This window comes from Halochromatium roseum (genome assembly GCF_016653315.1).
Classification (GTDB): Bacteria; Pseudomonadota; Gammaproteobacteria; order Chromatiales; family Chromatiaceae; genus Lamprobacter; species Lamprobacter roseus.
In genome coordinates, this window is record NZ_NHSH01000074.1 from 57672 (window position 1) to 110159 (window position 52488).

At 62.2% G+C, this 52488-nt stretch carries 55 protein-coding genes and 1 pseudogene (1 of these 56 cut by a window edge); 23 read left to right on the forward strand and 33 right to left on the reverse strand.

Annotated features, from left to right (window positions below; genetic code table 11):
* From ptsP to kdsC, 12 genes are all read right to left on the reverse strand, one after another.
* On the reverse strand, nucleotides 1-885 hold the 5' portion of the coding sequence (ptsP, locus tag CCR96_RS20780) for a phosphoenolpyruvate--protein phosphotransferase (protein ID WP_201223114.1). 864 nt of this gene lie to the left of the window's left edge; only the first 885 of its 1749 coding nucleotides appear in the window; its start codon is at nucleotides 883-885; the stop codon falls past the left edge of the window.
* Complete coding sequence (locus CCR96_RS20785) at nucleotides 882-1151, reverse strand: HPr family phosphocarrier protein (RefSeq protein ID WP_200239747.1); 270 nt, start codon at nucleotides 1149-1151, stop codon at nucleotides 882-884. Before CCR96_RS20785 ends, ptsP begins: the two co-directional genes overlap by 4 nt.
* A complete protein-coding gene (locus CCR96_RS20790) occupies nucleotides 1148-1549 on the reverse strand; it encodes a PTS sugar transporter subunit IIA (protein ID WP_201223116.1) in 402 nt (133 codons plus the stop codon). Before CCR96_RS20790 ends, CCR96_RS20785 begins: the two co-directional genes overlap by 4 nt.
* The gene (gene rapZ / locus CCR96_RS20795; RefSeq protein WP_201223118.1) at nucleotides 1546-2412 is read right to left on the reverse strand and encodes an RNase adapter RapZ; all 867 of its coding nucleotides are present in this window, start codon (nucleotides 2410-2412) and stop codon (nucleotides 1546-1548) included. Before rapZ ends, CCR96_RS20790 begins: the two co-directional genes overlap by 4 nt.
* Before the next feature lie 43 nt (nucleotides 2413-2455).
* Entirely contained in the window at nucleotides 2456-3430 is a 975-nt protein-coding gene (gene hprK / locus CCR96_RS20800) for an HPr(Ser) kinase/phosphatase (protein ID WP_201223120.1), read from the reverse strand.
* A gap of 15 nt (nucleotides 3431-3445) precedes the next feature.
* Nucleotides 3446-3898, reverse strand: coding sequence for a PTS sugar transporter subunit IIA (locus CCR96_RS20805; RefSeq protein ID WP_201223122.1), 453 nt, complete (start codon nucleotides 3896-3898; stop codon nucleotides 3446-3448).
* 181 nt (nucleotides 3899-4079) lie between these two features.
* On the reverse strand, nucleotides 4080-4457 hold the full coding sequence (hpf, locus tag CCR96_RS20810) for a ribosome hibernation-promoting factor, HPF/YfiA family (protein WP_201223128.1): 378 nt from the start codon (nucleotides 4455-4457) through the stop codon (nucleotides 4080-4082).
* 55 nt (nucleotides 4458-4512) lie between these two features.
* Entirely contained in the window at nucleotides 4513-6000 is a 1488-nt protein-coding gene (locus tag CCR96_RS20815) for an RNA polymerase factor sigma-54 (RefSeq protein ID WP_201223130.1), read from the reverse strand.
* 107 nt (nucleotides 6001-6107) lie between these two features.
* On the reverse strand, nucleotides 6108-6833 hold the full coding sequence (gene lptB, locus CCR96_RS20820) for an LPS export ABC transporter ATP-binding protein (RefSeq protein WP_201223132.1): 726 nt from the start codon (nucleotides 6831-6833) through the stop codon (nucleotides 6108-6110).
* Nucleotides 6833-7396, reverse strand: coding sequence for a lipopolysaccharide transport periplasmic protein LptA (gene lptA, locus CCR96_RS20825; RefSeq protein WP_201223140.1), 564 nt, complete (start codon nucleotides 7394-7396; stop codon nucleotides 6833-6835). Before lptA ends, lptB begins: the two co-directional genes overlap by 1 nt.
* A gap of 21 nt (nucleotides 7397-7417) precedes the next feature.
* The gene (gene lptC / locus CCR96_RS20830) at nucleotides 7418-8008 is read right to left on the reverse strand and encodes an LPS export ABC transporter periplasmic protein LptC (RefSeq protein ID WP_201223142.1); all 591 of its coding nucleotides are present in this window, start codon (nucleotides 8006-8008) and stop codon (nucleotides 7418-7420) included.
* Between the two features lie 106 nt (nucleotides 8009-8114).
* On the reverse strand, nucleotides 8115-8642 hold the full coding sequence (gene kdsC / locus CCR96_RS20835) for a 3-deoxy-manno-octulosonate-8-phosphatase KdsC (protein ID WP_201223144.1): 528 nt from the start codon (nucleotides 8640-8642) through the stop codon (nucleotides 8115-8117).
* A gap of 87 nt (nucleotides 8643-8729) precedes the next feature.
* Between kdsC and CCR96_RS20840 the strand changes: the two genes are divergently transcribed.
* The 10 genes from CCR96_RS20840 (at nucleotide 8730) to CCR96_RS20885 (ending at nucleotide 17555) form a co-directional block, all read left to right on the forward strand.
* Complete coding sequence (locus CCR96_RS20840) at nucleotides 8730-9356, forward strand: DUF72 domain-containing protein (protein ID WP_201223146.1); 627 nt, start codon at nucleotides 8730-8732, stop codon at nucleotides 9354-9356.
* 260 nt (nucleotides 9357-9616) lie between these two features.
* Nucleotides 9617-10429 carry an ABC transporter ATP-binding protein gene (locus CCR96_RS20845; RefSeq protein ID WP_242519262.1) on the forward strand — a complete coding sequence of 271 codons (813 nt, stop codon included), beginning with the start codon at nucleotides 9617-9619 and terminating at the stop codon, nucleotides 10427-10429.
* Nucleotides 10430-10440: 11 nt separating this feature from the next.
* Complete coding sequence (gene mlaE / locus CCR96_RS20850) at nucleotides 10441-11220, forward strand: lipid asymmetry maintenance ABC transporter permease subunit MlaE (protein ID WP_201223150.1); 780 nt, start codon at nucleotides 10441-10443, stop codon at nucleotides 11218-11220.
* Between the two features lie 4 nt (nucleotides 11221-11224).
* The gene (gene mlaD / locus CCR96_RS20855; protein WP_201223152.1) at nucleotides 11225-11695 is read left to right on the forward strand and encodes an outer membrane lipid asymmetry maintenance protein MlaD; all 471 of its coding nucleotides are present in this window, start codon (nucleotides 11225-11227) and stop codon (nucleotides 11693-11695) included.
* A gap of 26 nt (nucleotides 11696-11721) precedes the next feature.
* Nucleotides 11722-12324, forward strand: a complete 603-nt coding sequence (locus CCR96_RS20860) for an MlaC/ttg2D family ABC transporter substrate-binding protein (protein WP_242519259.1) — start codon at nucleotides 11722-11724, stop codon at nucleotides 12322-12324.
* 2 nt (nucleotides 12325-12326) lie between these two features.
* A complete protein-coding gene (locus tag CCR96_RS20865; protein WP_201223155.1) occupies nucleotides 12327-12698 on the forward strand; it encodes an STAS domain-containing protein in 372 nt (123 codons plus the stop codon).
* Entirely contained in the window at nucleotides 12691-13947 is a 1257-nt protein-coding gene (murA, locus tag CCR96_RS20870) for a UDP-N-acetylglucosamine 1-carboxyvinyltransferase (protein WP_201223163.1), read from the forward strand. Before CCR96_RS20865 ends, murA begins: the two co-directional genes overlap by 8 nt.
* A gap of 115 nt (nucleotides 13948-14062) precedes the next feature.
* Complete coding sequence (hisG, locus tag CCR96_RS20875) at nucleotides 14063-14731, forward strand: ATP phosphoribosyltransferase (RefSeq protein WP_201223171.1); 669 nt, start codon at nucleotides 14063-14065, stop codon at nucleotides 14729-14731.
* Nucleotides 14732-15003: 272 nt separating this feature from the next.
* Nucleotides 15004-16326 (forward strand): histidinol dehydrogenase, encoded by a 1323-nt coding sequence (gene hisD, locus CCR96_RS20880; protein WP_201223173.1) that lies wholly within the window; start codon nucleotides 15004-15006, stop codon nucleotides 16324-16326.
* Nucleotides 16327-16340: 14 nt separating this feature from the next.
* The gene (locus CCR96_RS20885) at nucleotides 16341-17555 is read left to right on the forward strand and encodes a pyridoxal phosphate-dependent aminotransferase (RefSeq protein ID WP_201223175.1); all 1215 of its coding nucleotides are present in this window, start codon (nucleotides 16341-16343) and stop codon (nucleotides 17553-17555) included.
* A 66-nt stretch (nucleotides 17556-17621) separates the two neighbouring features.
* On the opposite strand, the gene CCR96_RS20890 is transcribed toward CCR96_RS20885, so the two are convergent.
* Together CCR96_RS20890 and CCR96_RS20895 are read right to left on the reverse strand one after the other, a co-directional pair.
* A complete protein-coding gene (locus CCR96_RS20890) occupies nucleotides 17622-19016 on the reverse strand; it encodes an FtsW/RodA/SpoVE family cell cycle protein (RefSeq protein WP_201223177.1) in 1395 nt (464 codons plus the stop codon).
* A 2-nt stretch (nucleotides 19017-19018) separates the two neighbouring features.
* Nucleotides 19019-20614, reverse strand: a complete 1596-nt coding sequence (locus tag CCR96_RS20895) for a peptidoglycan D,D-transpeptidase FtsI family protein (protein WP_201223179.1) — start codon at nucleotides 20612-20614, stop codon at nucleotides 19019-19021.
* A 98-nt stretch (nucleotides 20615-20712) separates the two neighbouring features.
* On the opposite strand from CCR96_RS20895, the gene CCR96_RS20900 reads away from it, so the two are divergent.
* On the forward strand, nucleotides 20713-21129 hold the full coding sequence (locus tag CCR96_RS20900; RefSeq protein ID WP_201223181.1) for a YajD family HNH nuclease: 417 nt from the start codon (nucleotides 20713-20715) through the stop codon (nucleotides 21127-21129).
* Nucleotides 21130-21210: 81 nt separating this feature from the next.
* On the opposite strand, the gene bchO is transcribed toward CCR96_RS20900, so the two are convergent.
* The 3 genes from bchO to bchI all read right to left on the reverse strand — a co-directional run bounded on the left by bchO (nucleotide 21211) and on the right by bchI (nucleotide 25139).
* Nucleotides 21211-22119 carry an alpha/beta fold hydrolase BchO gene (gene bchO / locus CCR96_RS20905; RefSeq protein WP_242519260.1) on the reverse strand — a complete coding sequence of 303 codons (909 nt, stop codon included), beginning with the start codon at nucleotides 22117-22119 and terminating at the stop codon, nucleotides 21211-21213.
* A gap of 28 nt (nucleotides 22120-22147) precedes the next feature.
* Nucleotides 22148-23968 carry a magnesium chelatase subunit D gene (locus CCR96_RS20910; protein WP_201223184.1) on the reverse strand — a complete coding sequence of 607 codons (1821 nt, stop codon included), beginning with the start codon at nucleotides 23966-23968 and terminating at the stop codon, nucleotides 22148-22150.
* 142 nt (nucleotides 23969-24110) lie between these two features.
* Complete coding sequence (gene bchI / locus CCR96_RS20915; protein ID WP_201223185.1) at nucleotides 24111-25139, reverse strand: magnesium chelatase ATPase subunit I; 1029 nt, start codon at nucleotides 25137-25139, stop codon at nucleotides 24111-24113.
* A 413-nt stretch (nucleotides 25140-25552) separates the two neighbouring features.
* Here bchI and CCR96_RS20920 point away from each other — a divergent pair, with 413 nt between their 5' ends.
* Nucleotides 25553-27331: a class I adenylate-forming enzyme family protein gene (locus tag CCR96_RS20920; protein WP_201223187.1), complete on the forward strand. Its 1779-nt coding sequence runs from the start codon at nucleotides 25553-25555 to the stop codon at nucleotides 27329-27331.
* A gap of 9 nt (nucleotides 27332-27340) precedes the next feature.
* Here CCR96_RS20920 and CCR96_RS20925 read toward each other — a convergent pair whose 3' ends face one another.
* The 4 genes from CCR96_RS20925 to CCR96_RS20940 form a co-directional block, all read right to left on the reverse strand.
* Complete coding sequence (locus tag CCR96_RS20925) at nucleotides 27341-27742, reverse strand: acyl-CoA thioesterase (protein ID WP_201223189.1); 402 nt, start codon at nucleotides 27740-27742, stop codon at nucleotides 27341-27343.
* A gap of 8 nt (nucleotides 27743-27750) precedes the next feature.
* Nucleotides 27751-28167: a 6-pyruvoyl trahydropterin synthase family protein gene (locus CCR96_RS20930; RefSeq protein ID WP_201223191.1), complete on the reverse strand. Its 417-nt coding sequence runs from the start codon at nucleotides 28165-28167 to the stop codon at nucleotides 27751-27753.
* Nucleotides 28168-28178: 11 nt separating this feature from the next.
* Nucleotides 28179-29204: a zinc-dependent alcohol dehydrogenase gene (locus CCR96_RS20935; RefSeq protein WP_201223271.1), complete on the reverse strand. Its 1026-nt coding sequence runs from the start codon at nucleotides 29202-29204 to the stop codon at nucleotides 28179-28181.
* Between the two features lie 71 nt (nucleotides 29205-29275).
* The gene (locus CCR96_RS20940; protein WP_242519264.1) at nucleotides 29276-29863 is read right to left on the reverse strand and encodes an FkbM family methyltransferase; all 588 of its coding nucleotides are present in this window, start codon (nucleotides 29861-29863) and stop codon (nucleotides 29276-29278) included.
* Here CCR96_RS20940 and CCR96_RS24855 point away from each other — a divergent pair.
* The 5 genes from CCR96_RS24855 to speE all read left to right on the forward strand — a co-directional run bounded on the left by CCR96_RS24855 (nucleotide 29789) and on the right by speE (nucleotide 34790).
* Entirely contained in the window at nucleotides 29789-29986 is a 198-nt protein-coding gene (locus CCR96_RS24855; protein ID WP_242519265.1) for a hypothetical protein, read from the forward strand. The genes CCR96_RS20940 and CCR96_RS24855 overlap by 75 nt on opposite strands.
* Nucleotides 29987-30150: 164 nt before the next feature.
* Complete coding sequence (locus CCR96_RS20945; protein WP_201223195.1) at nucleotides 30151-32622, forward strand: ATP-binding response regulator; 2472 nt, start codon at nucleotides 30151-30153, stop codon at nucleotides 32620-32622.
* On the forward strand, nucleotides 32622-33524 hold the full coding sequence (locus tag CCR96_RS20950) for a response regulator (protein WP_201223197.1): 903 nt from the start codon (nucleotides 32622-32624) through the stop codon (nucleotides 33522-33524). Before CCR96_RS20945 ends, CCR96_RS20950 begins: the two co-directional genes overlap by 1 nt.
* Nucleotides 33514-33849, forward strand: a complete 336-nt coding sequence (locus CCR96_RS20955) for an ArsR/SmtB family transcription factor (protein ID WP_201223199.1) — start codon at nucleotides 33514-33516, stop codon at nucleotides 33847-33849. Before CCR96_RS20950 ends, CCR96_RS20955 begins: the two co-directional genes overlap by 11 nt.
* 71 nt (nucleotides 33850-33920) lie before the next feature.
* Nucleotides 33921-34790, forward strand: coding sequence for a polyamine aminopropyltransferase (gene speE / locus CCR96_RS20960; protein WP_201223201.1), 870 nt, complete (start codon nucleotides 33921-33923; stop codon nucleotides 34788-34790).
* Nucleotides 34791-34967: 177 nt separating this feature from the next.
* On the opposite strand, the gene CCR96_RS20965 is transcribed toward speE, so the two are convergent.
* The 3 genes from CCR96_RS20965 to CCR96_RS20975 all read right to left on the reverse strand — a co-directional run bounded on the left by CCR96_RS20965 (nucleotide 34968) and on the right by CCR96_RS20975 (nucleotide 37497).
* Nucleotides 34968-36236 (reverse strand): ammonium transporter, encoded by a 1269-nt coding sequence (locus CCR96_RS20965; protein ID WP_201223203.1) that lies wholly within the window; start codon nucleotides 36234-36236, stop codon nucleotides 34968-34970.
* A gap of 23 nt (nucleotides 36237-36259) precedes the next feature.
* Entirely contained in the window at nucleotides 36260-36598 is a 339-nt protein-coding gene (locus CCR96_RS20970; protein ID WP_201223205.1) for a P-II family nitrogen regulator, read from the reverse strand.
* 125 nt (nucleotides 36599-36723) lie between these two features.
* On the reverse strand, nucleotides 36724-37497 hold the full coding sequence (locus CCR96_RS20975) for a TorF family putative porin (protein ID WP_201223207.1): 774 nt from the start codon (nucleotides 37495-37497) through the stop codon (nucleotides 36724-36726).
* Nucleotides 37498-37803: 306 nt separating this feature from the next.
* Here CCR96_RS20975 and ubiK point away from each other — a divergent pair, with 306 nt between their 5' ends.
* From ubiK to CCR96_RS21005, 6 genes are all read left to right on the forward strand, one after another.
* Complete coding sequence (gene ubiK / locus CCR96_RS20980; RefSeq protein WP_201223209.1) at nucleotides 37804-38094, forward strand: ubiquinone biosynthesis accessory factor UbiK; 291 nt, start codon at nucleotides 37804-37806, stop codon at nucleotides 38092-38094.
* Nucleotides 38095-38133: 39 nt separating this feature from the next.
* Nucleotides 38134-39693 (forward strand): YifB family Mg chelatase-like AAA ATPase, encoded by a 1560-nt coding sequence (locus tag CCR96_RS20985; protein WP_201223218.1) that lies wholly within the window; start codon nucleotides 38134-38136, stop codon nucleotides 39691-39693.
* A gap of 2 nt (nucleotides 39694-39695) precedes the next feature.
* Nucleotides 39696-41651 (forward strand): ATP-binding cassette domain-containing protein, encoded by a 1956-nt coding sequence (locus CCR96_RS20990; RefSeq protein ID WP_201223225.1) that lies wholly within the window; start codon nucleotides 39696-39698, stop codon nucleotides 41649-41651.
* Nucleotides 41651-42217: a DUF2939 domain-containing protein gene (locus tag CCR96_RS20995; RefSeq protein ID WP_201223227.1), complete on the forward strand. Its 567-nt coding sequence runs from the start codon at nucleotides 41651-41653 to the stop codon at nucleotides 42215-42217. Before CCR96_RS20990 ends, CCR96_RS20995 begins: the two co-directional genes overlap by 1 nt.
* A gap of 181 nt (nucleotides 42218-42398) precedes the next feature.
* On the forward strand, nucleotides 42399-44915 hold the full coding sequence (locus CCR96_RS21000; protein ID WP_201223229.1) for a glycogen/starch/alpha-glucan phosphorylase: 2517 nt from the start codon (nucleotides 42399-42401) through the stop codon (nucleotides 44913-44915).
* A gap of 7 nt (nucleotides 44916-44922) precedes the next feature.
* Nucleotides 44923-46278 carry a Glu/Leu/Phe/Val family dehydrogenase gene (locus CCR96_RS21005; protein ID WP_201223231.1) on the forward strand — a complete coding sequence of 452 codons (1356 nt, stop codon included), beginning with the start codon at nucleotides 44923-44925 and terminating at the stop codon, nucleotides 46276-46278.
* 63 nt (nucleotides 46279-46341) lie between these two features.
* Here the strand turns inward: CCR96_RS21005 and CCR96_RS21010 are convergent.
* The 9 genes and pseudogenes from CCR96_RS21010 to CCR96_RS21050 all read right to left on the reverse strand — a co-directional run bounded on the left by CCR96_RS21010 (nucleotide 46342) and on the right by CCR96_RS21050 (nucleotide 52434).
* A pseudogene (locus CCR96_RS21010) lies at nucleotides 46342-46855 on the reverse strand (EamA family transporter).
* 429 nt (nucleotides 46856-47284) lie between these two features.
* Nucleotides 47285-47611 carry a DMT family transporter gene (locus CCR96_RS21015; RefSeq protein WP_201223233.1) on the reverse strand — a complete coding sequence of 109 codons (327 nt, stop codon included), beginning with the start codon at nucleotides 47609-47611 and terminating at the stop codon, nucleotides 47285-47287.
* A gap of 61 nt (nucleotides 47612-47672) precedes the next feature.
* A complete protein-coding gene (locus CCR96_RS21020; protein ID WP_201223236.1) occupies nucleotides 47673-48014 on the reverse strand; it encodes a hypothetical protein in 342 nt (113 codons plus the stop codon).
* A gap of 58 nt (nucleotides 48015-48072) precedes the next feature.
* On the reverse strand, nucleotides 48073-50439 hold the full coding sequence (gene hsdR / locus CCR96_RS21025) for an EcoAI/FtnUII family type I restriction enzme subunit R (RefSeq protein ID WP_201223237.1): 2367 nt from the start codon (nucleotides 50437-50439) through the stop codon (nucleotides 48073-48075).
* A 94-nt stretch (nucleotides 50440-50533) separates the two neighbouring features.
* Nucleotides 50534-51049 (reverse strand): DUF29 domain-containing protein, encoded by a 516-nt coding sequence (locus CCR96_RS21030; protein WP_201223239.1) that lies wholly within the window; start codon nucleotides 51047-51049, stop codon nucleotides 50534-50536.
* Nucleotides 51046-51309: a hypothetical protein gene (locus tag CCR96_RS21035; RefSeq protein ID WP_201223241.1), complete on the reverse strand. Its 264-nt coding sequence runs from the start codon at nucleotides 51307-51309 to the stop codon at nucleotides 51046-51048. The genes CCR96_RS21030 and CCR96_RS21035 overlap by 4 nt, the downstream gene beginning before the upstream one ends.
* A gap of 87 nt (nucleotides 51310-51396) precedes the next feature.
* Nucleotides 51397-51786 (reverse strand): HEPN domain-containing protein, encoded by a 390-nt coding sequence (locus CCR96_RS21040; protein WP_201223243.1) that lies wholly within the window; start codon nucleotides 51784-51786, stop codon nucleotides 51397-51399.
* Nucleotides 51779-52087: a nucleotidyltransferase domain-containing protein gene (locus tag CCR96_RS21045; protein WP_201223245.1), complete on the reverse strand. Its 309-nt coding sequence runs from the start codon at nucleotides 52085-52087 to the stop codon at nucleotides 51779-51781. Before CCR96_RS21045 ends, CCR96_RS21040 begins: the two co-directional genes overlap by 8 nt.
* Nucleotides 52084-52434, reverse strand: a complete 351-nt coding sequence (locus tag CCR96_RS21050; protein WP_201223247.1) for a restriction endonuclease subunit S domain-containing protein — start codon at nucleotides 52432-52434, stop codon at nucleotides 52084-52086. Before CCR96_RS21050 ends, CCR96_RS21045 begins: the two co-directional genes overlap by 4 nt.
* Nucleotides 52435-52488: the final 54 nt, after the last annotated feature.

Below are 52488 nucleotides of genomic sequence, written 5' to 3' on the forward strand. Positions count from 1 at the left end.
GGCGCCACTGGAGCGCACCGCGTCGACATCCTCGGGCAGCTCGAGATTGGCGAGCAGCACCACCGGCACGCCATCTCGGCTGGTCGACGGCTCCCGCACCAGCTCACGCAGCCGGTGTCGACGTTGATCAGCGCTGACCAGACGCTTGCGGTAATGGGCGAGGATGCTCTCATCGGCGCCAGCGAGCACGGTCCCGCTCTCGGCATTCACCACCAAGAGCTCATCCTGTCGCAGCAGGTGGGTCGCGTTGTGCACACCCAAAACAGCCGGGATATCAAGGCTACGGGCCAAGATCGCGGTGTGCGACATCGGCCCACCGTGCTCGATCACAAAGGCACAGATACCGCGATGTCGAAGCAGGATGGTATCGGCCGGGGTCAAGTCATCAGCGACGATGACCCGATCTTTGAGATCGCTCGCGGAAACCGACTGCGCCGACGGCTCCCCGCTCAGAAAGACCTGGATCTGGCGCACGACATGGTCGACATCATCACGCCGAGTGCGCAGATAGGCATCGCCCATGGCGTCGAACACCTCGACCAAGGTATCGCGCTGGATCTGCAATGCCCAGCCTGCATTGATGCTGCGCTCGCGGATCAGGTCGCGGGTGGCATCGACCAGCGCCGAATCCGTCAGCATCAGCAGATGCGCGTCGATGAATTCGGCAATATGCAAAGGCGTCGAATTCGGGATCTGACCTCGAACCGACTCGAGATGATGGCGTGCGCACTCGAGCGCGGCATCGAGCCGCGCCACCTCGGCATCGATCTGAGCGGGATCGATCTCCTCCGTGACAACGGTGGGCTCGCGCGCAAACAGCTGGGCGCGGCCAATGGCGACCGGCCGCGAGCCGCAGACGCCGACCCCGAGCAGCGCGGCGGTCACTCACCCTCTCCGAAGCGGTCGGCGACCAAGGCCTCGAGCGCGTCGGCCACCTGCTCGGCATCGGGCCCCTCGACCTCGATCGTGATCCGCGTGCCGCAGGCGGCGGCCAACATCATCACACCCATAATGCTCTTGCCGTTGACCCGACGGCCCTGACGTTCGACCTGGACATGGCTTTCAAAGCCACTGGCGCAGGTCACGAACTTGGCCGCAGCACGGGCATGGAGCCCGAGGCGGTTGATGATGTCGAGTTCTCTGCGGATCATGACAGCCTCTCCTCATGACAGCCGAACACGCCGTCACGACCACCGCTCAGCGCCTTCTCCGCGAGCGCCGCCAGCTCGAGCTGACAGTAGTTGAGCACGCGCACCACCATCGGCAGATTGACGCCGCTTAGCACACGCACATGCCCACGCCGGCAAAGCGCATCGGTAATGTTGGTGGGCGTTGCGCCATAGAGGTCGGTCAGTACCAACAGGCCGGCACCGTCATCCAGGCGCTCGGCGCACTCCAAGATCTGCCGTCGCAGCTGATCAGGGTCATCCTGCTCGTGTACATCGATCGCAACCGCTGCCAGCGGGCAGCAGCCGAGCATGCGGGTTGCGGTTTCCAACAACTCCGCGCCGATCCGGTTGTGCGTGATCAGTAAGATGCCTACGCTCATCCTAGCTCCCGATGGCGCACCAAGATCTGGTGACCCTGTGCCTCGAAGTGCCGACGCAAGGCCTCGACCATGTAGACCGAACGGTGACGTCCGCCCGTGCAGCCGATGCCGATGGTCAAGTAGCTACGGCCATCGGCCTCGAACCGCGGCACCCAGCGGTCGAGGAAGGCGATCAGATCGTCGCGCATTTGCATCGCCTCAGGCGAACTCTCGAGAAATGCGGCCACTTCCGAGTCCATCCCGGTCAGCGGACGCAGCCCTGGCTGCCAATGTGGATTCGGCAGGCAGCGCAGATCGAAGACGAAGTCCGCAGCGCTCGGGATGCCGTTCTTAAACCCAAAAGACTGCAGCAATACCGGCGCCTGGCCGCGGCCCTTACGGTTCAGATTCTCCCTGACCAGCTCCTTCAGCTCGTGCACATTGGTACTGGAGGTATCGATCTGAGTCTTGGCAATCCGCCGCAGGGGCTGGAGCAAGCGGCGCTCGAGCTCGATCGCCTCGGCGAGCGGACGATCGGCACTCGTCAGCGGGTGCTTGCGGCGGGTCTCACTGAAACGGGTCACCAGGGTCGGCGTGTCCGCTTCGAGGAAGATGACTCGAATCGCGATGCCCTGCGCCTCCAGTGCCTCGATCACCCCGGGCAACTGATCGAGCAGCTCCGGACCGCTGCGCGCATCGATACCAATGGCCGTGCCGCCGCGACCATCGCCGCCCTCAGGACGAGACTGCTTGAGCCCAAGCGCCAGGTCATGCAGCAGAAACAAGGGCAGATTATCGATACAGACGTAGCCGATATCTTCTAGCGTGCGCAGTGCAACACTCTTACCGGCACCAGACAGCCCGCTGATGATGATCAACTCCATGCCGATAACCTGTTTGTGGGTATGAAATGCATAAGCTGCTGAACTAAACGTAAGGCGCCGTGGTGACGCACCGAGCGTTCTCATCGATAGAGCGGGATTGTCGCTCGATCAGATCGACGCCGGCATCATAGCCGCGCAACCGCAAGATTTGGTTACGCACTGCGGTCTCCAGCAGTACAGCAAGGTTGCGGCCAGGGGCCACCGGCAAAGTGACCTCCGGAACCGATACGCCAAGGATCGTCCGCGTAGACAGGCTTCCCCGCAGGCGGTCCATTTGCGCCAGCGCGTCTCCATCGAACGACCGCATGTTGACGATCAAGTTCAGCTGCTCTCGCCGTTGCAGTGCGCCCTCACCAAACATCGCCCGAACATTGAGCACGCCGAGTCCGCGCACCTCCAGGAAGTCTCTGAGCAGCTCAGGACAGCTTCCTTCTAAGGTCTCCGGGCCAATGCGCGCAACCTCGGGTGCGTCATCAGCGATCAGTCGGTGACCGCGCACCACCATCTCGAGCGCAAGCTCGCTCTTACCGATGCCGGGGTCACCCATCAAGAGCACCCCCATGCCCAGCACGTCGAGAAAAACGCCGTGCAGGGTCGTGCGCTCGGCAAGCGCGTAGGTGAGGAAGTACTGCAGCCGGTCGACGATCTCTTCTTCGGCGCGCGGCGATGAGAGCAGGGGCGTGCCGGACTGCTCAGCGCGGGCAAAGAAGCCCGGCGGAGGGTCGATGTCCTGGGCGAAGATGACCGCCGCAGGTTCAGCGGCAAATAACCGCTCGACGATGTCACGGCCAGCTGCTCGGCTCAGATCCGCGAGATGGTGGATCTCGGCAAGCCCCAGCACCTGCAGGCGGTTAGGATGGATGCAGTTCAGGGAGCCAACCAGACTCTGAGCCGCAGCGGCCGATGAGTCGGCATTGAGCAGCGCTAGCGGCTGATCAGGTACTGGCGTTAGCCAACGCAGCCCGAGCCGTGGGCCAAGGTGCTCAACCAATCCCTGTAACGTATCGACGGGCGGCATCGGCGCGAGCCTGGCTTAATCGCGGCGCTGCAACACATCCAGCACGACGCTGGCATCATCCGCAGCCCTCAGGGCCGAGCGCAGTCGCGGATCACTGAAACGCTCGGCGAGCTGGGCGAGCAGGCTCAGATGGGCATCGGTTGCCTCCTGCGGCACCAGCAGCCCAAAGGCGAGATCAACCGGCTGGTCATCCGGTGCATCGAAGCTCACCCCCTCGCTCAGCTGAACAAAGGCGCCAACGGCGTTATCGATGCCCTCGATGCGGGCATGTGGCAGCGCGATACCCTCGCCCAAGCCGGTGCTTCCGAGCCGCTCGCGCTCGTTCAGCAGGTCAAACACCGCGGCCGGTGGGCAGTCCGGCCGCGCTGTCGCCAACAGCTCAGCCAAGGATTCCAGCAATCGCTTCTTACTCGTGACCTCGACACGACAGCGAATTCGTGGCTCAGCAATCAAACTGGGGGGAAACATCGACCGTCGCTCCAGAAAATAGGTCTTCGCGTGCAGGACGCAGCACGGCCTGGGCAGTTAAAGGCAACGACGCCGGAGACAATAGGCTGATGGCGTCGCAAAGGGGGCCGGAGCGAACCTGGTCTCGCTCCGGCGCAGTCGTCGACTTGCAGCTCATCGCTGCAAGCCGCGCGGGCAGCACTCAGTGCAGCGGCGCATCGATCTCATCGACCTCATCGTTCGGCTCGCCGCTGACGGTCTCGCCTTCGGCTGGCGTCTTGGTCGCACTGCCGCGGTGACTCTGGCGCTTTTCCTTATGCTTCAGCACCTGGCGGTCGAGCTTGTCGATCAGCCCATCAATGGCTGCATACATATCCTCATGCACAGCATCAGCAAAGACATCGGCGCCGTTCATGTGGATACGCGCCTCGGCCTTCTGCCGGAGCTTCTCGACACTCAGGATCACATGCACTTTGATCACGTGATCGAAGTGACGCTCTAGGCGCTCGAATTTACTCTCGACATAGCCCTTCAGGGGCTCGGTAATATCGACATGATGACCCGTCAGGTTGATTTGCATAGTGTCACTCCTGGGTTGGCAAGCGAGCCTGGGCGGCGGTTACTGAATACCGCAGCTAGAGGCGCTTGCGCTCGTTCGAGGGTGGGATACCCATGGCCTCGCGGTACTTGGCGACGGTACGTCGCGCGACATTGATGCCCTGTTCGGACAGGATGCCGGCGATCTTGCTGTCGCTCAGCGGTTTGTTTGCCGTCTCGGCGGCGACCAACTTGCGGATGAAGGCGCGGATGGCGGTCGACGAGCATTCGCCGCCCGAGGCCGTGCCCACATGGCTGGAAAAGAAATATTTGAATTCGAGCGTGCCCCGCGGCGTATGCATGTACTTTTGCGTGGTTACGCGCGAGACCGTCGACTCGTGCAGCTCGAGCGAATCTGCAACATCTCTGAGGATCAGCGGGCGCATCGCCTCCTCGCCGTAATCGAAGAAATCGCGCTGTAGCTCGACGATCTTCGCCGCCACCCTCAGCACCGTATCGTTGCGGCTGAGCAGACTCTTGATGAACCAACGGGCCTCCTGCAGATGCGTCTTCAGACAAACATTCTCGGCGCCATCATCGGCGCGCCGGATCAGCTTTGCATAGTCTTCGTTCACTCTCAGTTTAGGCTGAGTTTCAGGATTTAGCTCGACCTGCCACACACCCGCGCGTTTCCGCACCAGTACATCGGGGATCACATAGTCGGTCTGGTGATCGCTGATCAGCGAGCCAGGCCGCGGTTGCAGTGATCGAATCAGCGTCAACGCCCCCCCCAGATCCAGGTCGGAGAGCTTGGTGTGGCGACGCATCTCATCGAGGTCGTTCCGCGCCAGCGCATCGAACAGGGTATCGCAAATCTTCAGTGCCCCAGCCCGATGCGGCGTCTCAGGGGGCAGCTGCCGCAGTTGCAGCATCAGGCATTCGCGCGGATCACGAGCACCCACGCCTGCCGGGTCCAGGGCCTGAATCGCGTGCAAAACCGCCTCGATTTCGTCCAGCTCGAGGTCGTCGAGATCAAGGGTCTCGATCAGCTCGGCGGGATCGAGTCGCAGATAGCCGTCAGCATCGATGGCATCGATGAGCGCCTCAGCGATGACCCGGTCTCGCGCCCCCAGATGGCCCAGATTGAGCTGCCATTCAAGATGGTCGTGTAACGTCTGCGGGCGCGACTGCTGCGCAAACAGGTCGACATCGCCGGACGACCCGACCCCCGGAGTACCGGAAGGTCCGGCATACTGTGCGCTCAGATCACTGTCGTAGGTATCGCTCCACTCACTGTCGAGCGGCAGATCATCGGGCAGTGTGCTGGATTCAGCCGAGACCTCGGCATCCACGGCCGCGTCGGCCCGTTCTTGATGCAACTCAGCAGCCTCGCGCGAAGGCTCCATGACGCCGTCTCGCCCGCGCTCATCGTCCTCCGATGTCTCTAACATCAGGTTGGACTCGAGCGCATCCTGGATCTCGCGCTGGAGATCGAGCGTGGAGAGCTGTAACAGCTTGATCGCTTGCTGGAGCTGCGGCGTCATGGTCAGATGCTGACCGAGACGGAGCTGGATGCTTTGCTTCATTCCGAGCGGTTATGCGGGTACAAAAGGCCTGACTGCCGTGCAGTCTAGTCGAAAAGGCTGCTCAGTCGCAGCGTCAAGCGTGAATCGAGGGGTTTCTGACACCAGATTCAGAGCCGAAAGTGTTCACCAAGATAGACCGCCCGCACCTGTGGATCTTGCAACAACTCCGCAGGCGCCCCGCTGGCGATCACCCGGCCGGCGTTGATGATATAGGCCCGGTCGCAGATGTCGAGTGTCTCCCGAACATTATGATCGGTGATCAGCACACCGATCTGACGATCGCGTAGGTGACTGATGATCGACTTGATATCGCCCACCGCAATGGGGTCAACCCCCGCGAACGGTTCATCGAGCAGCATGATCTTTGGCTCGACTGCAAGCGCGCGGGCGATCTCGAGCCGCCGGCGCTCACCGCCCGAGAGGCTGAGCGCAAGCGAATCGGCGACATGGCTGATACCCAGCTCATCCAACAGCTCATCGCAGCGCTGGCGACGGTCCTCGCGGCTGCTGCCGTTACGCATCTCGAGCACCGCCGTCAGATTATCCCGTGCCGTGAGCTTACGGAACACCGAAGGCTCCTGCGCCAAGTAGCTCAGGCCGCGCCGTGCGCGCGCGTGCATTGGCCGATGGGTAATATCCTCGCCATCCAGAGTGATGCGGCCAGCGTTAGCGCCCACCAGCCCGACGATCATGTAAAAGCTGGTGGTCTTACCCGCCCCATTCGGCCCCAACAATCCAACCACCTCGCCGGCGTTGACAGCAAGATCGACGCCATCGACCACGCGTCGACGACGATAGGTCTTCGCCAGCGCACGCGCCTCAAGGGTCGCCATCACTGAGACGAAGCCGGCTTGGGGGCGGACTCCGCGGCCGACTCGGGCTCGATACGGATCTTGACCCGATCGCGGCCCTGGGCACTGCTACCGGCAGTCACGCGCTCAGTGATGCGATTGTAGACGATGCGGTCGCTGGCAAAACGATCCTCGCCTTGGACCAGCACCGCGTCATCGATCAACGTCAATTCTTCGCGATCCGCTTCGTACTCCATACGCAACGCGCGCCCGGTCACCTCGTCCGGGTCATCATCAAGCCGCTGCCGATAATGCACCGGCTGACCGATCGCGATGATCTTCTCGGCGCGGCGGTCTGGCTTATGGTGCACCAGCACCTCGTCGGCCTGGATGAACATGCTGCCCTGCGTCACCTCAACGTTACCGATGTAGAGGCTGGTCAACTGCTTTTCGTCCAGCTCAGCGGCATCAGCCTCGATGTACATCGGCTGATATTGATCCGACTCGAGCGCCCGCACGGCTGTCGTGGTCGCAAACAGCGTAGCCGCGGACAGCAGACCCAACAGCGCGGCTAGCCCCCAACCGCGGTCTTGATTCGGGCTCATAGCCATCTCCTCATGGTGCATTCAGCCTGCGTCATCGTCGGTGCTGGGTGCCAGCGCTGCGCGGGCACGCCCGAACAGCTGGATGCGCGTCGTCTCACCGAGCCAGGCGCGCATGCCGTCGGTCGCGGTGATCCAATCCTCAGCGCGCTCGATCTCGACAAAATGCCCGGTCTCGGCATAATCGACCTCTGGCAACACCAACAGCTCGCTGGTGCGAAGCTCGACCGGCGCCGACTGGGCTGTCGCATCCCGCTGCAGCCGCACCTCTCGCTCGAGCAAGATCTCGTCGCCGCGTGCATTGATCCAGGCAAGTTCCGAGCGCGCATGCAAGGGCGGGCCATCGTCGCTGTAGACAACGAGCACAGGGTTATCCAGCTCGCTGCTGCCATCATCCGGGTAGTGACGAAGGCGTTGTGCGCTGAGACGGCGCTCAGGGTGCCCAGCGCTATCGAGTGTCACCACACGCAGCCCTTCGACGACATAATCGGGCCGGCGCTCAGTGCTCGGCGTTAGACTCTGATCGGTGTCGCGCACAAACAACCACCACCACGCAGCCAGTCCCGTAGCGATCAACAGCGCTGCCAGGAAAAACTCGCGCCGCGTTAGAGGCATGGAGCGACCACGAAACCAACAGACCAAAAGCGCTCAGCGACAGCAGCCCATCGTCGGGCTTGCGCTGCCGCTACGAGCAAGCTGAGCATCAAGCGCTGAGAGCCCATCAGCGACGGATATAGTCGGCAAAGATGGTGTCGAGCTTGCCCTGTGCCGCAAGCAAACCTTCGCATACCTCACGCGCCGCACCTTGGCCGCCAGCCAAGCGCGTTTGCCAATGACAGTGCTCCCGCACCAGAGGATGCGCATCAGCGACTGCGATAGCCAAGCCCACCTGCAGCATCACCGGCAGGTCGACGACGTCATCGCCCACATAGGCAATTTGTGCGTGCTCAAGCCCACAGGCCTGGCGCAGTTGAGCATAGGCTGGGCGCTTGTCGCGCTGACCCTGATAGATGTGCGCGACGCCCAGACTTTCCATGCGGATGCGCACCACCTCGGATTGACGCCCGGTAATGACCGCCATGGTAATACCAGCCTGGCGCAACATTGCCATTCCATGGCCATCCCGCGAGTTGAAGGCCTTGTATTCTTGGCCATCGTCACCGAGAAAGAGACTCCCGTCCGTCAGCACTCCGTCAACATCAAAGATCACCATCTCGATCGCTTTGGCGCGCGCTTTGTAATCGGTCATGTGGCTCTCGCTCTTCACCCCAGTGCACCCATCTGGCTCTCGACACCTATGATACCTGTCTTATGATACCTGCCCTAGGATATCCGGATGAGCAACACAACGATGGTGACCTGCCGCGGCTGGTGGGATCTTGCCGACAGCGCGTTCTTCTATCCAGAAGACCTGCCGCACGACTGGCGTCTGAGCTATTTTGCCAACAGCTTTCGCGCCGCTCTGCTGCCGGCCGTGTTTTGGACCGACGCCGATCCGCAGACGGCGGCGCAATGGTATGACGACGTACCGCCAGGCTTCCGATTTGCCGCCGAGCAGTCGCCGACGGTATCTCAAGAAACGCAAGATCGTCACCACCAGCTCAAGCCGGCGCAGCTTGAACAACGCCTCGGAGCAAAACTCGACGCCTGGATAGAGCCGATTGACGAGCCGGCATCGACGGTAATCTCGACCATAACAGGCAGCGACGCCAACCGCTGCCTGCGCTATCAACGCCGCCAAACCGCGCAGCGGAGCAATCCCGACCCAGATCGCAGTTATCCATCCTGCTACGGCCTCATCGCCCCAGCCGAGCTGCATCGCGATCTGCGCGGGGCGCGAGATTGGCTGCGCAAGATGGCTGAGCAACAGGGCCAAGCACCCAGCTTGATCATCATGGCACGGCCGAGCAGTACCGACCTGTCGGCCTGGCAAGAGCTATTAGATCTCCTCGGGCTCAGTTGACCTGAATCTCGCGCGATTCACCTGCCAGGATGGCGCCGCGCCATGAGTACTAGGCATCCGAGTGGGATCTGCATCAGGCCTGAGCGGGCGCAGGCGGGGCACAGCGGATCGGTCGGCATCGCCTCATCCTTGACGCTACTAGGGGCAGGCCGCGAGAATGGCGCGCTTTGGATCGTCGCCAAAGTAAGGACTCCCGTCCCATGGCAACAGCGCAGTCAAAGCAAGCATCAGTGACGCTGCCGCGTGAAGAGCGCTCCGGCATGACGGACGAGCAGATGCTTGCCAAAGTGCGCGGCCTGCGTTTCTACCACGGTGATCGCTGCATCTTCGACGGCATCGATCTGGACATCCAGCGCGGTCGGATCACTGCCATCATGGGTCCGAGCGGGACCGGCAAGACCACCCTGCTGAAGCTTATCAGCGGCCAGTTGCATGCCGACGCCGGAACCGTTGAAGTGGACGGCCAGAGCATCCAGGAACTGAGCCGAGATGCGCTTTACCAACTGCGCATTCGTATGGGCATGCTGTTTCAGAGCGGCGCCTTGCTGACCGATCTGAACGTGTTCGAGAATGTCGCGTTTCCGATCCGCGAGCATGCCAAGCTACCAGAGTCCGTGCTGCGCAAGCTGGTGTTGATCAAGCTCGAGGCCGTTGGCCTGCGCGGCGCCGCGGCACTGATGCCGAGCCAGCTCTCCGGCGGCATGGCGCGGCGCGTGGCGCTGGCCCGAGCCATCGCACTCGACCCGATGATGATCATGTACGATGAGCCCTTCACCGGGCAGGACCCGATCTCGATGGGGGTATTGGTCTCGTTGATCCGGCAACTGAACGATGCCAGCGAGATGACCAGTATCATCGTCAGCCACGATGTGACCGAAACCACCAGCATCGCTGATTATCTCTACATCATCGCCAACGGCAAGATCATGGCCGAAGGCACACCGCAAGAGGTTGCCGCGAATGAGTCGGACTGGGTCCGACAATTCATGCAGGGCGAGCCGGATGGACCCGTGCATTATCACTACCCAGCACAGACGCTGGAGCAGGATCTGCTCCAGAGCGTCTGCCACTGAGCGCAGCCCCATTGCTTGACTCATTAGCGAGACTCGGTCGCGTCGGGCTCGCGATCTTAGCGAGCCTTGGCCGTGCCCACCTGTTGCTCGTTGGCATTCTCCGCGGCCTGCCCTCGATGCTGGTGCGTCCTCGCTTGTTGCTGGCGCAGATCTACGGCGTCGGCGTGCTCTCATTGTTGATCATCGTCGTCTCGGGCCTCTTTGTCGGCATGGTGTTAGGCCTTCAGGGCTACTATGTACTGTCCCAATTCGGCGCCGCTGAAAGCCTGGGCGTGATGGTGGCCGCCTCTCTGGTCCGCGAGCTTGGCCCGGTGGTGACAGCGCTGTTGTTCGCTGGACGCGCCGGCTCCGCACTGACCGCCGAGATCGGCCTGATGAAGGCGACCGAGCAACTGTCTGGACTGGAGATGATGGCCGTGGACCCGGTCAAACGGGTACTGACGCCACGTTTTTTCGCTGGTCTGATCTCAATGCCGCTGCTGGCCGCATTATTTAGCGCCATTGGCGTGATCGGCGGCTGGTTTGTCGGTGTCGGTCTGCTCGGCATCGATGACGGCGCCTTTTGGGGGCAGATGCAGAACAAGATCGACTTTGATGAAGACCTGGTCAATGGCGTGATCAAAAGCCTGGTCTTTGGTCTGGTCGTGACCTGGATCGCGCTCTACGAGGGTTATGATGCGACCCCGACATCGGCCGGAGTCAGCCGCGCTACCACCCGCACCGTGGTGCAGTCGGCGCTCGCGATCCTGGGGCTGGATTTCATTCTCACTGCTTTGATGTTCGGAGGCTGAAGCCATGGCGCGAATCCGCCTGAGCGAGATCCTGGTCGGCGTCTTCATGGCGCTCGGCTTCGTCGCGCTCTTCTTCCTGGCCATGCGGGTCAGCAACCTAAGCACCGCGGCCACCGGCGAGGGCTACAACCTGACCGCCAAGTTCGACAACATCGGTAGCCTTCGGGTGCGCGCGCCCGTAACCATGGCTGGGGTTCGGCTGGGCCGGGTCGAGGCGATCGATTTCGACCAGGAAACCTTCCAGGCGCTAGTCACCTTGCGCATCGAAGACCGCTACGACCAGATCCCGACCGACACCTTTGCCAACATCTTCACCGCTGGGCTGCTCGGCGAGCAGTATATCGGCCTTGATCCAGGCGGTAGCCCAGAGGTCTTAGGCGATGGCGATCGCATTGAATTCACACAATCAGCCTTGGTACTCGAACAGATGATTGGACAATTTCTCTTGAGCAAAGCAGAGGAGGGTGGCGAATGAGCGCACTCCGAATGAGAACACTCCAAATGAGAACACTCTTGGTCGCTGGTATCCTATTACTGGCATTGCCTCTCGCCAGCCTAGGCGCCGAACCCTCAGCGACGCAGTTGGTCGAGCGCACGGCCGATAAGATGCTCAGCACGCTCGAGAATCGGCGCGCCGAGGTCGAGCGCAAGCCGCAGCTGATCAACCAGCTGGTGGATAGCATCCTAGCGCCACATTTCGACTTCGAGCAGATGACTCGGCTTGCCGTCGGTCGCGACTGGCGCAGCGCCAGCCCGACGCAGCAACAGGATCTCACCGACAGTTTCCGCGATCTATTGGTGCGTACCTATGCCAAATCGATCATGAAGTACTCGGGCCAGGACATCGTCTATGAAACCGCACGCCCAGGCACACGCTCGGGAACCGTCGTCGTGCCGACCGAGGTGCGGGCTCCAGGGTCAGCCCCGATCCCCATCGACTATTACATGCTCGAGCGCGGCACTAGCTGGATGGTCTATGACGTCGTCATCGACGGCGTTAGCATGATCTCCAACTATCGCAGCCAATTCCGCACCACAATCGCCACTTCAGGCATCAATGGCCTGATCGAGCAATTGCGTGCGAAGACGGCACGCGGTGCCTAACGATGCGGCATCGACAGGCAGAGCAGGCGGCAACCGAACGCTTGGCGACACTGACGGAGATCAGCCCCGGGCAATTCGAGCTGAAGGGTGCTTTGATCCTTAGCACAGTCCCCTCCCTAGCACGGCAGGGCGCGCGGCTACTGAAGGCGGTGCGCACTAAGCGCGATAGCACGCCCTTGGCGCTTGAGATCGACCTCAGCGGCGTCAAGCGCAGCAGTAGTGCCGGCATCGCACTCTTGCTCGATTGGGTCGACCAGGCCGGCAGCGACGGCATCGACCTGCAATTTCGCAACTGGCCCGAGGCCCTGGCGCGCATCGCCAGCTTCTCCAACGTCGAGGGTCTGCTCCGCATCGAGGCCGCCCAGCATGGATAAACTCTTAATCAGCGGTGGCGCACGGCTCGATGGTGAGGTCCGTGCCTCTGGAGCCAAGAACGCGGCCTTGCCGATCATGGCTGCCACCCTCTTAGCGGATGGCATCTGCTCGCTCACCAATGTCCCGCATCTGCGCGACATCACCACCACCATGGAGCTGCTGGGGCGGCTCGGGGTGCAGCTGACGGTCGACGAGCGCATGGGCATTCAGGCCGATGCGCGCGAGGTCACGAGCGTCGAAGCACCCTACGAACTGGTGAAAACGATGCGTGCATCGATCCTGGTGCTCGGCCCCCTGCTGGCGCGGTTCGGCGCCGCCGATGTGTCGCTGCCCGGCGGCTGTGCGATCGGCGCCCGCCCGGTGAATATCCATCTCGATGGGCTGCGCGCCATGGGCGCCGAGGTTCGGGTCGAGAACGGCTTTGTACATGCCCGCGCCAAACGCTTGCAAGGAGCGCGTTTTGTGATGGACATGGTCACCGTCACCGGTACCGAGAATCTGATGATGGCGGCCGCGCTCGCCGACGGCGAAACCGTCCTCGAGAACGCCGCGCGCGAGCCCGAGGTGGTCGATCTAGCGCAGTTCCTGAACCGCATGGGTGCGCGTATCAGCGGCGCTGGAACAGACAGCATTCACATCCAAGGTGTTGAGAGGCTCGCCGGCACCGACTACGCGGTGATGCCCGATCGGATCGAGACCGGCACCTATCTGGTAGCCGCGGCGATGACCGGCGGCCGCGTTCGAGTACGCGACACCCGCGCCGATCTCCTCGATGCGGTGCTGATGAAGCTGCGCGAGGCTGGCGCCCAGGTCAGCACGGGCGAGGGCTGGATCGAGGTCGATATGCAAGGCAAACGGCCACGCGCAGTCGACATCCAAACCGCTCCACATCCCGCCTTCCCGACCGACATGCAGGCCCAGTTCTGCGCCCTCAACAGCATCGCCGAAGGCGCCGCTACGGTGAAGGAGACGGTGTTCGAGAACCGCTTCATGCACGCGCTGGAGATGCAGCGCATGGGCGCCGATATCCGCATCGAAGGCAATGTCGCCATCTGCCGCGGGGTCGAGCGACTGACCGCCGCGCCGGTGATGGCGACCGATCTACGCGCCTCAGCCAGCCTGGTCCTCGCCGGCCTGGTCGCTGAGGGCGATACACTGATCGATCGCATCTACCATATCGATCGCGGCTACGACAATATCGAGGAGAAGTTCGCCACGCTGGGTGCTGTGATCCGGCGCGTGCATTGATCCGCCCTAGCCACTGCTCATCTAGCCACGGCTCATCCGCCCCAGCCACAACTGATCTGCCCTCAACTAGGCTGAGATCCCCTGCCCCGTCCAGTTGCCGAGAGTGTCCGTATCTATGTCCGACGATCAAAGGCTCACCATCGCGCTCTCCAAGGGCCGCATCTTTGAGCAGACGCTGCCGTTGCTCGAGGCCGCTGGGCTCCGGGCCGTGGAAGACCCGGAAACCAGCCGCAAGCTGATCTTGGATACCAATGATCCGCGCGTGAAGTTGGTCATCATCCGTGCCAGCGATGTCCCCACCTATGTGCAATATGGCGCCGCCGACCTCGGCGTTGCCGGTAAGGACGTCCTGCTCGAGCATGGCGGCGAAGGACTCTACGAGCCGCTCGACCTGCGCATCGCCCGCTGCCGGCTGATGGTGGCTGGCCGCCCCGATACCGCGCTGGTGCCACCGCCGGCGCGCGGTCGGCTGCGGATCGCGACCAAATATGTCCGTGGCGCCGAGCGCCACTTCGCCGCCAAAGGCCAGCAGGTCGAGATCATCAAGCTCTATGGCTCGATGGAGCTCGCACCGCTGGTTGGGCTCGCAGACCTCATCGTCGACCTCGTCGAGAGTGGTAACACGCTAAAGGCAAACGGACTGGTGCCAATCGAGCACATCAGCGACATCAGCTCGCGCTTGATCGTCAACAAGGCCTCCTGGAAGATGAAACACACACGCGTGAGGGCACTGGTCGAATCGCTGCGGGAAGCGGTCGAGGCGCAGGCCGCAGCAGGCCGATAACGACACGCCATCCACCGTAGACAGGAGCCAGCAACAGCGAGACCAGAATGAACCACAGATGAACACGGATAAACACAGATCAAAGCCAGACAGAAGAGTTGTGTGTCTAGAAAACTGTTTTCATCTGTGTCTTTCTGTGTCTTTCTGTGTCTTTCTGTGTCTTTCTGTGTCTAACCCTAAGCAGCTCTGAAAAAGACCATAAACATGATGGACGAAAAGACCAGTGCGATGGCCTTTGAGTTGTCATAAATCACCAAACACAGAATTGCAGCATGACTAAGACCGCTCGCCCTAGGATCGCTCGTCTGAACACCACGGATGCGGATTTCGACGCCCGCCTTGCTGACCTCCTGGCCTGGGAGTCAGTCTCCGATGCGGGTGTCAAGCAGACCGTCGAGACCGTCATCGCTGACATTCGTCAGCGTGGTGATGCAGCGCTGATCGACTACACTGCGCGTTTCGACCATTGGCAACCAGAGAACGCTGCCGCCCTCGAGCTGGATCAGCGTCGGCTCAGTGAGGCATTGGAGCGCATCCCGTCTGCCCAGCGCCAAGCCCTGGAGACTGCGGCCGAGCGCATCCGCGCCTATGCCGAGCATCAGCGCCTGCAGGGCTGGGAGATCACCGATGCCGAGGGCAACCTGCTCGGCCAAAAGGTCACCCCGCTCGATCGGGTCGGGCTCTATGTGCCCGGCGGCAAGGCGGCTTATCCCTCATCGGTGCTGATGAATGCGTTGCCGGCCAAGGTCGCTGGCGTGCCGGAACTGGTGATGGTGGTGCCAACCCCCGGCGGCGAGCTGAATGAACTGGTGCTCGCCGCTGCCGCCATCGCTGGCGTTGACCGCGCCTTTGCGGTCGGCGGTGCGCAAGCCGTCGCCGCCCTCGCCTACGGCACCGAGACCGTCCCGGCCTGCGACAAGATCGTCGGTCCCGGCAACATCTATGTCGCCACCGCCAAGCGCGCCCTGTTTGGCCAGGTCGGCATCGACATGGTCGCCGGGCCGTCCGAGATCCTGATCCTCTGCGACGGCTTGACCAATCCGGATTGGATCGCAATGGACCTGTTCTCGCAGGCCGAGCATGATGAGGACGCGCAATCGATCCTGATCGCCTGGGACGCTGACTATCTGGATCAGGTCAGCGCCAGCATCGAGCGCCTGCTGCCGCAGATGGAGCGCAGCGAGATCATCGCCCAAGCGCTGAGTGCGCGCGGCGCACTGATCCTCGCGCGCGATCAGGACCAGGCCGCCGAGGTCGCCAACCGCATCGCGCCCGAGCATCTGGAGCTGTCGGTGGCCGAGCCTCAGGTGCTAGCCGAGAAGATTCGCCATGCCGGCGCCATCTTCATGGGCCGCTACACCGCTGAGGCGCTAGGCGACTATTGCGCCGGGCCGAATCACGTACTGCCGACCTCGCGCACCGCCCGCTTCTCATCACCACTCGGCGTCTACGACTTCCAAAAGCGCTCAAGCCTGATCATGGCCTCCGCAGCCGGTGCCGCGGCGCTAGCCGAGACCGCGTCAGCACTGGCCCGCGGCGAGGGGCTGACCGCCCATGCCCGCTCGGCCGAGTATCGTGACGGCGGTCGCGATTGATGCGTCCAAGTGCCATGAATAGCCTGATCGAACAGCTGATACGCCCAGAGATTCGGACGCTCAAGGCCTATCATGTGCCGGACGCCACCGGCATGATCAAGCTCGACGCGATGGAGAACCCGTATCCCTGGCCGGAATCCCTCTGCAACGACTGGCTTGAGGCGCTGCGTGATGCCGAGCTGAATCGCTATCCCGACCCGCGTGCGCGCGCGTTGCAGGCGGCGCTGCGCGAGGCGATGCAGATACCCGAAGGCATGGACCTGCTGCTCGGCAACGGCTCCGACGAGCTGATCCAGATGCTGGCGCTCGCCGTTGCTGCGCCGGCTGCCGCTCAGCCCAGTTATCCAAACGTCAGCCCCAGCCTCAGCCCCAATAGCGATCCAACCGCAAGACTCGACGACACCCGTCACGATCCCTCGCTCGGGCATTCGCACCGCTGGCGCCCGAGTCTACTCTCGCTCGATCCCGGCTTCGTCATGTACCGGATGATCGGCCTCTTTGCCGGACTCGACTATGTCGGGGTCAATCTAAACGCGGCCGATTTCTCGCTCGACCTCGACGCCACACTAGCCGCCATCGAGCGTCATCAGCCGCTGCTGACCTTCATCGCCTATCCGAATAACCCGACCGGCAACCTGTTCGATCCCGCCGCCATCGAGCAGATCATCGCCGCCAGCCCCGGCCTCGTCATCGTCGATGAGGCCTACGCGCCCTTTACCGATGCCAGCTTTATGCCGCGACTCGGCGAGTGGCCGAATCTGCTAGTGATGCGCACGGTCTCGAAGATGGGACTCGCCGGTCTGCGGCTCGGCTACCTCGCCGGTCCAGCGGAGTGGATCGAGCAGATCGACAAAGTACGCCTGCCCTACAACATCAACGTCCTCAGCCAGGCCAGCGCCGCCTTTGCGCTACGTCATCGCGATGTCCTCGACGCGCAAACCGAATCCATCCGCGACGAGCGTGGACGCCTCGCCGCAGCCCTCGCCGATCTCGATGGCGGCCGCGGCCACCTCAACCCGTTCCCGAGCGATGCCAATTTCATCCTCGTTCGCACCCAACCCGGACGTGCTGGAGCACTCTTCAACGGCCTGCGCGAGCGCAATATCCTGATCAAGAACCTCAATGGCGCCCATCCGATGCTGACTGACTGTCTGCGCATCACTGTGGGTACGCCAGACGAGAACAGCGCCCTACTCGCCGCACTCTCTGGACTCATTGATACCGTTTAGCGCGCGTCTTGAAATCTCTGTGTTTATCTCAGGGTTAAATGCGCTTTCTAGCCTTCGATTTAGGCTTCAAGCTGCTTTGCCTGTTTTTGCTTGGCGCGCTGATCGCTCCCGCTTTTCTATGGTTGCTTCGCCTTTATCCGGTTTGACCATGGATTTTCTCCGCGACTTGACCGGCTCGCCGTCGGAGATCGCAAGCACCAAGCCAAGGCTAGCAAACACCGTGAGTAGGCTGCTGCCACCGTGGCTGATGAGCGGCAGCGTGATCCCAGTTAGCGGCAGCGCCTTGGTGACACCGCCAATATTCAACAGCGTCTGCACGCTCAGCACAGCCGCAACTCCGGTTGCCGCCATCAGCCCGAAAGGCGTGCGCGCCCGCGCGGCCAAGGTGAGCAAGCGAATCAGCAACAGTGCAAACAGCATCACCAGCAGCACGCTGCCGGCAAAGCCAAGCTCTTCGGCCCAGACCGCGTAGATCAAGTCAGATTCGGCGATCGGCGTATAACGCGGACGCGCCTGGCTAAAGCCCTCTCCCCAGAGTCCGCCCGCATACATCCCAGACAGGCCTTGCAAGACCTGCCAGCCAGCCCCGGTTGGATCGGAAAAGGGATTCAGCCACACCTCGACCCGACGCTGGCCGTGCGTAAAGAGACTGATGAGGGCCGCGCCGGCCGCGCCTCCTAGCACCAAGCCATAGGCCAGATAACCGGGATGCCGAGTGCCGGCCGCCAACACCGCAAGCAGCATCACACCAAGGATCAACACCAACCCGAGGTCGCGCTGCACCAAGAGCATCGCCAGCACGAGCATCCAGACCAGCAACAACGGCCAGAGCGACCGCAGCGGCGGCAGCAGACTGCGCCATCGACTGAGCCGCTTCAGGTGCTGATCGACGAAGGCCGCGGTGAACAACACCAGCGTGAGCTTCAGCAATTCAGTCGGCGTGATGAATCCGAACCCATAGACCGCACCTCGGTAACGTTGCCCAGTTGCGAGCACCAACGCCAGCAAAAGCAACGAGACCCCAGCCCATAGCCAGGTCACGCGCGTAGCCAGGCGATAACGTCCACCCCGTCCGGCGATCGCAAAGATCAGCATCAAGGCAACACCGAGCGGCAGTGGAATCAACTTGGCAGGGTCTAACGCCGCTGCTGCAAAGAGCCCCGTGCGGGCCTGGGCGATCAGGCCAATCGCACTCAGCAGCGCGGTGAGCGGAAGCAGCAACTGATCGCCCCGGAACCGCGCCAGCACCAGCAGCAGATGGGCGCTAACGAAGGTACCCAGGTAAATCAGGAAGGGCACCAGCGCCACGAACTGTACATCCAGTCCATCTTTCGGCCCCGCGCCCAGCAGCATCAAATAGCCTAAGAGCGCGATGAGCAGCGCCCAGAGCAACAGTCGGCGCTCGGGTGCACGCAGCTGCCAGTAATCACCGATGCTGATCGGCGTTCCGCGACGCGCCATCGCTAGAAACCTTGCTCTGCGGCCTTGAGCAGCAAATCGCGCGCGATCGGCGCCGCGACCGTCGAGCCGTAACCGCCATGCTCGACCAAAACGGCGAACGCCAGCCGCGGCGCCGACGCCGGTGCGAAGCCAACAAACCAGCTATGCGAGGCGCCTTGCGGGTTTTCAGCAGTGCCGGTCTTACCCGCAATCTCGAGCCCAGCGGTCTCGATCCCTCGCCCGGTGCCATCGGTGACTGCACGCCTGAGCATCACCCGCAGCCGGCGCGCCGTATCCGCGCTCATGAATCGCCCGAGCACCTCCGGCTTTGTATCGCGGAGCAGACGCGGCCGCATCGCAACACCATCGTTAGCGATCGCGGCCGCAACCAGGGCCATATAGGCCGGCGTCGTGGTGACGCGACCCTGCCCAATCGCCGCCTGCGCCAGCCCATAACGGTCGCGCTCTGGGATTGGCTCCAGCTGGGCGGCCTGCAGATGGACGGTTCCGGACGGGCCGCCGACAAAGGCAATCGATCGGTTGAAGAGGAAGCGTTCACCGGTCTTGGTCAGCGCCCGGTGGCCGCCGAGCACACCGAGCTGCGCGAAAAAGACATTCGATGATTTGGCCAGTGCCGTCGTCAGATCCAGCACCCCATGTCCGGCCCAAGCCCGACCAGAGCGCTGCGCCTCGTAATATTCATGATCTCGAATCGGCCGATAGCGGCTCGAGGTGGTGTAACCGTTAGCGGGATTGTCCAGACGACCGCGGAAGCCGTTCTCTAACGCCTGAGCGGCCAGAATGACCTTGAAGACGGAGCCGGGTGGATACTGGCCCTGGGTGGCACGGTTCAACAGCGGTGTTGCTGGATCAGCGCCGCGAAAGAGGGTTGGTTGCAGCTGATTCGGATCGAAGCCTGGCACGCTCGCCATCACCAACACCGCACCGTCCGCGGGCCGCATCAGGACCACCGCGCCCCGACCGATACCCTTCGCTGATGCAATCTGCTCGACCGCCGCCTGCTGCAAGCCCGCATCCAGGGTCGTCACCAGATCCTGCCCGCGCGGACGTTTGCTCTGCGTGAGCAACTGACGCCCAAGCTCGCCCCAGTCCCCAAGGCTGTCCAGCGTCGACCCATTCAGCGCCGGGTTGGCCATCGCCTCGACACCACTCAGCCCAAAGCGCGGATCAGCATAGCCGATGGCATGCGCAAACACAGAGCCATACGGGTAAACCCGCTCCGCCGCACCATCCCGATTCCGACTCTCGGCCAAGACCTGCCCACGCTGATCGAGAATCCGGCCGCGTTGAATCCAATGCGCCGGGTTGAACTGACGGCGATCATGCGACTGCATGAAGGCAATGAATTGCGGCCGCGCCGTCCCACCCAGCTGCCAGGTTGCCTGATAGCCAAGAATGGCGACTAGGGATAAGCCGAGCAGACCGACAACTGGCAGCAGCCAGGCGCGTGGTCGCGCCAGATGCTTCAGCGGCACCACAAACCGAAGCTGTAAGGCTTGCCAGAGCCAAAACAGCAACGCCAGCCCGAAGGCCAGGTGCAGACCAAGGCGCACGGCCTCCCAGGGCGGGGAGCGAAACAGAGCGTTGAGCAGTTCCATAAGCAGGCGAGATCATACCCGAGAATCTGGCCACACTTGCGGCTACAATCGGACGAAACCTTCAACCATCGTCGCCGCAAGACCCCGCGGAGCCCAAGATGCCCAAAGAGACACCCCGCCACGGCCGCACCGGCCAAACCATCGACAGCAGCAAGCTCGACCGCGTCGTTGCCGATGCGCGCCGCGCCATGGACGAGCGCGCCGCCGGTTATCGCGAGCAAGCGCTCAAGCTCTATCCCTGGGTCTGCGGGCGCTGTGCGCGAGAGTTCGATCGCAGCAATCTGCGCGAGCTGACCGTGCACCACAAAGACATGGATCACGACAACAACCCACCCGACGGCAGCAACTGGGAGCTGCTCTGTCTCTACTGCCACGACAACGAGCATCAGAAGTACGAGGAGCACATCGCTGCCGTCGCCGCCGGACGTGATACCAGCGCCACGGGCGGGCGCAGCGCGGCGCCGAGTACGCATAACCCCTTCGCGGGTCTCGCGGATCTATTGAAGAAAGATTGACGACGAACTAGCGCGTGAGCCGATCGGCGATAGAAGCAGGAAAAACGCCCACAACAGCAGATAGCAACGCTCTGACTCCTATCAGCCCAGCGCAGGCTTGCTGCTTCCTAGCTCACGCATGATCAACTCTAGAATCGCCAAAGGATGTTCTTCATGCCCCAGATGCCCAAGACTCGGCAGGCAGTGCAACTGCGCAGAACTCACCAACCGCTTGACCTGTTCGGCTTCGATCGGCGGAATCGTTTTGTCATTCTCAAAGCTGACTAAGACCAACTGCGGCTCGAGCTGCGGCAACTCCCGCGCTAGTGGCTCAAGATCCCAATTCGCCATCATATTGAGTGCCGCCGCTAAATGCCCCGGATAGGAGATCAGCAGCCGATACAGCGCGATCCCTTCGGGGGTCAGGCGCGACCCGGTGCCGTCCGCCATGCGCTTGACGCTGCGCGGGTCCTTGCGGGCGCCGCGGGCAAAGAAGCGCGGCACCACCGAGTTCCGCGCAAACAGCTTTGCGGCCGGCGAGAACCACTTCCCCGCAAACCCCCTGAGCGGTAGGAGTGCGCCGCTGAGGCTGATCAGCAGCCTTGGCTGGATGTTGCCATCGAGACACATGCGCGCCAAGATCGCCGCCCCGGCTGAATGGCCAACGGCGACCTCGGGCACGAAACCTAATGACTGGGTGAGTGCGCTCACGGCGGCTGCCATGCCCGGCAATGACAGCTGCTTCGGCTCCGGCGCTGCGGTAAAGCCATGGCCCGGCAGGTCGAGGGCGAGCACCTGAAAATGCTCGGCCAGCAGAGGCAGCAGCCCGCCCCAGGAATGCGAGGCCGCACCGGTGCCATGAATCAGCAGCAGTGGCGGGCCGCTGCCAGCCTCTTGGATATGCCAACGGAGCCCGCCGGCCTCAACGAAGCGGCTGCACTCGCGATTCGGCCAGCTGCGACCATCGCGCTCCCAGCATGGCTTGTCGTTCATCACCGAGGCGGAGGTCATTGGCGTTGATCCCGTCGACGTGCGTTGATCAAGTAACCGCCTGCACAGCGCCGGAAAGCGCGCGCGCATCCGCATGCGGCAGCGGCAGATAGACCGCACCCATCTCGCGCGCTAGATTCTCGGCATCCGGGCGTGGCCGCGGCGACATATCCACCACCAGCGCCTTCAGCTCGGCGACGCGGAAGGCACGCGCCGAGGCCAAGGCATCCTCAGCTGCTTGGGCGCGGCCACCAATGCCGTCGCGATTGACGTTGGCGCGGCCATCGGTGAGCAAGATCACCACCGCCGTGCCACCGCGACGGGTGACGCCATCGGCGAGCGCCAACGCGGCATCGATGCCAGAGGCCAATGGAGTGCCGCCGCCGCCGGGCAGACTAGCCAAGCCGCGCTTGGCGCGCACCAACGAGCGCGTCGGTGGCAGTAGGATCTCAGCACGCGGACCGCGAAAGGCGATCATCGCGACACGATCGCGGCGCACATAGCAATCGGCCAGCAGCAGCTCAACCGCACCTTTGGCCTCGGCGAGGCGATGCAGTGCGGCCGAGCCTGAGGCATCGACGACAAAGATGGTCGTGGTCTCGGAGCGCTGACGATAGCGGGTGATGCGAAAATCATCGCGTCGCACCTCGACTAACACCTCGGACTCGCTGCCCTTCTCGGCGCGCTCTTGCCGACGCAGCCGCTGCCAAGGTGCCGCGACCCGCAGCGTATCGATGACATTCAGCCGTGCACCGGCGCCGGGCTCGCCGCGGCGCGTGCCAGCCGGACGGCCGCGCAAGGAGCCACTCTGGATGGCGCCCGACTTACCGCTCGACTTCGAGCGTTGGCGCATCGCGCCCATCTGTAGCATCGCCAGCAGATTCGGCGGTATCGCCGCCTGCGCGGCCTCCAGCACCTGCTCCTCAAGCGGCTTGTCCAGCTCCTGCTGCGGCGTCTGATCTTGGTCTTTCTGCTCGTCCTGGTTGTCTTCCGGGGGTGGTGGTGGCTCCTCGGCCTGTTGCTCCTCGTCCGGCTGCTCCGGCATCGGAATGCGGGTCGCGCGCGGCGCGAGCACCAAGCGGGCCGCCGCACTCACATCGGCGGACTCGACGCGATCGCGCCCGGCGAGCGCGGCAGAGGCCCGCGCAACGCGCAACGCCGCAATGGACGAACGCAGCGAATCGACACCCAGCGCCAACGCCGTGCCGCAGAGCATCTCGATGGCCTCTTCATCGATCTCGATCTCGCCCAGCCGGCGCCGCGCCGATTGAATCTGGCTCGGGTCAAAGTCTGATGCGAGCGCCTCGCGGTAGCGGATATCGCCAAGATCGAGCAGGAAGGCGAAGCGATCGAGCAGCGTGTGCGGCACCTGCTCTTCTTCGTTGGCACCCTCGTCGAGCGCCACCACACCCACCCGGGCCGAGGTGCGGGCGGTGATCCCATCGCGCTCGACCTGGATCTCGCCGTTATCGAGCGCTGCGCTGAGGTAGGCCGCGGTCGAGCGACCAATCCGCTCCGCCATCGCCAACTGCACCACGCCGCCATCGGCCTCGGCCAGCAGCCCGCGCTCGGCCACTGGCCGCCCGGCGTGCAAGGTGGCCGCCAGGTCGAGCCCGCCGAGCAGGCGACCATCAGCAATATGCAGCGGGATGCGCCGGACTGGCAGATCCGGCGGCAGCAGCTCGCGCAGCAGCTCCATCCAGAGATCACGCACCGGACCCGGCAACGCGCGCACCGAGATGCCGCCGCTGCCGACCGGATCAACCGCGAACAGCGCCGCCGCCAGGCAAGCATCGTCCCAGCGCGCGCTGTTATCGGGTAGGCCAGCCTGAGTGGGATCAGTCGTCGGATCAGTCGTCGAACCAGTCATCGGCTCCGTCATCGCGGCGCACCCAAGCGCGGGATCGAGCAGGATTCTAGGCTGCCGGCTAGACCCGCTGTCGGTGCGCCCTCAGGGCAGGGCCGCCAGCCGCTGCAACACCAGTTGATCATTCTCGGGCGACGCGAGCCGCTCATTCGCCGAACAACTCCTCGAGAGCGCGCTCGACGCGGGTCGTGGAGCCAGCATCGTCGAGCACATTGCGGCGCAGCCGGTGGCGCAGCGCCGGCGGCGCGACCCGCTTTAGATGCTCGTCGGTCACGCTCTCGTCACCCTCCAGCGCAGCATAGGCGCGCGCCGCGCGGATTAGCGTCAGCTCGCCGCGCAGACCGTCAGTGCCCAGCTTCATGCACAGCTCGGAGGCGCGCTCAAGCGCCGCATCCGGAACCTCGACATTGGGCAGACGCTCCTTCGCATTCAGGATCTGGCGGCGCACCTTGCCATCCTTACGCTTGTACTTGTCGATGAAGGCCTGCGGATCACGCTCGAAGTCATCGCGAAGACGCACCACCTGCACCCGCGATTTCAGGTCCTGTGGCGTGCTGATCTCGACCGAAAGGCCGAAGCGGTCGAGCAGCTGCGGGCGCAGCTCACCCTCTTCCGGGTTGCCACTGCCGACCAGCACGAACTTGGCCGGATGACGCACACTCAGGCCTTCACGCTCGACCACATTCTCGCCGCTCGCGGCGACATCGAGCAGCGAGTCGACCAGATGGTCCTCGAGCAGGTTGACCTCGTCGATATACAGAAAACCGCGGTGCGCGCGTGCCAGTAGGCCTGGCTCGAACGCCTTCTCGCCGCGCGTTAGAGCCTTCTCGAGGTCGAGCGCACCGATGACGCGGTCCTCGGTCGCCCCCAGCGGCAGATCAACCACCGGCACCTGCGCCTTGCGCGCCTTGAGCGGGCCGCTCGCCTTGCGCTCGCGGCATTGTTCGCAGAGCCCTGAGTCTGGCGCATCGGGATCGCAGTTATAGGTGCAGCGCTCGACGACGCGCATCGCCGGCAGCAGCGCTGCCAGGGCACGAATCGCCGTCGATTTGCCCGTGCCGCGATCGCCGAACGCGAGCACCCCGCCGATACTCTGATCCGTCGCCGCGATCAAGATCGCGAGCTTCATCTCTTCTTGGGCGACAATGGCAGAAAAGGGGAAGGCAAGCGGCATAGTCGTGTGAACCTTGTCGGCGGGCTTTATCAGGGGCCCTTACTGGAGGCTAGTATCGCGGCACGCGCGATCGCCGCAAGACCCTAGCGTCGGTGATTCTTTTCGGTCAAGGCGAACCGATCGTTTGCTTGCGCTGGCTCAGCGCAGCCGCCTCCAGAAAGCGTCGAAGACGACCCCGAGGCTGTCTGCAACGGTATGTTTCGCCTTCGTCGGTGCGGTTTCTTCCCTGAAGACCTCGCGCAGCAGGCAGGCTTCGCGTAGCCATGACCGATGTCGTTTTGGATGACAGCAGACACAGACTCATCAAAGAAACTGTCCATCAACTGCTTCCCGATTTTGAGCACCACTGGAGTGGCGGTCATCGGGATCCACTGTCTCGTTCCAGATGATCGCACCCCCGCGCCCTTAAATCGATGAAGAAGTTGATCGACACTGACCAAGGCGAGGACCTGAGCACGCTGCTTGAGCGCCGGCGAGCGCTTGGCGACGCCGGTGCGCTTCGGATTGGCGATCGGCGTTACTCATACGCTGAGCTCGCGGTGCTCGTCGAGCAACGCGCGGCTGCATTGACCGGCGCCGGTGTGGCGGCTGCTGAGCTAGTGCTCTGTCCAACCACACCGGTGCTGGACTCGTTCTTGATGCAATGGGCGCTGGCGAGTCTTGGCGTGGCCATGCTGCTAGTGCGCGCTGATCTGCCGGCCTCGCGGCACGAGTCGCTGATCCGCACGACCGCTGCTGAATGGTCCTGGCGGCCCGCTGACGAAGATGCGGTACTAGCAGATCTGGGGCTAGCTTCGCTGATCGGCGCAGGGGCAGGCACAGAACAACGCGTAACGCGGATCACTGATGCGGAAAGGCGAACGGCCGGCACGCTGATCCGCTGCGGATCAGCCCATTGGTCTGCGCCCGCACCCGCATCGGAGCCTGCGCCAGCGGCCAGGCCTGCGCTTGCGGCTGCAAATCCAAATTCATCCGCGAGCCTGATGACAGTCGTGCCCGGTGCTGCCACCGCGCCAGCGCTCTTCGTCGAGACCAGCGGCAGCAGCGCGGAGCCCAAGATCGTCATGTTGAGCGCGGCGGCGATTATCGCCTCTTGCCTAGCCGTGAATGCGCGACTCGAGCTCAAGCGCGGCGATCGCTGGCTCTGCGTCCTTCCGCGCCAGCATGTGGGCGGACTCGCGATCGGTTATCGCTGCGCATTTGCGGGTGCCGAGCTGATCGTGCAGTCGCGCTTCGAGGCCGAGAAGGTCCGAGTGGCGCTCTGGGACCAACGCATCACCCATCTCTCGCTGGTTCCTGCGATGTTGCAGCGCTTGCTCGACGTCGATCCGACACCACCGCCCGATCTCAGGGTCGTGCTCCTCGGCGGACAGGGGATCGATAGTAACCTGGCCCGACGGGCCGTTGAACAGGGCTGGCCGCTCTACCTCGGCTACGGCATGACCGAGACCTTCTCGCAGGTCGCCGGCGGCTGGATTGATGCCGAGGGCTTGCCACAGCAGGGCATGATACCGTTGGACGGCGTCGAGTTCAGCTGCCCCAGCTGCGGAGAAGCCAATACAAAGTCGCGGGGCGTAAGCCTCGCCGACATCCAGCCGCCCGAGCAACCTACTCGGCAGCCAGCGCAACAGACCCGATCGCGAGCCTCTGCAAAGGCCCAGGGCAGCGCACAGCAGGCCCAACCGCTGCGCATCCGCGGCCCGATGCTGATGCTCGGCTATGCCAATCCGACTCGCACGCCCGGCCATGGTCTCGACAACGGCTGGCTACAGACCTCAGACCTCGCCTGCCGACTGCCAGGCGGTGGCCTGCAGGTACTAGGGCGTGCCGATGATGTGGTGCTGATTGCCGGCATCAATGTACTGCCCGCCGAGATCGAGCGTGAGCTGGCACAACTGGATCAGATCGCCGAGATCGCCGTCATCGGCGTACCTGATCCGACCTGGGGACATCGACTGGTCGCACTCTACGTCGGCAAGCTTGAGCCTGCACAGCTTGAGGCCTGGTGCCGCAACAACCTGCCCTCACATCAGCGACCGCGGTTATTCGCGCGTCTTGAGCGTCTACCCACACTCAGCACTGGCAAGCGTGATCGGCAAGCGCTCTTCGCCCACGCCGAGGCCCTCGCACCGCGCGCAGGCCTTGAGGCTCGCGTTGATCATGCGCCCAGGCTAGAGACTGAACGACGATGACCGTCTCATTCAACCCGATCTCGCAGATAGCGCACTGATGAGGGATGTCGGCAGCGCTTGACTCTTGCCGGTGCGCGGATCGATGGCGACATGGACGCTGAGCGCCGTTGCCACCTCCTGATCACCGATGAAGAATCCGTAGGTCAAGCTAAAGCGCCGCTCGCCTAGCTCCTTCAGCGCGATGACGACATCGACCTGATCGCCATGGCGCAGCGGCCGCCGAAAATCGGCTTCGACATGCACCAGCGGCAGCCCGATCTGACGTCCTCGAATCAGACCATCGACCGGCCAGCCGATCCTGGCCATCATCGCCTCGTAGGCATCATGGGCATGGCGGAACAGATGGGCGAAGAACAGCACGCCGGCCGCATCGGTGTCGTGCAGTGCAACCCGAAAGTGATGCTCGATCATTGGCGCCGTCATGTTGTGGTCTGAGCTAGCAGCTCGGCCTCATAGGCGGCCCAGGCGACGTGCGATTCGCTGAGCTGGACCCGCATCGCGGTCAGCCCCTTGGCCGATTCACCGAGATCGCCCGCGCTGATCCGCGCCGCGAACCGGTCGAAGATCGCCCGGGCAAGAAACTCAGTGGTCGTATTCTGGCCCTTGAACGCGGGGTGCTCATCAAGGTTTTGGTAGTCGAACTCGCCGAGCACCTCGCGCAGTACCATCGAGGCCTTGCCGATATCGACCACCAAGCCATCGGCATCCAGCTGCGGGCGACGCAGTTCGCAGTCGACCACATAGGTGGCGCCATGCAGTTGTTGCGCGGGGCCGAAGATCTCACCGCGAAAGCTGTGCGCGATCATGATGTGGTCGCGAACGCAGAGGCTATACATGATCACTCATCCTATGCTGACTCATTACCAACGGACATCGCAGGATCACCATAACGGATACGGTGCATCAGTGTCGCACCGGGGGCCTTGGCCAGCCTAGCCATGACCCTCGGCAGGTCGGAAAAGGCCTCTTCGCCGGTGATCAATGCATCAAGCACCGGGTCGCTCAGCAGCGATAGGGCAAGCTGCAGGCGCCGCCGATGATCCCAGCGCGCCCGCTGCTGAAGCGGGAGGCTGCCCACCTGCGATGAGCGCAGCGTGAGCCGGCGCTGATGAAAGGCCTGACCCAATGGCAAGCTGACGGCTTGGCTGCCGAACCAGCTCAGCTCCAGGACAGTCGCCTCGACGCCGGCGAGCGCGAGCGCGCCGACGAGCCCGTTGGAGGTTCCGCTGGCATGAATCACCAAGTCCGCATCAGGACGAGCAGTGGCGGGATCTCGAAACGCAACCCCTAATGCAGCCGCGGTCTCGGCACGCTGCGGATTGATGTCGACGAGTTCAACCTCACAGCCCGGAATCCTGCTCGCGAGCCAAGCGCAGAGGCAGCCAACTGCCCCCGCGCCAACCACCGCGATCCGATCACCAAGGTGCGGTTGCGCATCCCAGAGTCCGTTGATCGCAGTCTCCATCTGCGCGGCGAGGATCGCCCGTTCCGGCGGTAGCCCAGCCGGCAATGGATGCACCGCCGAGGCCGGCACCCGATAGCGATCTTGGTGCGGGTACAAACAAAACACCGGTTGGCCGAGCAGTTCGGCATCCTCGGCCGCATCGACGGCCTCGACACGGCCAACGCTGATATAGCCATACTTGACCGGCGCCGGGAAGCTGCCGACCTGGAACGGTGCACGCATGCGCTGGTACTCACTCTCCGGTATCTCACCGCGAAACACCAGACCTTCGGTGCCTCGGCTGATCCCGCTGAAGAGGGTGCGCACCTCCACCTCACCATCGCTGAGGGCTGCAAGCGTCTCCGTGCGCAGCGCCCCCTGCCCCGGCCGGACCAGCCAAAAGGCCTGTGCTTCATCGGTCATGGCCATGCGCACATCCATGCGCACATCAAAGCCCGCAGGACTGCGGAGCATACCGCCATGGATTGATATCGACCGCCTTAGGCATCCACCCGCACCGCATAGATATCCCCCGAATTCGCTGCTTCCGGCAGCCCCTCGGTCCAGCAGCCCATCTCTTCAGCGCTCAGCCAGTTCGGGTGCACCAGCGACGCGTTTGCACCCAATGCAGCGTTGTAGCGATAAGCGCCGAGCCGCTCGCATTCCGCGAGCGCCTGCAGCGTGACATGGCGTTGAATGGTCGTGAACTCGAACGAAAGCGCGGCTAAGGGACGACTCAACCCTTGCAGGACAGTAGCCTCATAACCCTCAACGTCGATCTTGCAGAACCGCGGCTCCCCGTGACGCGCGATCAGCGCATCTAGCGTCGTCACGGGCACCATAATCGTTTCATCCCAGCGCTGGTCCCGCCATTCTCGCCCGTACTGAGCGGAGTTTATAAAGTCGCGCGAGAGCGAACTCGTGGTTGGGTTGGCAAGATTGAGATACATCTCTGCCTCAGTCGTGTCGGCACCTATGGCAACCTGTTCGATCACCACTTGCCGATCACGGCCATGCAGGATCCACAAGGCCCGCGCCAGTGCCGGCTGTGGCTCAACAGCTACCACACGCGCCTCCAGCCGACGCAGGCTCGCGGTACAATCACCAACGTGCGCGCCAATATCGAAGACGAGATCTGCTGGCCGCACGAACTGACCAAGCAATGGGTCGCGCCAGGCACCATCCGCGCTGCGGCGACGTTCGACGAGTGAGCGGGCAACGCCTAGCTCACGCCGGAGTCGCTCGCGTCCGAGTATGTTCTTTAACTGAATCATCACAGGCGACTCAACCTCTTAAGTGGCGATTAAGTGGCGATAGAACATCAGCGTTAGACCCCGCCGATAACCCTCTTGCTATTCTGCTGATCGCGCTCTGTATGAAGCTTCGCTACTACATCCTTCTGCTGCTGCTCGCATTCGGGCTGGTGCCTCTGATTGTCGCGGTGCTGATCAATCTGCCGCTGGTGCTCGATCGTACCGCGATGTTCTATCAGAAGGCGTATCTGCAGAATCTGCGGGCGGACTTCCGCGATCTCGACCAACATCTTGCCAGCCGCCACGAGATGATCCGACTGCTGGCGAAACTGCCTGAGCCCGGCATCATCCTCGGCGAGGCCAGCGATGAAGAAACCATCGACCTGGCACGCGCACGCTACACCGGCTGGATCAACCAGATGCTCAATGACCAGGCCGACCTGATCGAGATCCTTTTCGTAGATAGTGACGGCAACGAGCGCTTTTGGCTCGAGCGCGACGCATCAACCCGCGAATGGCGACCAACCGCACACCCTCCCGACCCACCAAGTCGCGGCTTTACCAGTGCCGGCCTAAAGCTCAAATCCGGCGAGGTCATCGTTAGCCGCATTCGAGTCAACCCGTTTGCCGCCCGCGAAGATCCTCGACAACTGATGACGCTTCAGCTCGCAAGCCCGGTTGGTCAGCATGCCGAAGACCAGAGCAAACCCCTGGGTCTGCTGATGATGACCATCGATGTTGGCGGTCTGGCAAACTTTTATCGGCAGACACTTTGGGTCACCAACGACGGCCGTTATCTTCGTCCGGGTGAACCGTTCAGCGAAGAAGCACTGGCGTTCACCGATTTTCCCGGCCTCGAGACGATCTTCAACGAAGAAAAGCTCGCCCTTTGGAAAGGGGATTTTGGTCCACCGCTGCTTTGGGTGCCGATGTTTCTCACCGAAAATGCGCAACCGCTCTGGGTCGGGCGGCCGGTCGATCCGTCGCCGATCGCAAACTTCCGCAATGCGCTCGTCGGGCGCGTGCTCAGCATTGTGTTGGTGCTGATCCTGGTCCTGCTGATCATCGCCCGCTGGCTGGCGGCGCGCGCCGAGCGTTTCGGCCAACAGCTGACCAGTGGCGTTCGTGGCATTCTACGCGAAGAGCAGACGCCCAGGTTTCGTTGGCAGGGCCCCACCGAAGTGCGAGAACTCGGCGAGCAGCTCAACGCACTGGCTCAGAGTCATGCCGAGCATCTCAGCGCCGAGCGCCAACACATGCGTCAGCTAGAGCAGTCGAATCGATATAAATCGGAGTTCCTCGCCAACGTCAGCCACGAGCTGCGCACCCCGCTCAACTCCATCTTATTGCTCTCTAAACTGCTCGCAGCTCAGGAATCCGGACTCGATGACGACCAACGTCGTCAGGCCAAGGTCATCAACGAAGCCGGACGCGACCTGCTGGCCATGATCGACAACGTTCTCGACATCTCGCGCATCGAGGCCGGGGCGGTGACCGTTCATCTGGAGTGGGTCCCAACCAAAGCGATGATCGACGAGCTTGTGGTGATGCTTGGACCGATCTTCGCCGAAAAAGGGCTGAAGCTGCGTGTCGAGTTCAGCGCCGCCGCACCCGACCATGTTTACAGCGATCAGGCTAAGATCCGTCAGATCTTGAAAAATTTCCTCTCTAACGCCGCAAAGTTCACCGAGAAGGGACAGGCCACCATCAGCATCCAGGCTGGAGACGACCAGTATCCGCTCGCGATCTCGGTTGCCGACACCGGCATTGGCATTCCGGTCGGCAAGGAGGAGATCATCTTTGAGGCCTTCCGACAGGCCGACGGCTCCACCCGCCGACGCTACGGGGGCACAGGACTCGGACTCTCGATCAGCAAGGAACTGGCACAGCTGCTTGGTGGCCAAATCAGCGTGACCAGCACACCCGGGCTTGGGTCTTGCTTCACACTCCATTTGCCCCTGTCATGCGATCCAAGCGGTCTTCCCGCGGTCGAGGTGATCGAGACGATGGAGGCCTTTCCTCCCAGCGCCGGCGTCGCCGAGGCCGACAGTCACCACAGCGAGGGGACAGAGAAAACGCACCTCTCCCAAGGCCTGCGATCGTCGACACGCAAAGCGGTTTTCACTGTCGATGGTGCAGGCACCTTAGATCTGGATATGGGCGCCGACAGCTCTGATGCGGCCAGCATCGATTACGCCAACCAATGGGTCTTACTGGTCGAGCGCGACGTGCAAAGCTTGCTCGCCGTGACTGAAGAACTAGAGGCACTTGGACTCCAGGTACAGACCGCGGCTGATGAAGAAGAGGCGTTTGAAACCCTCTCTGAAGAGCATGACTGCTCGATGCTACTGCTCGCAGGCTGCCTTGAAGCGAACGACGCCTGTGCTACGATCAAGCGCTTACGGCAGACGGATCGGCTGACCGATCTGCCGATCGTGGTATTCGGCGATTTGGACACAGCAGCGCAAGCGCGCTGTCTCGAGGCAGGGGCATGCTGTTTCCTGAAAAAGCCGATCGAACCGGCTGCCTTGGCCACTCTCATCCACGCCTCATTGCGCCGGAGTGCGGTTGAGGACATCGAGGAGACGGCATGATGGACGGATTCGATTACAAACTGTTGATCGTGGACGATCACGCGCACAACCTCTACACGTTGCGCAAGCTGATTGAAAAGCATCTCAAAGTCACCGTGCTCGAGGCCTCCTCGGGCCGCGAGGCGATTGACCTCACCCTCAGCCATCACGACATCGACCTGATCATCCTCGATGTCCAGATGCCGGAGATGGACGGTTTTCAGACCGCATCGCTGCTGAAGCGGCGGCGACGCTCACGCGACATCCCGATCATCTTCCTCACCGCCGCGTTCAAGGCCGAGGAGTTCCAACAGCGCGGGTTTGCGATCGGTGCTGTCGACTATCTGCTCAAGCCCATCGATGACAACCTGCTGATCAATAAGATCAGCACCTACTTCAGGCTGATCGAGAAGGAGCGCTCGCTCAACCGCGAACTCGAGATCAAGGTAGCCGAACGTACCGCCGAACTCGCCGAAGCGCGGCAGTACTTGGCCAACATCATCACCCACATGGGCGAGGCCTTGCTCGTGCTCACCCCCGAGGGCGAGATCAAGATCACCAACCCAGCCGCCTGTCGTATGCTCGGCTACAGCGAATCAGACCTGCTGGGACTCTCGATCGGCGATGTCTTCGAGGAAGAGGGCGACGAGGAGGCGGGCGCCTTCATGGGGACCTGGCTCGAGGCCTTGATTCGTACCGGGGCGCTGGCCAAGATCGAGGCGCGCTTCATCGCCAGCAACGGCCGGCGCGTGCCCATCTTGTTCTCGCGCACGGCAATCAAAGATACTGATGGCGCAATAACGGATATCATCTGCATCGCGAAGGACATGAGCGGCTATGTCCGCATCGATAACGACAACGTCATGGAAGCGCTGACGACCACCCATCTTGAGAGGACGACGGAGGCTGACCATGACCGATGACCTGCCAGCCGATTATTCTGCCCCCGAAGATACCACCCTGACCGCCATGGCCTTGAAGGCGATGGCGCATCCACTGCGTTGGAAGATCCTCTGCTCGCTCGGTCAGAACGAGCTCTCGGTGGGGGAGATCGTCGAGCGCACGGGAACCTCGCAGAGCAACATCTCCCAGCACCTTGAGCAGTTGCGGAACAAGAACATCGTCATCGCACGCAAGGAGGCCAACCGCATCTACTATCGCATCCGCAACGACCAGCTCTTGGAGCTGATCGGTATCATGCGCGATGTGCTGTGCCCGGCGAATCTCGACGATCGCTATCCGCGTTGATGAGGAGCGGGTTGGAGGCCGAATGGCGAAGTTTGAAGGGTGACGTTTGACTTGGGGAGAGACTGAGGCTGATGTTAGACGAGAACGACTGGTTTACCGAGGTCGCTGAGGCTGCTGGCAGTGCCTTTTCACTGCGGATCAAACAGCGGTTGCATCGCGAGGAAAGCCCGTTTCAGACCATCGAGGTCTACGAGACTGAGACTTTCGGTCAGCTGATGGTGATCGATGGTTTTACCATGCTCTCGACGCGTGAGAACTTCCTCTACCATGAGATGCTCTCGCACCCGGTGCTGTTTACACATCCAGCGCCGAGACGGGTCGCGATCATCGGTGGGGGAGACTGTGGCACCTTGCGCGAGGTGTTACGCCATCCGGAGATCGAGTCGGCCATCCAGATCGATATCGATGAACGCGTGACGCGGGTTGCCGAGCAGTTCTTTCCTGAGCTGACCGAGTCCAACGCCGATCCGCGCGCGACCCTGCTGTTCGATGATGGGATACGCTGGATGCGGGAGGCGCCTGATCAATCGCTTGATATCATCATCATCGATAGCACCGATCCGGTCGGGCCAGCCGAGGGCTTGTTTACCGCGACCTTCTATCGTGATTGCCACCGTGCCTTAGCGCCCGGCGGCCTATTGGTGCAACAGAGCGAATCGCCGCTCTATCACATGGACATCATCCGCGGCATCTATGCCGACACCGCGGCTGCCGGTTTCCAAGACCGTGCCACGCTGTTCTTTCCGCAAGCGATTTATCCGTCAGGCTGGTGGAGCGCTACCCTGGTGAGCCGTGACCAGGCGATTCCAGACTTCCGTGCCGCCGCTGCAACCAATCTGCCGTTCCCAACGCGTTACTACACCGCTGAGATCCATCGTGCCGCACTGGCTCAGCCGGCCTTCTTCAAGCAGGCGCTTGCAAGCACCAACCAGGGCGAATAGCCCGCTTGCTGCTCATCGCTGGTCATTTCACCTGATTGCCGGACGTCAGGAGCCGGTAAGCCAAACCGTTATTGGCCCCTGATCTCTGGCTCTCCGCATCCGTTGCTCCTTAATTCGGACGCAAAAACGGGGCCAGAAGGCCCCGCTGCAAGGTCGATACGCGGAAAGCGTAATCCGTCAGAGCCCAGCGCCGCCGCGGGAGCCGACGAATTCAGGATAGGCCTCGAGTCCGCATTCGCCGACATCGACACCTTCGTACTCTTCCTCTTCACTCACTCTGATGCCCATGACCAGTTTGATCAGCAGCCAAACGATGATGGAGGTGATGAAGACCCAAGCAAAGATCGAAACCAGACCGATCAACTGCGGCACGATACCCGCATCTGGATTCGTGATCGGCACCGCCAAGAGGCCCCACATGCCGACGACACCATGCACGGAGATGGCGCCGACGGGATCATCGATGCGCAGCTTGTCCAAGGAGATGATGGCGAAGACCACGATCACACCGCCGACACCACCGATCAGGGTGGCCGCGAGCGGGATCGGGGTCAGGGGCTCGGCGGTGATCGCCACCAGGCCGGCGAGCGCACCGTTGAGGGCCATGGTGAGATCGGCCTTGCCGAAGATGAGCCTCGCGGTTAGCAGCGCAAAGACCAGACCACCCGCGGCGGCCATGTTGGTGTTGACGAAGACGGCAGCAACGGCATTGGCATCGGAGATATTGGAGACCACCAACTGCGAGCCCCCGTTGAAACCGAACCAGCCCAGCCAGAGGATGAAGGTGCCGAGGGTCGCGAGTGGGAGGTTCGCGCCGGGGATGGCGTTGATCGAGCCATCTTTTCCGTACTTACCCTTGCGCGCCCCGAGCAGTAGCACGCCGGCCAAGGCTGCGGCAGCGCCGCAGAGGTGGACGATGCCCGAGCCGGCGAAGTCACTGAAGCCGATTCCGTCGAGCCAACCGCCGCCCCATTTCCAATAACCCTGCATGGGATAGATGAAGCCGGTCAGGATGATCGCGAAGAGCAAGAAGGCCCAGAGCTTCATGCGCTCAGCAACCGCACCAGAGACGATCGACATGGCCGTGGCGACGAACACCACTTGGAAGAAGAAGTCAGACATCACCGAGTAGTAGGTATCACCACCACTGGCAAGCACGTCCTCAACCGAGTTGTCACCGCCGAACATGAAGCTCCAGCTGATATCTGGAATGATGCCGTTGCCGCCATTCGGGTACATGATGCCGTAGCCGATCAGCATGTACATGATGCAGGCGATCGAGAACAGGGCGACGTTCTTGGTCAGAATCTCGGCGGTGTTCTTAGCGCGCACCAAGCCGGCCTCGAGCATCGAGAAGCCCGCCGCCATCCACATGACCAAGGCGCCCGAGATCAGGAAATAGAACGTATCCAGCGCATACGCCAGTTGTATAGTCGGTTCTTCCACTGTTGAATTCCTCCGTTGCCGAATTAGAGGGCGTCCGGACCGGTCTCGCCGGTGCGGATACGAATGACTTGGTCGACTTCACTGACAAAGATCTTGCCATCGCCGATCTTGCCGGTCCGGGCAGCGTTGCTAATCGCCTCGATCACCTGATCGACGAGGCTGTCGTCGACGGCGATCTCGACCTTGATCTTGGGGAGGAAGTCGACGACGTACTCGGCGCCGCGATAGAGTTCGGTATGGCCTTTCTGACGACCGAAGCCCTTGACCTCGATGACGGTGATGCCCGAGACGCCGATATCGGCCAATGCCTCACGCACGTCATCGAGCTTGAAGGGTTTGATGATGGCAGCAACCAGCTTCATGAATGTGCTCCGTTGGATGGGTGGCGGCTGGCCCGCTGTAGGCCAGCCGCGTTAGACGATGGCAGATCGGCCCTTGCCGCTACGCGCTTGTGCGCTGAAGCTAAAGCAAGTGGCGAGCCAATCGCTCAGAACTCTTTGTTCCAGCCAACCCAGAACTTGGGATCGGTATCGTAGCCGAGAAGCTGCTCACCGTTGTTCTGATCCCAGTTCAGACTAAAGGTACCGAAGTCCCCAGCCTCGCGGCTGATGCTTGCACCAAAGTTCCAGTAGTCGTAGCTCTCGGTTGTAAGAAAGGGGGTGCCATTGGCAGCGATCTTGGTGACTTCTTCCTCGTCATGTCGGAAGTCGTAGTAGCCGGCTCTCAGGCTAAAGCCAAAGTCATAGGGCAACGAAAAGTCAGCGCTTCCGAAGTAGTAGAGATCGCCATCATCGTACAAACCGCCGTCATTTTCGCCGTAGACCGTGTAGGCAACGCCGAGCGTGAACCATTTGAAGGAGCCGCTGAGAGATAGCTCAGCGAAGTCTGAGTCTCGCCCATCGGGATAGGCGTAGTAGATCGCGCCGATGTCGTAGCTGACATCATCGTTGATGGCACCGCCAAACCCAGTGTAGAGATCCAACTCGTAGTTCGGATCAGCTGTACCCCAGTCGATGTTCGACACCCAAGTACCTGCATAGAAGCCACTTTCGTGGCCGACATCGAGCCCGCCTTGGATCGCGGCCTGATCGCCCGTTTGGGTGACACCACGCCACACATAATTTGAGACGGCCCCGATGTTCGCACTGAACGACCAGGGGTCTTGAGCGGCAGCGGGCGCAGAGACGAGCAGCGAAGCGGATAGCAGGGCGCCAGATGCGGCCACCATTCCCAAGCTCTTTGCCAAGCTCTTTGTTTTCATGGTCAAGTTACCTCAGTTCATGTGGTAGACGGGCGAGACGACCGCCCTGCATGGTGATCGTGCCGATCGCAAAATCACAGTCGGTTAGTGCTAAGCAGGTTGTATGCCAAAATACTTATGTACCCAAAAGGCAACGGAATTGGGCATAATGTCGCAGAAGCGCAACTCTGTAACCGCACTGTCACGGTGCGTTGAGGCCGGATTCTCGACCCGTTCATGCACCATTTCAGGGCAAGCACGGTGCAGGCGCCTAAAACGCCATCGCCCTATAATGATCGGCATTGCTTCCATTGCAGGTGAACTCCCATGCTCGACCCAAAACAGATAGACGACCTCGCCCGCCGCCTTGCAGAACATGCCCCCAAGGGTTTTCAGGTGTTGCAAGAAGACATCGGCCGCAGCTTTCGTGCAACGCTCGAGTCGGGGCTGGCCCGGCTCGATCTGGTAACGCGCGAGGAATTCGATGTTCAAGCAGCGGTCCTCGCCCGCTCGCGCGCGAAACTGGCCGCGCTGGAAAAGCGTGTCGCAGCGCTTGAGGCGCCGGCGGGTCAAGGCTCGACCGCGACGACGGTCGATGTCGAAGGGCCAAGCGCATGAGTGCGTACCTGCGCTAACACAGCCCTCGCGCCAGCACCATTGGGCCTCTCCATCCTCCATAGCCGTGCCCGGGTCGGCATCCAGGCGCCAGCGGTCACCGTCGAGGTGCACGCGGGCGTCGGCCTGCCCTCGTTGTCGATCGTTGGACTGCCCGAGCTGGCGGTGCGCGAGAGCAAGGATCGGGTGCGCGGTGCGCTGGCCAATAGCCGCTTCGATTTTCCGGCTGGGCGGGTCACCATCAATCTGGCACCCGCCGATCTGCCCAAGGAGGGGGGGCGTTTCGATCTCCCGATCGCGCTCGGCATCCTCGGCGCCTCGGGACAGATCCAAGCGGAGCCGCTGACCCGGCATGAGTTCCTCGGTGAGCTGGCCTTGAGCGGTGAGCTGCGCCCCGTCGACGCTGTGCTACCAGCGGCACTGGCCGCGCGCGATGTCGGCCGCGCGCTGATCCTGCCCCGGCTCAATGCCGCCGAGGCCGCACTGGTGAGCGGCCTCGAGATCTTCCCCGCCGACTGTCTGCTCGATGTCTGCGAACATCTCAACGGACTGAGCAGACTGACGGCCTATCAGCACGTCGACTCAGCTGAAGCAGTGCCGCGGTCACTCGACCTCGCCGAGGTCCGCGGCCAGCCGCAGGCGAAGCGCGCGCTCGAGATCGCCGCCGCTGGCGCGCACAGCTTTCTGCTGCTCGGCCCACCCGGCACCGGCAAATCGATGCTGGCCGCGCGGCTGCCGGGAATCTTGCCCGCCCTGACTGAGGCGGAAGCGGTCGAGGTCGCGACGGTGCATTCGGTCAGCCGACAGGCATCGGGGATACCCCCGGCCTGGCGGCAGCGCCCGTTCCGCTCACCGCATCACACGGCCTCGGCCGTTGCCATGGTTGGCGGCGGGGCGAATCCGCGTCCAGGCGAGATCTCGCTTGCCCACCATGGCGTCTTGTTTCTCGACGAGTTGCCGGAGTTCGATCGGCGCGTGCTCGAGGTCCTGCGCGAGCCGCTCGAGTCCGGCCAGATCTTGATCTCGCGCGCGGCCCGCAGCGCTGAGCTACCGGCCCGATTCCAACTCATCGCGGCGATGAACCCCTGCCCCTGCGGCTACCTTGGCGATCCGAGCGGCCGCTGTCGCTGCACCCAAGAACAGATCAGTCGCTACCGCGCTCGCCTCTCCGGACCCCTGCTGGATCGCATCGACCTGCATGTCGAGGTACCGCGGCTAGCCGCTGAGCAGCTGCATTCGGCTGAGCCGACAACAGCCGAGTCGAGTACAACCGTGAAACAACGCGTCGAGGCCGCCCGCGCGCTGGCCATGGCACGCGCCGGCAAACCGAACAGCGCGCTGCAACCGCGTGAGGTCGAACGTGATTGCCCGCTCAACAACGACGGCCGCCGCCTCATGGAGCAAGCCATGCAGCGGCTCGCGCTCTCGGCGCGTGCCTACCATCGCATCCTGAAGGTCGCTCGCACTATCGCTGATCTTGCCGATCGGCGCGAGATCACGATCGCCGACCTCAGCGAAGCGATCGGCTATCGGAAGCTGGATCGCGAAGCCCCGCAGGCGCCGAGCTTGCCGCCGATGAGCGCTCGACGAGGGCAGGCCTGAGCATGCTTGAATTGCGCGGTATCAGCCTGCGCCGCGGCGCTAAGCTGCTCATCGATGCGGCGGATCTTCGCGTCCACCCGGGGCAGAAGCTGGGTCTTGTCGGTGCCAATGGCTGCGGCAAATCAAGCCTGCTCGCGCTGCTGCGGCATGAACTCGGGGCCGATGCGGGCGACGTCTCGATACCGGCTGGCTGGGTAGTGGCGCATGTCGCGCAGCACACGCCATCAGGAGCGCGCGAAGCCATCGAGTTCGTCATCGATGGGGATCGAGAACTCAGACAGTTGCAGGCGGCCCTCGCCGAGGCCGAACAGGCTGAGGATGGCCTGCGACAAGGCGAGCTGCTCGGACAGCTCGAATCGGTCGGCGCCTGGGACGCCGAGAGCCGCGCCGCGCAACTGATGCATGGGCTCGGGTTCGCGGTTGGCGAGGAGCGTCGGCCGCTCGATGCCTGGTCCGGTGGCTGGCGGATGCGCCTAGCGCTGGCGCAGGCACTGATGTGCCGCTCTGATCTGCTGCTGCTCGACGAGCCGACCAACCATCTTGATCTCGACGCCGTGATCTGGCTTGAGGGCTGGCTGCGCGCCTACACCGGGACCCTGATCCTGATCTCGCACGATCGCGATGTGCTTGACGCCGTGGTCACCACGATCTGCCATCTCGACCGGCAAAAACTCTGGACCTATAGCGGCGGCTACTCGGCCTTCGAGCGGCAGCGCGCTGAGCAACTGTCCCAGCAACAGGCCGCCTTTGTGCGCCAGCAGCGCGAAGTGGCCCACGTGCGCTCGTTTATCGATCGCTTCCGCGCCAAGGCCACCAAGGCGCGCCAGGCGCAGAGCCGGCTCAAGGCGCTCGAGCGGCTCGAGCTGATCGCGCCGGCCCATGTCGACACCCCGTTCCGCTTCAACTTCCATAATGCGGCCACCCAGCCCAACCCGCTGCTTCGCCTTGAGGAGATCGCCGTCGGCTACGATGCTGTACCGATCCTCGAGGAGGTCAACCTGTCGCTGCATCCCGACGACCGGATCGCATTGCTAGGCCCGAATGGCGCTGGCAAATCAACCCTGATCAAGGCCATCGCCGGCGAGCATGCTGCTCTGAAGGGCAGCCGCGTCGAGGCCCAAGGACTGCGCATCGGCTACTTCGCCCAGCATCAGATGGATCAGTTGCGGCCGGAAGCCTCGCCGCTGCAGCATCTCGTGCAGATCGATCCTGCGGCGTCCGAGCAGCAACTGCGCGACTTTCTCGGTGGTTTTGGCTTTAGTGGCGACCAGGCCACGGACTCCGTAGCACCCTTCTCGGGCGGCGAGAAGGCGCGCCTTGCGCTTGCGCTGATCGTCTATCAGCGGCCAAACCTGCTGTTGCTCGACGAGCCTACGAATCATCTCGATCTCGATATGCGCCACGCCCTGAGCGAGGCCCTTCAAGACTACGAAGGTGCCGTGGTCTTGGTCTCGCACGACCGGCACTTGCTGCGCATCACCTGCGACCTACTCCTCCTCGTCGATGCAGGCACCCTGACCACCTTCGATGGCGACCTCGACGATTACCCGAGTTGGATCAGCCAACGCGCTGCGCTACGCCGGCAGGCAACGAGCGCCGCCGTACGCCGCAACGGTGACGGGCAAGGTCAGGACGCGCAGGATCAGGCACTCGCAGCAGCCGGCAGCATCCCAACAAAAAAGGACCTGCGCCGACGCGAGGCCGAGCAGCGCGCGCGGCTGCAGCCCTTACGCCAAGAACTGAAACGGCTCGAGCAACGACTCGAGTCGCTCAGCGCGCAAGCGCAAGACCTCGATCAACAGCTTGCTGATCCAGCGCTGTACGATGCAGATGCCAAGCCGCGCTTGCTCTCGCTGATGGAGAAGAAGCGCCAGGTCGATGCCGAGCTGGCGGACGTCGAGCAGGCCTGGCTGACAACCGGAGAGGCGCTCGAGCAGCGCCAGGTGCCGGCGTCCTGATGTCTAACACGAGCCAGCTACCGGTCCAGGAGCCTCTGACGCGGAGCCGCTTCCAACGCCTGCCTGCGGGCGCTCGCTGGGCGCTTCTGGCCCTGCTGATCACCAGCTGCCTCTACCTGCTCTCCCCCTATATCACCCTCTGGCGGCTCAATTTTATAACCGTCAATGGTCCAACCTCAGCGCTGAGTTCGGTGGTTGATATCGACGCCGTGCACGAGCAGATCCAACGTCGCCTCAACAAAGAGCGCGACAGTGCAATCGGCGAGGTCTCGGACGCTTTCATCGACTGGATTCAAGAGGCCATCCGGCGCGATGGCACGAACGCCCTCGCCAACACTGTCACCCTGGGTTGGCTGCGTCAGCTGCTGCTCACCCATGACGAGGACGGCGATGGCTTTCGGCCTGCAATCCGCTACGCGTTTTACAGCTCACCGATCCGCTTCGAGGTTCAAATCGGCGATCAGACACCATCCCCAGCCAGCACCGATGTGCCACAGCCAACGCCCGTGCACCTCCGCCTTGGCCGAACCTGGCTTGGCTGGCGCGTCATCGCTGCCTACTACTGAGGCCATCGCCTTAGCGCATGCTGACGTACACTGATGCCTTCGACCAATTCATTCAGACCCTTTTGAAAACAAGATCGCTGACACGCGTTTAGTCGTTCTCAGCTTGGCGCATCACAGTTATCTTAGGGCCTTTCGCGCCCCAAATCGTCTCCATCCGCCCCTTTAGCGCAGGATCTCAAGCATGTCCCCATTCAAAGATCTCACCGACAGCACCCCTAACGAACGTCTCTTCAAACTCGATCCGCTCGGCATGGACGCCGAGAGTATCGGCCACGACTTCCAGCACTACTACGCACATACCTTGGGTCGCGACCGCGATTGCCGCTCCGCCTATTATCCGTACAAGGCCTTGGCGGTGACCCTGCGCGATCGGCTGATGGAGCGTTGGAAACTCACCCGCCACGCCCATGACCAGGCCAACTGCAAGCGCACCTACTATCTCTCGCTTGAGTTCCTGATGGGCCGCTCACTGAGCAACGCGCTGCTCAACCTCGGCATCACCGACGAGGCGCGCCAGGCCCTTTACGACATGGGCTTGATGTACGAAGAGATCGAATCCGCCGAGATGGACGCCGGCCTCGGCAACGGCGGCCTCGGGCGCCTTGCGGCCTGCTTCCTCGACAGCTGCGCGACGCTCCAGCTGCCCGTCAAAGGCTACGGCCTGCGCTACGACTTTGGCATGTTCCGGCAGCTGATCGACAACGGTCGTCAGCTCGAAGAGCCGGATCACTGGCTGCGCGATGGCAATCCCTGGGAACTCGAACGCCCCGAGTACACCCAGCGCATCCCCTTCGGTGGCCACACCGAGACGCATCAGGACGATCAAGGCCGCATGGTGCAACGTTGGGTCAACACCCACGACGTGCTTGCCGTGCCTTATGACATCCCGATCCCAGGCTATGAGAACGACACCATCAACACGCTGCGGCTCTGGTCCGCGACGGCGACCGACGTCTTCGATCTGGGCGAGTTCAATGCCGGCAGCTACCCGGAGTCGGTAGCGGCAAAGAACGACGCTGAGCACATCACCATGGTGCTCTACCCGAACGATGCCAGCGAGAACGGCAAGGAGCTGCGGTTACGCCAGCAGTATTTCTTGGCCTGCGCCAGCATCAAGGACGTGATTCGCGAATGGCAGCGCCTGCATGGCCAGGATTTCAGCGCCTTCGCTGAGAAGAACTGCTTCCAGCTCAACGACACCCATCCGGCGGTTTCGGTGCCTGAGCTGATGCGCCAGCTCATGGACCTGCACCACATGGAGTGGGATGAGGCCTGGGCGATCACCAGCCGCACCATGGCCTACACCAACCACACCCTGCTGCCCGAGGCGCTGGAACGCTGGCCGGTGCGCCTGTTCCAGCAGCTGTTGCCACGCGTGCTCGAGATCATCTATGAGATCAACGCCCGCTTCCTCTCGGAGGTTGCCTCACGCTGGCCGGGTGACATGGATCGGCAACGGCGCATGTCGTTGATCGAAGAGGGCGATGACCCGCAGGTACGCATGGCCTTCCTCGCCATCGTTGGCAGCTTCTCGGTCAACGGCGTGGCCGCGCTGCATTCTGAGCTGCTCAAGCAGGGCCTATTCCGCGATTGGTTCGAGCTCTGGCCGGAGAAATTCAACAACAAAACCAATGGGGTCACGCCGCGCCGCTGGCTGGCGATGTGCAACCCTGGGCTTCGAACGCTGCTGGATGAGACCATCGGTAACCACTGGGTCAACGACCTCTCACAGCTCGAAAAGATCGCCCCAAAGGCCGAGGATGCGGACTTCCGCGCGCGCTGGGACCAGATCAAGACCGACAACAAGCAGCGGCTGGCCGAGATGGTGAGTTCGACCTGTCGGATCGAGTTCCCGATCGAGTTCATGTTCGACGTTCAGGTCAAGCGCATCCACGAGTACAAGCGCCAGCTGCTCAACATCCTGCATGTCATTCATCTCTATAACCGGATCAAGCATGGCGACGGCAACATTGGCGCCCCGCGCTGTGTGCTGATCGGTGGCAAGGCCGCGCCTGGCTATGAGATCGCCAAGCTGATCATCAAGCTGGCCAACAATGTCGCCAAGGTGGTGAACGCTGATCGCCAGGTCACCGAACAGCTGCGGATGGCCTTCATCCCTGACTATCGCGTCTCGGTGATGGAGATACTCGCTCCGGGGACTGACCTCTCGGAGCAGATCTCGACGGCCGGCAAAGAGGCTTCAGGCACCGGCAACATGAAGTTCATGATGAACGGCGCGGTGACCATTGGCACCCTCGATGGCGCCAATATCGAGATCCGCGAGCGCGTCGGCGACGAGAACTTCTTCCTCTTCGGGCTGACCGCTGAGGAGGTCGAGCACACCCGTGCCCACTATGACCCCAATGGCATCATTGCCCACGACGATGCCCTGCGTGAGGTGATGGCGCTGCTCGAATGCGGCCACTTCAACCAATTCGAGCCCGGTATCTTCGACTCGATCATCCATGGCATCCGCAACCCCCATGATCCCTGGCTGACGGCGGCCGATTTCGACAGCTACCGGCAGGCTCAGCAACAGGCCGCTGAGGCCTATATGGATCGCCAACGCTGGCTGCGGATGAGCATCCTCAACAGCGCGCACAGCGGCCATTTCTCGTCCGATCGCACCATTGCACAGTACAACGACGAGATCTGGAAGCTGACCCCGATCGCGCCCACCCATCCCGGAAAGCGATAACCCGCGCATGATAACCACCACAACCTCCAACCTCGCCAACCCCGCTGAACGCGCAGCCGACAGCGGCGGCGAGCTGGCGCCTGAGCACATCATTCAACGTCAATTCGCGCGCGCACAGCAGCATCTCGACGGCCTCGACGGGGGCTTGCTTGAGGTACTGCTGCCGCCGCGTCGCACCATCACCGTCAACATCCCGGTCGAGCTCGATGACGGCCAGCTGCGGACCTTTGTCGGCTATCGGGTGCTGCACAATCGACTGCTCGGGCCAGGCAAGGGCGGTATCCGCTTCCACCCGCAGGTCTCGCTGTCGGAGGTCGCGGCGCTCGCGGCCTTGATGACCTGGAAATGCGCGCTCCTGCGCATCCCCTTCGGCGGCGCCAAGGGCGGCATCGCCTGCTCGCCGAAGCAACTCAGTCAGCGTGAGCTGCGCCGGATTACCCGGCGCTTCGTCTCCGAACTTGGCGACAACATCGGCCCTTATACCGACATTCCAGCGCCTGATCTCTACACTGACAGCCAGACCATGGCGTGGATCTACGATACTTACGACGCGCTGCATCCAGGCGAGAACAACCTCCCGGTCGTCACCGGCAAACCGCTCGCGATTGGCGGCTCGGAGGGCCGCAGTGAGGCCACTGGACGTGGCTGTGTGCTGGCTGCCGAGCGCTTGTTGAGCCTGGGCGCCGTGCCGCGGCTCGAGTCGCTCGATGGCGCTCGGGTGGCGATTCAAGGCTATGGTGAGGTCGGTCGCGTCGCCGCGCACCTGCTGCACGAGCGCGGCGCGCGGGTGATCGCGATCAGCGACTCGCGGGGCGGGGTGCTGGTCAGCAATGGGGACAGGCTTGACCTTGATGCACTCAATGCACACAAGGCCGAGAACGGCACCGTTGTCGGACTCGCCGAGACCCGTACCATTACTAACGACGATCTGCTCGCGCTCGACTGCGATCTGCTGATCCCGGCGGCACTCGGCGGCCAGATCCACAGCGGCAACGCACCTGCGGTGAATGCGCGCGTGGTCGTCGAGGGTGCCAATCGGCCGGTCACACCCGAGGCCGACGACATCCTCGCTCAGCGTGGCATCCTGGTACTGCCCGATATCCTCGCCAACGCCGGTGGCGTGACGGTTAGCTACTACGAATGGGTACAGAACATCGAGCACCACAGCTGGCCGCTCGACGACATCAATGGCCGCCTTCGCTCACGCATCAACAATGCCACCGACCGCGTCGTCGCCCGGTGGCGCGCCTTCGACTCGCATCCGAACAACCGCGCTCTCTGCACCGACCTGCGCACCGCGGCGCTGGTCGAGGCGCTGGAGCGATTAACCTCGATCTTGGAGCAGCGCGGGGTTTGGCCTTAGACCGGGCGGCGTAGACAGGGAGGGTCAGCGCTGCCTTTTTTAGGTGGCGGCGAGCGACGAACCTCAGCGAGCCGCCACACGGCGCCGTTCAACAATCACCAGGGCGATGCCGCCAAGCACCGCCGCCGAGGCTAGGAGCAACCGCAAGGTGATCGGCTCACCAAGCAGGATGACCCCGCCGATCGCAACAATCACCGGCACGCTGAGCTGCACGGTCGCCGCACTGAAGGCGCGCAGCAAGGGCATCAGGCTGTACCAAAGCGCATAACCGAGCGCTGAGGTCAGTGCACCAGAGCGCGCCGGTCGCCGCTGTCAGGCTCAAGTACGCAAGCGAGAACAGCGCCGCATAGGTAAAGAGCGCCATGGCCGAGGGCCAGCTACCCGCGCCAGCGATGCGCAGCCGCCCGGTCAGCCACAGCAGCAGCCAGAGCATCAGTGCGCCAGAGATCAAACGCAGGCTGGTGAAGCTTGCCGGATCGATCGCGGTATCGCGCAGCGCCGCACGACAGAGCCAGGAATTCGCGGACAGCGGGATCATCGCGAACGCCGTCAACGCGATCAGGCGAGTTCTCGACATTCAATCCTCCAGATGTTCGTGGTCTGCGCGCCGCACTGAGTCGACGTGCTTGAGCAGACATTCCTTGGTCATCTTAATTATGATTTAAATATCTAATCAGTAGTCATAATAAGCCTAGTGAACAACTCGATCTTGAGATTAAAAACCATTAATTTACAGTCGGTTGTAAAAATCATAAGAGGATGCTGTACTTGCCGAACAATGGTTGATGAGCTGTGGATAAGAAGCACCCCGAAATCCATCGACAACTTGTCCACAGGCAGCAGCCCCTCGTTCTCAACACGATATGATGTCGGACAAGCATGCCGATCCGCATGCTAGCCCTGGTGTTGAATAAGGGTGCCGGCTTGGTGCTCTAAGGTGCTTGGATCTGTCTGCAAGACAGGGGGGTGGCCCTGAGTCCAGGCCCAGGGCGATCGAGCAACAACCTCAGTGAGGCGATGCGAGCTTCAAGCCAATGATGCCGACGACGATCAAGCCGACGAAAAAGAACCGCGCCAGCGTCGCCGGCTCGCTGAACAGCAGTAGCCCAATGACAAACGCGCCCACGGCACCAATGCCAGTCCAGACGGCATAGGCGGTGCCCATCGGGATCGTTCGCTGAGCCAGCAGCAACAGCGTGCCGCTGGCGATCATCGTCATCAGGCTGAACACAAGCCAGCCCCAGCGCAGGCCGCCCTCAGACAGACCGAGCTTGAGGCCAACGGGCCAGCCCCATTCGAAGATACCGGCGATGATGAGGTAGATCCAAGCCATGAGCACCTGCTCCTGAAGGGATACTGTGGGGCGGGGCCAAGTATCGTTTGACGAAATGCGCTCAACCGTCGCCCAGATCGAGTTCGAAGTGACAGATCAGCGTGACGGCTTGCTGAGTCAACTGCTCGTACTCTTCCGCGAGTGATCTTGCCTGGGCGAAGAATTCGCGTTGAAATACCCGGATCGAGAGGTCTTCCCAATCACTTTGAAAGAGACTATCGGCTGCGGAATCGATCTGGATGACCGTCGTCTGCTTGCCGCCAATAAGGCCGAGCAATCCGCCGACAGCAGTGTTAACCGTCAGGCATCTGCCGTCGAACCGACCTGACGTGGCAAGGTGCCTTTTCATCAGGGCCCGGAATCGCTGCAGCCGGAAGTATCGGGAGCCCGTTGTTTCAGCCATGGGTCAGCAACTTGATGGCCTGACGACATGTTGTCATGCTGGCATGTCTCACAGCGCATCACCCCGCATACAATGCCACCTGCATCTGCTTGAACCCGGCCTTCACCTGCGTCAAATCCCCCAGCTTGGCCTTGCCCTCACCGACGCTGCCATAGCGCGCAATCAACAACTGGCCCAGCTTCGGCGTCGCCAGCTCCGCCTCGCCGCCGGTCTCATAGGCCTTCAAGATGCTCAGCAGCAGCGCCTTCAGCTCGCCGTCCAGCCCAGTTAGCTCAGTGCCTCGAACGGTCTCCGCGCGGTCATGGCGGGTCTTCGCCGGCGTCGTGAACAGCACATAGCCCAGCACGTCGTAGAGATCACTGTCCGGAGCATCCACCAACTGGCGGATGTCATCGAGCCGGTCCTGGTCGTAGCCGCGATCCTCGAGCTGAGCCATGAACTGCGCGCGCTTGTCCGGGTCGCTCCAAGTCGTGCGGAGCTGGTCTTCGTCTGCCACAAGGCCAGACAGATCGCCGAACAGCCGTTGCAGGAACTCGGTCGCCGAGATCGGCCTGCCCTCTGGGCTCCAATAGGTCGTTGTCGCCAGATAAGCGATCTTGCGCGCCTTGCCGTCCGCCAGCTGGATCACGATCTTCTCGCGCGGCGGCGCATCCTCATCCGCTGCCTGGCCCGCTTGTGCGCCAGTCTCTTGGGTCGCGCTGTCATAGCTTTCGGGGTCATCGGCAATGCCCAAGCGGTCTCCCAGATCCTCGGCGTCGTCGGTGTCTTCGCGCTCCTCGGGCGGCAAGGGCTCGCCGTCCCACTGCGGATCATTGAAATGCTCGTAGGCCTTGACGAAATCCCAGATGGTGAAGAAGTCCTTACCGTCGTAGACGCGGGTGCCGCGCCCGATGATCTGCTTGAACTCGATCATCGAGCGGATCGGGCGCATCAGCACGATGTGGCGGATATTGCGCGCATCCACCCCGGTCGAGAGCTTTTGCGAGGTGGTCAGAATGGTCGGGATGGTCTTGTCGTTGTCCTGAAACTGGCGCAGATGCTGTTCGCCGACGCTGCCGTCGTTGGCCGTCACTCGCTGGCAGTAATCCGGCTCGCTGCTGGCCTTGACCTGATTGATCAGATCGCGCACCAAGGCCGCGTGGTCCTGGGTGGCGCAGAACACCAGCGTCTTCTGACGCTGATCGATCCGCTCCATGAACTCCCGCACCCGGCTCAGCTCACGCTCCGGGATGATCACGCGGTGGTTGAAGTCGCCCTCATCGAAGGCATCGCCGATGTCCACCTCGCCGGCCAGTACGGCGTCTTCCGGATGGTAGACATAGGCATCGATGGTACTCGCCATCTGCCGCACCTTGAATGGCGTCAAGAAGCCGTCCTCGATGCCCTCGCGCAGCGCATAGCTGTAGACCGGCTCGCCGAAATAGGCATAGGTATCGGCGTTCTGCTGGCGCTTCGGGGTCGCGGTCAGGCCAAGCTGCACGGCGGGGGCGAAATGCTCCAAGATGCCGCGCCACTCGCTCTCGTCGTTGGCGCCACCGCGGTGACACTCGTCGACGATGACGACGTCGAAGAAGTCCGGCGGATAGCCGGTGAACACCGGCTCGCCGTCGCCGGTCATGAAGGTCTGAAAGATGGTGAAGAACAGGCTCGCGTTCGTCGGTACGCTGCCTTTCATCTTGCGCAAGGCCTTCGGGTCGATGCGCGCAATCGCGTCCGGCGGAAAGGCCGAGAAGGCGTTATAGGCTTGATCGGCGAGGATGTTGCGATCGGCCAAGAACAGGATGCGCGGTCGCCGGCTCGGTGTGCGGCTCAGGTTCCACTTGGCCTGGAACAGCACCCAGGCGATCTGGAACGCGATCGAGGTCTTGCCGGTACCGGTCGCCAGGGTCAGCAGGATGCGCATCGTCTCCTGAGCGATCGCCTCCAACACCGCTCGGATCGCCTGATGCTGGTAGTAGCGCGGTTCCCACTTGCCGCCGTCGGTCTCGAATGGGACCGCGCCGAAGCGCTCGCGCCAGGCGTTGGTCTCGCTGAACGCCAGCGCCCAGAGTGCATCCGGGGTGGGGAAGGGCAACGCCAGCTCGCCTTCCTCGCCGGTGGCCATGTCGATCTGGTACCAACCGATACCGTTGGAGGCAAAGGCCCAGCGCGCCCCGAGCCGCTGCGCATAATCCTTGGCCTGACCGATGCCCTCGCGAAAGTTCAACCCAGCCCGCTTCGCCTCCAAGGTCGCCAGCTTGTGCCCCTTGTAGATCAGCACATAGTCGCAGGCGAGACTCTTGCCGCGCCTGCCGCCGGTCTGGATGCGACCGGGGCAGATCAGCTCGCGGCGAATCTGCGCGCCGGGGCTGACGCCCCAGCCGGCCGCCGCCAGCACCGGATCGATGCGGTTGGCGCGGGTGTCGGCTTCGGTTTCGTCGTACATGCCTTGTACCTCAGTCGTGCTCTGAAGCGACGATCTTCACGCAGAATGCAAAGCAGGGTCCAGAGACGCAGGGTCCAGAACAGTCTGCTGCCGATCAGCGTTCAGGTTCATTGTGGCCGATGATAGGATGATTGCCTTCAGCGTCGTGCAACGGGAAGAACGCGGTATCGAGGATGGCCTCATCGCTGTAGGGGCAGGCCGATGGGAAGCTGTCGATCGGCAGCCCACTTTCCTCTGCGGCCAGTTCTCTGGCATCACCGTAGGCCTCTCGAACCGCAGCGGTCCAGAGACGTTTCATACCGGGATACTTGCGCAGCAGGATCTTCAATTCGGTGCGTTGATGCACGATTGTCTGGCGCCAACTGCGGCCATCGAACTCGCGCCAACGGTCGGAGAGCTGAGCATACTGAAATTGCCATTTCAGCAAATGCGCGAGCAAGACCCGCAGCCGGCTTTCGAGACTGCGCTGCTCGCTCTTGCCCATCTCGCTCAGTTCCTCAAGCAAATGTTCGATGTCGAGCGCATCAAAGCGGCCGGCCTTCAGCAAGGCCGCGTTGGTCTCGGCCCAGGCGGTGTAATCCTGGTCGTAGAGTTGGGTGAGCTTAGTCATGTCTCAAAATGTCCATGCTTGATCTCTTCGATCTTTTGGCTCAGATCCTCGGAAACTCGCCGATACGCCTTCCACTCCATACCATCGTCCCACGCCTCGAAATTCTCCTGATCGCTGGCTTTGAGTGCGGCTGAGAATTCATCCAAGGAAGTTTGATATTTGCGTTCAAATAATCGCAGCTTCTCCTGTGCTGAATGCAGCGATGCTAGATAGTCGAGCAACAGCAGATTGCCGATGTCCTGCTTATCAATGTTGATCATGGCTCGTTCCCTTTTGGGTCGCCAATCCACGAGGGATGTATAGGCAGCTCGCCTAAGGGCCGATGGTTTGTATCTAAGTCGTGATGATCACTGCCTTGATCCAAGATGGTGATGAGCCCATCGCAGGACGTCTCGCAGCACTTGACCGATTTCTTGACGATCCAGGCCAGACACTCCGATCAAACCATAGCGCATCTCAACGGCATAGGGGTTGAGTGCGTCTAAGTCATCCGCGTGAGGTGGCGAGCCGATGTCTGAGTCCTCCAGCAAATCCAACAATTCTGCAATGTCGTGCGTGCGGCGAAAGACCACACCGGCATAAGCCAAGACGGCTTTCAGCGCCTTTTCGACCGCCTGCTGTGCATGAAACCCGCATAACGAGTCATGCAGACTCGGGTCATCGGCCAGTTTCTCGAATGCTTGCTGGTCGCGTTCGGCTGCGGTGAGTAGGATGTCCGCAAGCGTCGGTTCAGCCATAGATCACCTTGCCTTCACGCAACGCCCAGAACAGGGCGCTGCCGGGTTGGTGGCCCCAGCGGTCGACGTCCGCCCTTGAATAGACGAGCAGGTCGACTGGAATTCGCAACGGGCGCAGTAAGCGCCGTAACCGGACCATCTCAGCGGCTCGATCCGTCACCTCAGACTCAATGACGAGCAGATCGAGATCGGAATCATCACGCGCCTCGCCGCGAGCGTGGGAGCCGAAGATCAGGATTTGCTCGGGTTGTGCAGCATCAGCGATCCGTTTCACGGCAGCGGTGATTTGCTCGGGTGTCATGTCAGCTCGCCGGCGAAGGCTTTTTGGAGGAGGGATTGGCGGAGGTTAGTAAGGTCGGCGAGTTTGGCGCGAAACGAGGCTTCGAGTTGATCCACAGAACCCCGCATTTCTGACATCGAAGCGCTCAGCCACTCTTGGGCCTTAGAGTCGGCTCGCGGAATCGTTATTTCGCTCAGTCGCTGGATAGCAAGTTTTGGCTGCGCGGCAACACGTGTTTGTGTTTGAGTTTGCGCTTGGAAGTCGGCAGATCGAGTACACCAATAGACATATTCTTTAGACTTGTGACTAAATAATATTTTTTTATTTTTCAGTAACCTGACGAGCATTCTTTCAGTAAGCTTTTTCAAAACAACAGCTTAACCTTGAAAAGTTATAATTCGACCCTATTAATAATTGAATGG

Excerpts from the sequence above, each read along its gene's own strand:
- CCR96_RS20995 (WP_201223227.1), top strand. The coding sequence starts at position 41,651 with ATGTCTAACACGAGCCAGCTACCGGTCCAGGAGCCTCTGACGCGGAGC.
- CCR96_RS20815 (WP_201223130.1), bottom strand. The coding sequence starts at position 6,000 with ATGAAGCAAAGCATCCAGCTCCGTCTCGGTCAGCATCTGACCATGACG.
- CCR96_RS21005 (WP_201223231.1), top strand. The coding sequence starts at position 44,923 with ATGATAACCACCACAACCTCCAACCTCGCCAACCCCGCTGAACGCGCA.
- rapZ (WP_201223118.1), bottom strand. The coding sequence starts at position 2,412 with ATGGAGTTGATCATCATCAGCGGGCTGTCTGGTGCCGGTAAGAGTGTT.
- ubiK (WP_201223209.1), top strand. The coding sequence starts at position 37,804 with ATGCTCGACCCAAAACAGATAGACGACCTCGCCCGCCGCCTTGCAGAA.
- CCR96_RS21015 (WP_201223233.1), bottom strand. The coding sequence starts at position 47,611 with ATGGCTTGGATCTACCTCATCATCGCCGGTATCTTCGAATGGGGCTGG.
- CCR96_RS20845 (WP_242519262.1), top strand. The coding sequence starts at position 9,617 with ATGACGGACGAGCAGATGCTTGCCAAAGTGCGCGGCCTGCGTTTCTAC.
- CCR96_RS20895 (WP_201223179.1), bottom strand. The coding sequence starts at position 20,614 with ATGGAACTGCTCAACGCTCTGTTTCGCTCCCCGCCCTGGGAGGCCGTG.
- lptC (WP_201223142.1), bottom strand. The coding sequence starts at position 8,008 with ATGCCTCTAACGCGGCGCGAGTTTTTCCTGGCAGCGCTGTTGATCGCT.
- CCR96_RS24855 (WP_242519265.1), top strand. The coding sequence starts at position 29,789 with ATGCAGGATCCACAAGGCCCGCGCCAGTGCCGGCTGTGGCTCAACAGC.
- CCR96_RS21000 (WP_201223229.1), top strand. The coding sequence starts at position 42,399 with ATGTCCCCATTCAAAGATCTCACCGACAGCACCCCTAACGAACGTCTC.
- hpf (WP_201223128.1), bottom strand. The coding sequence starts at position 4,457 with ATGCAAATCAACCTGACGGGTCATCATGTCGATATTACCGAGCCCCTG.
- CCR96_RS20970 (WP_201223205.1), bottom strand. The coding sequence starts at position 36,598 with ATGAAGCTGGTTGCTGCCATCATCAAACCCTTCAAGCTCGATGACGTG.
- hisG (WP_201223171.1), top strand. The coding sequence starts at position 14,063 with ATGTCCGACGATCAAAGGCTCACCATCGCGCTCTCCAAGGGCCGCATC.
- CCR96_RS20945 (WP_201223195.1), top strand. The coding sequence starts at position 30,151 with ATGAAGCTTCGCTACTACATCCTTCTGCTGCTGCTCGCATTCGGGCTG.
- CCR96_RS21045 (WP_201223245.1), bottom strand. The coding sequence starts at position 52,087 with ATGACACCCGAGCAAATCACCGCTGCCGTGAAACGGATCGCTGATGCT.
- hsdR (WP_201223237.1), bottom strand. The coding sequence starts at position 50,439 with ATGTACGACGAAACCGAAGCCGACACCCGCGCCAACCGCATCGATCCG.
- CCR96_RS20805 (WP_201223122.1), bottom strand. The coding sequence starts at position 3,898 with ATGTTTCCCCCCAGTTTGATTGCTGAGCCACGAATTCGCTGTCGTGTC.
- CCR96_RS21030 (WP_201223239.1), bottom strand. The coding sequence starts at position 51,049 with ATGACTAAGCTCACCCAACTCTACGACCAGGATTACACCGCCTGGGCC.
- mlaD (WP_201223152.1), top strand. The coding sequence starts at position 11,225 with ATGGCGCGAATCCGCCTGAGCGAGATCCTGGTCGGCGTCTTCATGGCG.
- CCR96_RS21020 (WP_201223236.1), bottom strand. The coding sequence starts at position 48,014 with ATGGCTGAAACAACGGGCTCCCGATACTTCCGGCTGCAGCGATTCCGG.
- speE (WP_201223201.1), top strand. The coding sequence starts at position 33,921 with ATGTTAGACGAGAACGACTGGTTTACCGAGGTCGCTGAGGCTGCTGGC.
- CCR96_RS20935 (WP_201223271.1), bottom strand. The coding sequence starts at position 29,204 with ATGGCCATGACCGATGAAGCACAGGCCTTTTGGCTGGTCCGGCCGGGG.
- hisD (WP_201223173.1), top strand. The coding sequence starts at position 15,004 with ATGACTAAGACCGCTCGCCCTAGGATCGCTCGTCTGAACACCACGGAT.
- CCR96_RS20975 (WP_201223207.1), bottom strand. The coding sequence starts at position 37,497 with ATGAAAACAAAGAGCTTGGCAAAGAGCTTGGGAATGGTGGCCGCATCT.
- CCR96_RS20785 (WP_200239747.1), bottom strand. The coding sequence starts at position 1,151 with ATGATCCGCAGAGAACTCGACATCATCAACCGCCTCGGGCTCCATGCC.
- bchI (WP_201223185.1), bottom strand. The coding sequence starts at position 25,139 with ATGCCGCTTGCCTTCCCCTTTTCTGCCATTGTCGCCCAAGAAGAGATG.
- CCR96_RS20860 (WP_242519259.1), top strand. The coding sequence starts at position 11,722 with ATGAGAACACTCTTGGTCGCTGGTATCCTATTACTGGCATTGCCTCTC.
- CCR96_RS20865 (WP_201223155.1), top strand. The coding sequence starts at position 12,327 with ATGCGGCATCGACAGGCAGAGCAGGCGGCAACCGAACGCTTGGCGACA.
- CCR96_RS20790 (WP_201223116.1), bottom strand. The coding sequence starts at position 1,549 with ATGAGCGTAGGCATCTTACTGATCACGCACAACCGGATCGGCGCGGAG.
- CCR96_RS21040 (WP_201223243.1), bottom strand. The coding sequence starts at position 51,786 with ATGGCTGAACCGACGCTTGCGGACATCCTACTCACCGCAGCCGAACGC.
- CCR96_RS20990 (WP_201223225.1), top strand. The coding sequence starts at position 39,696 with ATGCTTGAATTGCGCGGTATCAGCCTGCGCCGCGGCGCTAAGCTGCTC.
- CCR96_RS20955 (WP_201223199.1), top strand. The coding sequence starts at position 33,514 with ATGACCGATGACCTGCCAGCCGATTATTCTGCCCCCGAAGATACCACC.
- CCR96_RS21035 (WP_201223241.1), bottom strand. The coding sequence starts at position 51,309 with ATGATCAACATTGATAAGCAGGACATCGGCAATCTGCTGTTGCTCGAC.
- kdsC (WP_201223144.1), bottom strand. The coding sequence starts at position 8,642 with ATGACCGATTACAAAGCGCGCGCCAAAGCGATCGAGATGGTGATCTTT.
- CCR96_RS20910 (WP_201223184.1), bottom strand. The coding sequence starts at position 23,968 with ATGACTGGTTCGACGACTGATCCGACGACTGATCCCACTCAGGCTGGC.
- CCR96_RS20950 (WP_201223197.1), top strand. The coding sequence starts at position 32,622 with ATGGACGGATTCGATTACAAACTGTTGATCGTGGACGATCACGCGCAC.
- CCR96_RS20925 (WP_201223189.1), bottom strand. The coding sequence starts at position 27,742 with ATGATCGAGCATCACTTTCGGGTTGCACTGCACGACACCGATGCGGCC.
- CCR96_RS20930 (WP_201223191.1), bottom strand. The coding sequence starts at position 28,167 with ATGTATAGCCTCTGCGTTCGCGACCACATCATGATCGCGCACAGCTTT.
- CCR96_RS20885 (WP_201223175.1), top strand. The coding sequence starts at position 16,341 with ATGAATAGCCTGATCGAACAGCTGATACGCCCAGAGATTCGGACGCTC.
- CCR96_RS20900 (WP_201223181.1), top strand. The coding sequence starts at position 20,713 with ATGCCCAAAGAGACACCCCGCCACGGCCGCACCGGCCAAACCATCGAC.
- lptB (WP_201223132.1), bottom strand. The coding sequence starts at position 6,833 with ATGGCGACCCTTGAGGCGCGTGCGCTGGCGAAGACCTATCGTCGTCGA.
- bchO (WP_242519260.1), bottom strand. The coding sequence starts at position 22,119 with ATGACCTCCGCCTCGGTGATGAACGACAAGCCATGCTGGGAGCGCGAT.
- lptA (WP_201223140.1), bottom strand. The coding sequence starts at position 7,396 with ATGAGCCCGAATCAAGACCGCGGTTGGGGGCTAGCCGCGCTGTTGGGT.
- CCR96_RS20890 (WP_201223177.1), bottom strand. The coding sequence starts at position 19,016 with ATGGCGCGTCGCGGAACGCCGATCAGCATCGGTGATTACTGGCAGCTG.
- murA (WP_201223163.1), top strand. The coding sequence starts at position 12,691 with ATGGATAAACTCTTAATCAGCGGTGGCGCACGGCTCGATGGTGAGGTC.
- CCR96_RS20840 (WP_201223146.1), top strand. The coding sequence starts at position 8,730 with ATGAGCAACACAACGATGGTGACCTGCCGCGGCTGGTGGGATCTTGCC.
- hprK (WP_201223120.1), bottom strand. The coding sequence starts at position 3,430 with ATGCCGCCCGTCGATACGTTACAGGGATTGGTTGAGCACCTTGGCCCA.
- CCR96_RS20920 (WP_201223187.1), top strand. The coding sequence starts at position 25,553 with ATGAAGAAGTTGATCGACACTGACCAAGGCGAGGACCTGAGCACGCTG.